Here is a 57,671-nt window from a genome sequence, read left to right as displayed (position 1 = left end):
AGAAGCTATTCGTTATGTAGATGAAGTAATTGCAGAAGATAACTGGGAACAGAAAGTGGAAGATGTACAGAAGCATGATATTGATGTTTTTGTTATGGGCGATGATTGGGAAGGTAAATTTGACTTCTTGAAAGAATATTGTGAAGTTGTTTATCTGCCACGTACTGTTGGTATTTCAACTAGTAAAATAAAAGATGATTTATTTGATGTGAACAATGGTTAAAGACTTTATCATAAGCGTCTACCTGCTTATGTTTAGAACTTTTTTCAATATCGCTAAACTTAATCCCCAACGGAAGAAAACTGTTTTTGTCTCTTCTTTTGGGGATAATATTTTGTTTACAGTTGAAGCCCTAAAAAAACAGTACAATGGCGACATCATTATTCTTAAGGATGAGAAGTGTAAGTATTTCTTTCCGGAAGATTATCAGACCCAAGTATTTCCTTTTAACGTGAAAAAGCCAAAGGAATTTATCCAGTCGATCTATCACCTTGCCACATGCGAAAAAGTATTCGTTGATAATTATTTTGGATTTCTAGCAGCTACTGACTTTAATGAAAATGTTGAATGCATACAACTATGGCACGCATCTGGGGCAGTAAAGAAATTTGGATTAGCCGACCCATCCATTGAACATCGGACGAAGAAAGCGAACGACCGTTTTCGTAAAGTATATCAGCGTTTTGATAAAGTTGTCGTAGGCTCTGATAAGATGGCTGAAATATTTAAACAAAGCTTTAACCTGTCTGAAGAAAATATCCTTAAAACTGGTATTCCAAGAACCGATTTCTTTTATAGAGATCATTCATCCATTGTACAGAAACTAAAAGAAAAATATCCAGAAACAAAGAACAAGCAAGTGATTTTATACGCTCCTACTTTTAGGGATCATCAGCTGACGAACCCTGATATCCAGCTCGACCTAAAACAGATGTATGAAGCTTTACATGGCGACTATGTTCTCTTATTGCGGTTGCATCCAGCCGTGAAGACGAATTTCAAGAATCCTTATCCTGACTTTATTATTGATGTATCTTCGGGAGAAAAAATTAACCATCTGCTTCTAGTTTCTGATATTCTAATTACAGATTACTCTTCTATTCCATATGAGTTCTCACTATTGAATAAACCTATGATCTTTTACTCATTTGATTTAGAAGAGTATGCAAGAGTAAGAGGTTTCTGGGATGATTATCACACTATGACGCCTGGTCCTGTGGCCTATACGACCCAGGAGATTATTGAGATTATATGGACTCAATTTTATAATTACAATGAAATCGAGCAATTTTCAAAGCTATGGAATCAATATTCAGACGGGGAATCAAGCAAGAAACTTATTCAATCATTATACGGAGAGGTTCAGGAACGAGAATCCGTTTTAAACCCACAAAATTAACCCAGTGATGCACGTAATTTCACTGGGTTTTTTCTTTTTTAAATTTAGTTTTTATTAGGAAGACGAAAAGCACGCTTAATAATTACTTGATTGGATGACTCATCATTTCTTCCCTCTGTCTCACTATCTACTAAACTTTCAAATGTTTCTACCTCATCATCAAGTATATGTTCAGTCAGTACAGAAAAGTTGGAATCCGGGCTGCCGATAATTAATGTATCGTTCATTATAATAGGACCTGAGGGTGCCAGAGTGCCTCCAAGTTCTAATTCTCCTTGCTTTTCCCCGCTTTCAGCATCTAAAGCTTGCACAAGGCCTTTTGTGTTACCAAAATAAACAACATTATCTTTTGCAACCGGCGGAGCTTTCATTACTTCGTCCTCATATTCCCACTGTCTTTCACCTGACTTTAAATCATAGGCGTACATTTTTTTGTAATTGGACTCCCAACATAAATATGGTCATTATGTATCATTTGAGCGCCTGATTTATTATTTTTTACGAAGTCCCCTTGTAAAGCTGTAGTTACAATGATTCCTTCGGCTGATGCTGCTGGCACATCATCTAATCCTGCAAATACATGTGGGAATTCCTTTTGCCATTTTATTTCACCGCTATCCATATTAAAAGCAGTGAACTCAAATGGTGTGGGCCCGCTTCCTCCACCTAATCAATCTCCTTCTTGCTTTTGACTGTTTTTCGCTTTCTTTCTCCAGAATATTTTTTGCAATAATTCAATAACCGGTCGTTTCCCCTTTTGAACAACACCCGTCATTTCAGCAAATAGGTGGATTAAGAAGAGAAGCAGAAAAGTAATTCCTAACGAAATACCAAAAGACGTAAGAGAAAATAGAATAGCCAGAAAACCAAATAATGCACTAAATCCATAAATGATAAGTACAGTAGCTCTATGACTAAAGCCTGCAGCCAAAATTTGATAATGAATGTGCTTATTATCTGGCATCATGATTTTCTGATTATTTATAAACCGTCTCAAGATAGAAAACAGTGTATCAAAAAGAGGTATGGCCAGAACGATGATAGGTATAATGAAACTGAACAGTGTTACATTTTTAAACAAACCTACCATAGATATTACCGCCATCGAATAACCGAGAAACAAAGAACCTGAATCTCCCATATAAATTTTAGCCGGATAGAAGTTATGAAATAGAAAGCCTATATTGCTCCCTATTAAGACCACACAGATGTAAACAATTGCAATTTGAGGCTCCAGAGCAAGTGCCATTATGGAGATACTAATAAGTGAGATAGTGGTTACACCTGTAGCCAGTCCATCCAGTCCATCGATTAAATTAATGGCATTGGTTATCCCAATAATCCAAAAAAACGATAAGACAATACTAATAGGATCACTTAATGGGATCATACCGATAAAAGGGATCGTCAAAATATCCACCTGTAATCCAGAAAAAATAAGGACTGAGGCAGCTAGAACTTGTCCCCCTAGTTTCATTAAAGGTTTAATTTGATAACGATCATCTAATAAGCCCGTTAATACTATGATAACGGCACCTAAACTAATAGCTGTCCAATATTGTATGTCAGGCCTAATATACAGCATTCCAGCTGTTACTCCGCCAAATATAGCAAGTCCACCCATTCGCGGTGTAATGACGGCATGTATTTTTCGTGCTTCCGGGTGATCCATCATCCGCCATTTTCTCGCTAGTTTAATGACAGGAAATACTAGTAAATAACTTGCAGCCATAGATAGTAAAAGCGCTATGGCTATATCTATATATATATTCATAATAATCCTCGCTTAATCCACAAGGGAAACCCCTCAAAATTCATCCGTGTATCATTATATCATACGTGACCACTTGATTCTCTGCATCCCTATAAATTTGAGAATTTCTATTAAATTTGAGCAAAAAAGAAGCCCCGGTAAGCGGGACCTTTTAAACACTTTCATTAATTTGTTCGTTTACTGACTGTTTAACTGAATCAAGAAGCCTGCGACTTTCTTCACCGGAACTAGTCTTCACTCCATAATAAAATTTAATTTTTGGTTCAGTTCCTGAAGGACGCAGACAGAACCAGCTGTCGTTCTCCAGTATGAATTTTAAAACATTTGCTTTAGGTAATTCAATTGTTTCCACAGAACCATCCTTCTTGTTCCGTTCAGATGTAGTGTAATCCTCCACCGCTATAACCTCAAGGTCTCCTGCCTTCGTCAAAGGATTCTGTCTGAAGTCATTCATGATCTTATCAATTTGTTCAGAGCCCGATTTTCCTTCCATCGTTAACGATTGAAGATCCTCCAGGAAAAAGCCGTGTTTTTCATAAAGACCTTTTAAAGCTTCAAGTAACGTCTTACCTTTAGACTTCCAGTACGCAGCTACTTCAGCAGCTAATACTGTTGCTTGGACCGCATCTTTATCGCGTGCGAAGTCTTTTACAAGATAGCCATAGCTTTCTTCATAGCCGAAAAGGAAAGAATGCTGATTCGTTTCTTCATATTCTTTAATCTTTTCACCGATAAATTTAAAACCAGTTAATGTATCAAGGCTGCTTACTCCGTAATGATCGGCGATAACTCTCCCAAACTCGGAAGTTACAATGGTTTTAATAACGATTCCATTTTCCGGAATATGCTCAGACTGAGATAGTAGATAATCAAGCAATAGAGCCCCTGTCTGATTACCAGTCAGTACCTGATATTCACCAGCAGCATTAGGAACGGCAATGCCGAGCCTGTCTGCATCTGGATCCGTAGCGATTAATACGTCTGAACCAAGCTGCTTCCCTTTCTCAATAGCAAGTTCAAAAGCCTGGTGTTCTTCTGGGTTAGGAGAAGCAACCGTACTGAATTCAGGATCTGGCACTGCTTGCTCTTCAACTGTATGAAGATTGGTAATGCCCATTTGTTGAAGACCTTTTTCGACAAGCATTTGAGCTGTACCGTGAAGTGGTGTAAAAACGACACTTAAATCACCGGCAAACTGAGATAATTCAGGATTCACATTAACTTCTTTTAATTTTTCAAGGTAAGCCTGATCCACTTCGCTGTCTATCCATTTCAAAAGGCCTGAAGCTTCTAAATCTGCTTGATCAGCGACTTCTACCTCCAGTTCGTTTTCCACTCTATTCACCATGTCGATTACAGTAGCTGCTTCTTCGAGGGGAAGCTGACCTCCATCCGAATTATAGGCTTTAAATCCATTATATTGAGGTGGGTTATGGCTTGCGGTAACAACTACTCCAGCTGCTGCTCCTAAATAACGAACAGCAAATGATAATTCAGGAGTTGGTCTTAATGAAGAAAAAACGTAGGTTAGAATGCCGTGGCGGCCTAACACTTTAGCAGCTTCCACTGAAAACTCCTTTGACATATACCTTGAATCATAGGCAATAACAACACCTTTAGACTGTCCTGAAAGACTTTCTACATATGAAGCAAGACCCTCAGCCGCTCGCCTAACGGTATAAATATTCATACGGTTTGTTCCAGGTCCGAGTTTCCCACGCATACCACCTGTACCAAACTCTAAGTTTTTGTAATAAGCGTCCTCTAATGACTGCTCATCTTGTTGCAAGAGTTCTAGCTCTTTTTTTAGAGTCGGGTCTAAAGAGGTGAAAGTATTCCAACGTTCATATTCCTGGTACCAGCTCATATTTATCATCCCTTTACTATAAGAATTTTAACTATGTATGGAAAAAATTATATCACATTAAAGCGTTTACGAGGGGAATTGGGTGTAAAAAAAGAGCAGTTTTTCTGCTCTTACTGTTTATGTTTGAAGTTGTTGAATGATTCGATTAATCACATCTTGAGAAGATGCTAATTCGGAATTCTCCGTCTGTTGAATAATAGATTGCAAAAGTTCTTTTAATTCTTCTGATTTTGTCATTGCCCCCACCTTTTCTATTTTTCTGTTATAATCCTATATTCCTTAATCATTCGAGATTAAACTTCTTTTTTCGTCGGTAATCCTTTTTTCCCATAAAAAAATGGCTAAAACTGCCATACTTCCTCCCAGGGCATCTAATACAACATCTCCAACATAAGGCGTACGGTTTGGTGTAAGACCTTGATGAAGTTCATCAAATACAGCATAAAAAAGAGTTAAAAACCATGCTATAGCACACAATCTCTTTCCTTTACGAAAGGAGTGACGCAAGGCAGTATAAAGTAGTAAAGTTAAAATAAAAAACACGCCAATGTGAGCGCCTTTTCTAATAAAGAATTCGATAAATCCCTCTATACCTTGTGCTGCGACACTTACTTCTTGATTGTGGTATGTAAAGGTAATTCCTTCTACGAAAGGGGTTAACCAGGAGAGATTAAACCAACTACCCAGCAGTGGTCTCACATCTTGCTTTTCATATGGTGTTGAAGAAGAATAATAGATCATTCCCATCCACAACAGAGAAGGAATCCAATATCCGAACTTTTTCATATCGATCCTCATAACATATAAATATTGTTTTATTTTAACATAATTCGTTGTAATATTACATATTTTTTCTAAAAAATCAAAAAATCTCTACGGGAGTTATAGTAAATGGGCAGACTGCAATTTCTGGCGAAAATCTTTCGGGCTCATTCCTTCATGTTTTTTAAATACGCGGGTAAAATAGCTTTGACTGTTATACCCTAACAATATACTAATTTCCATGAGTGAATATTGTGTATTTGTTAAAAGTTCTTTCGCTTCCTTTACCCGCTGCTCGTTGATATACGTGGTAATAGAAACACCGGTATCCTTATTAAAAACGCTGGACAAGTAATTAGGGTTGACATGAAGCTCCTCAGCAATAATTTTTAAATTAATCTCTTCCGTTAAGTTTTGGTAGATGTAGTTTTTCGCTCGATGAACCAGGGGGGAGATAAGACTATTTTGCGTCCTTTGCTTCATAACATTTAAATAGGCTTGTACAATCTTTAGCTCTAAAAGTGCAAGCTCTTCTGTATCCTCTTTCGATTCCAAATAGTTAATATAGAAATCATGCAAAGAGAAAGCTTCTCCTTTGGCTATCCCTTCTTCAATTGCAATTCTAGTTAACTTTGAGATTAATGTTATAATATTGTTTTTCGCAGACCGTACAGCATTTCCATTCCCGAGGGGAAAAAGCGATGACCGACGTAATTTTTGATATTCTTTAAGTGCTCTTCCATCCCCTTGCTTGAAATAACGGTTGAAGTTCTCGTTTAGCTCCAAGAGGTGGCGAGAAAATTCAGCATTCAAATGGTTGCTTTTAAACTCTCGGTAATCCTCCCATTCTTCATTAGGAAGCTGTCCTATGGACCGACTTTCAGTTTTCCCGGGAAGTAATGTGTTCAGCAGACGTTCCATGGATTCTAATTTTTTTATATCAATAATTGGAAGTTTACTAAAATATTCGACGGTCTCCCCTTCATATGAAAAGTCCATACCATATAGCACAAGCATTTTACGCACTTGAAACCTTCCTATTTCTTGCATAAGATAAGGACCGATTCCGATGTATGTAAATTCGCCTATATAATTTTTAACGGGATAAAAAAAGAAATATTGATAATATATATCTGAAAATAATTGCAGTTGAAAAGGGTGATTCTTACTATCTCTTAAGCGTTGATAAAATTCCTTATGAAAAATTTTCGGAGGCCGATGAAATTGATCGGGGAAGTGACGAATCAGCTTTTCATTATTATTAAAAACTAAAATAGGAGTTTGAAAAGAATTGGAACAATCCCTAAGTAAATCGAACAATTCAAAATGACCTGAGTTCATTTTGTTCCCTCCTTTTCTCTACTATAACGGAATTTCAAAAAAATAACATCAGCCGGCAGCTGATGTTAATGAAAGCTCGTTTTTCTAATAAATTCTTTTACCTCTTCAATTGACAGCCCCATGTCTCTTGCTTCTTTCACCAATCTTACCCACTCTGCATCTAACGTTTTCACATCAGGAATCGCCTTCATCATAGATGAACCTCCCCGTTTAAATTACGGGAGCTTCTACTATTTTTAGTATGTAAGCCCCCTGCCCTATCCCTATATAACTACGCCTATTATATCGTCTATTATAATAATTGTTTTGTAATTTTATCAGATTTTTTTAACAATTTATCAATTATTTACTTTATTTGAGGTGAAGATATTGTAAAAATAACTCGAATATGTTTATAAAGCCTTAAATCAAGCATTATGACAACCTCTTCCAGGAAATAGAGTAATTTTCCCCAGTAAGTTCTACTTTACTATCCACCTTTTGATGATAAGATGTATGAGCAAAACGATGAGTATGCTTTAACACATAAGAACAAACATCACTATGATACGTATAAAAAATAACAACTGGATGATCTAACAGGTCATAGAAAAATATAGGGTTCCACCCATTCATTTGTAAACAGAAAGGCCATAAGTGTATTTCTTGAAAGCGGGAAATTAGGAAGTCATCAATGATTTGATCGACCTGCCAATCGCTAGAATTGTCTTCACTATATCTCTTTAATTCGTGATAACACACAGATGCCTGTAAATACGATAAAGGAGAGCTGTCACCACTTACTGCAAACATCTCTTCTTCTTTGAATCTATTTCTTTCGCTGGAAGCATAGACCTGTCCAGCATTACTTACAATCTGATAATCGGGCTTCGTTGTTAATTGAGAAAATTGATGAACCAACGTGTTTAAGTGACAAGTTACCCCATTATAGAAAAGAACAGGGGGTGGAGAGGAAACTTTAAAATTTGGCCGAGCTGCCAGCCTTGTAAAAACAGTCTTTCTCTGCATGCAGGCATCAACTCTTTTCTTTCAAAAACCATCGAATTTCTTCAAGTGCGGTCCACGTTCGTTTAGTCTCTTTTAATAGAAATATCCATTCTCTATCAAGATCCTTATACGTCATTCATAACCTCTTTCATTATTTTATTTTGCTTTATGCTGTTCGTTAACGTGTGCCAGTAGATCTTCAAGAGAAACATCTAACGTATTAGCTAACTTTCTCATTACACTTAAAGAAGGGTTTTTTTGAACGCCTCTTTCAATATTGCTTATATATGACTTCGATACTCCGGAAAGGTTTGCAAATTGGTTAACTGAAAGTCCCTTGCCTAAACGAAGTTTTCTTATACGTTCTCCAATGGAATCCACCGTATTTCCTCCCTTCAATTATCATTAATTGTATCTAAATTACACAAAATCGTTCTTAATAAAGAATTATATTGTTAGTATATCGGATAATAATAAGAAATGGAAGGTGTTTTTTCTTAATAGAGAACATTTTTTGACTTACTACATATAAAAATAGAATGGCGATAAACAAACATTCGTATTAACACGGCTTATAGGTGTAGGTAAAATGCGAAGACTCCTGTGGAAACAGCATGAGTCGAAGACCCGCAGGAAAGCGCAGAGTTTTAAAAGTACAGCGTACCTTCACTGTAATATAAATAATCCGAACTGATTTCTTAGAATCGTTCGGATTATTTTATTCTTTATTCAGTTTTGTGGTCCTGTTAACAATACTCCTCATTCCATACATCTGATAACTCGGTAAACGCTTTCTTATCCGAGCGATCGATTGCTCTATTGATAAGACGCCTTAAGTTCTCTTTTTCCATATCCGCAATTATTTCTTCTAACTGACTATATGCTGGATCTTTAGGTTTCTCAATCTTTTCCGCCTCATAGGGAATAGTGATGGAATTCAGGTGTGTAAGAAACTCAGGAAGCTTTATTAAATCAGCTACGGATACATAGACTATTCGTTTGCCTCTTTGAAAGACAAAGATATCAAACACATTATGAACACGCTTACTTTTTCGATCAATAATAATTTCTCGAGACTCCATAGGGATAAACTGATACAATTCATCATCAATAAATAAGGAGAAATACTGGTAGGCTAAAACAACGCGGATGAACCGTTTATCTTCTTTCACATAATAAGGTTTTAACATTTTTATAGTTAACACTTCCGCCCACCCCTTACAATCAGAATTTTCAGTATTTTATTCTATTATCTCTTATTTGACCATAAAAATAAAGCTTAAATCTTACCAATTAATAAAGATGCTTAAGCCGCCTCTTTCTTTTCAATCATTTTGTGAAGACAATAATGAACGGAAATGATTTTGTATAACCATCGTGAGTTGATAAACGTTTGCTTCGTTATGGATCTCGATAAATTTATGTATAGCTTTAAGTCCTTCTTGCAAGAATACATCTGCTTTTCCGATCCCCATTTCTACAATAATGCCGGTGACTAAGTTTTCATACATATGTGCAGATCTTATAAAATGGTTCAATGCTCGTCCTCCTTTCATTAGTAGGTATATTTACTTATAAGATATTTCCGAAAATTAGTCAATAGGTATCACAAGAAAATAATGTAAAAAAACCATGAAAAATGTAGAAATATAGCAATTTTAGGATAATTATATTCTTTATAAAGATTAACCACCAAATTAGTGCAGCTTTGATGTTTTTCCAATGATTACAGTTAAAACTGCTTTTTACTGTCTTGGATTTTTTCTACTTATTTAAAAACTTTAAAATACTACTCTATAAACCTTGTACATCCTCATCCTTTCCGTTACAATGTCCATTACAAATAAAAATATGTATATTTCAAGTGGACAAGGAGTGTGAACGATGAAGGACACAATTACTGTGGGCTTATTAGGGTTAGGCACCGTAGGAAGCGGTGTTATTGAAATCCTTGAAGACCATAAAGAAAGCATTCAACATAAAACAGGGTGTAACGTCACGATTAAGACCGTGCTAGTAAATAATTTATCAAAACCTCGTGACTTAAAAAACACATCAACTAAAATAACGGACCGTTATGAAGATATTACACAAGACCCAGAAATTGATGTTGTTGTTGAGGTTATGGGTGGAATCGATCACACTTTAACAATATTGAGAGAAGCCATTGAAAACGGAAAACATATTGTTACTGCTAACAAGGACCTCGTTGCCCAGCACGGGGATGAATTACTTGAAGCAAGCTACCGAAATAAATGTGATTTATTTTACGAAGCAAGTGTAGCTGGCGGCATACCTATTATCAGGTCCATTTTAGATGGTCTCTCCTCTGATAAAATCCGTAAAATGATGGGAATTGTAAATGGTACAACCAATTACATTTTAACTAAAATGACAAAAGAAGGCGTCGATTTCGACGCTGTTCTAAAAGAAGCTCAAGAGCTTGGTTTTGCAGAGGCAGATCCCACTGCTGATGTAGACGGGTTAGATGCTGCCCGTAAAATGACTATTCTTTCTATACTTGGCTTCTCGATGCCATTTAATTTAGAAGACGTAGAAATAAAAGGCATTCGCGGGATCTCATTAGCTGATATTCAATACGCTGAACAGCTCGGGTATTCAGTGAAACTTATTGGAGTTGCTGAACATGATAATACAGGGGTTGCTGTCAGTGTTGAACCTACTTTACTTCCTATTGAACATCCGCTTTCATCTGTAAATGACGAATATAATGCCGTGTACGTATACGGTGATGCTGTAGGTGAAACGATGTTTTACGGTCCTGGTGCTGGTAAATTACCTACAGCCACTGCAGTCGTCTCAGACTTAATCGCTGTAGTTAAAAGTTTACGTTTAGGTACTTCAGGTTCGGCTTATGTGCAGCCGCAATTCGCTAAGCAAGTAAAAGAAAAGAAAGATCAATTAACGAAGAAGTATTTGCGTCTACATGTCCATGACCAGCCAGGTATGCTTATGGAGCTTACGAAGATATTTGCTCAATATGGTATTTCTTTTGACCAAATCATCCAGCGAGAAGCTGATAAGGATGATGAACGTGAATTAATGATGGTGACTCACCAAGTAAGTGAAGAAGACTTTCAACGGGCATATAACGATTTAGAAAGCCTATCCTCCATTCGATCGGTCGATAGTGTTTTCCGAGTAGAAGGGAGCAACTGAGATGTGGAAGGGTTTATTAGATAAGTATGAGGAATTATTACCGGTTACTCCGGATACACCGAAGCTAACGCTGCATGAAGGAAATACACCTTTATTGCCAATCCCAACGATCTCTGAGGAATTAGGCATTGAAGCTTATGTGAAAATTGAAGGGGCAAACCCCACCGGTTCTTTTAAGGATCGCGGAATGGTGCTCGCTATGGCTAAAGCTATAGAAGAAGGTTCAGAAGCCGTTATTTGTGCTTCCACAGGTAATACTTCAGCTTCAGCCGCTGCTTTCGCTGCTAGAGCGGGTCTTCGCTGTATCGTTGTCATACCTGATGGTAAAATTGCAGAGGGTAAACTTGCACAAGCGGTCATGTATGGAGCTGAAATTTTTGCTATTAAAGGTAATTTTGACCAGGCATTAAAGATGGTCCGTGAAATTGCAGAAAAAGAACCAATTACGCTTGTAAATTCAGTTAACCCATATCGTATCGAAGGTCAGAAAACAGCAGCTTTTGAGGTATGTGATGTATTGGGTGAAGCTCCAGACTTTCTCTCTATTCCTGTAGGAAACGCAGGAAATATAACAGCTTATTGGCGAGGATTTAAAGAGTATCATCAATCACATGGTACACAACTCCCACAGATGATAGGTTTTGAAGCGAGCGGATCTGCAGCAATAGTACAAAATAAAATTATTGAACAACCAGAAACCCTGGCTACTGCTATTCGAATTGGTAACCCTGCCAGCTGGCAGCCTGCACTAAAAGCTGCTGAAGAATCAAATGGCAGTATTAACGAAGTGACAGATGAAGAAATTGTAGAAGCGTACCAATGGCTGGCTCGTACGGAAGGAGTATTTGCTGAACCTGCTTCTTGCGCTTCCTTAGCTGGTACTATAAAGAAAGTAAAAGATGGCACCATTCCTAAAGGCTCTAAAGTGGTTCACGTCTTAACAGGAAACGGCCTTAAAGATCCGACTACCGCAATTGAAAAAAGTGCAATTAGACCTACAGTAATTGAGAATGACTTAAATCAATTCGCTGTAGCTGCTGGAGTTAAATCATGATTACGATCCGTGTTCCAGCTACATCTGCGAATCTAGGACCAGGCTTTGATTCCATTGGAATGGCCTTGACCCAGTACGTAACACTGACATGTGAACCTGCAGATGAATGGTCATTTGATTTACAAAAAAAAGATCAACCTTTTATTCCCAATGGAAAAACAAATTTAATTTATAAATCTGCTTTGTTTACGGCACATCAATACGCTATCGAACAACTTCCTCCCCATAAGGTAACTATGACGAATGAAGTACCTATTGCCCGGGGGTTAGGAAGTTCATCAACAGCAGTAGTTGGTGGAATTGAACTTGCGAATCAGATTCTTCAATTAGAATTAAGTGATCGAGATAAACTTGAGATCGCATGCAAGATTGAAGGACATCCTGATAATGTAGCTCCTGCAATTTATGGGGGAATTACTGTCTCCAGCTACGACGGCACAAACTTAGAATCAGTGCGTTTTTCTAAAGAATTGGAGCGATTAACATGGATAGCTGTGGTCCCTGATTACCATGTGGAAACTGAAGAAGCCAGGTCCATTCTGCCAACAGAATTACCCTACAAGGACGCTGTACACGCCAGTGGGATGGCAAATGTGTTAGTTGCGGCCCTTGCAGAAAAAGACTGGTTATTAGTAGGCAGAATGATGAAACAAGATAAATGGCACCAGCCTTATCGAAGTGACCTCATTCCTGACTTCCCTCATGTTTCTAATATTTTAGACGAACAAGGGGCTCTAGGTTATTATATTAGCGGAGCGGGACCTACCATGATTGGTCTCTTTCATAATGCAAGCGACACCCAAATAAAAATGGTCACTAGAGAGTTACCAAATTATCAAGTAGAAGTCTTACAAGCAGACTTATGTGGTGTTTCTGCATCCGTAACACCTGCTATGAACCAGTGATTTACTCGCTGGTTCATTTTTTTCTACCTTCACCTCTAAGTGTATAGCCCCTCGAATAAACGTAGGAATTGTTTAATATTGGTGATAACTAATACTATAAAATTAAATGATTTTTGTTAAAATATAAGTAGAGATGAATAAAGGGGTTAAAGTTTATGGCAAAAAAAAGCAAGCAATACGAATACGATTTAAATGAGGTTAAACGCCTTATTGAAGAAACCGATAAAAACTATCGAGAAATCTCAAAAGAAACGGGCTGCCCTTACGCCAGCGTCGTTTATCATGGATGAAAAATACGTGGTCGGGTGAACAAAAGCAGACACGATATTGTAGCTGAAGTTCAACCAAACACGATCACACCACCTAATCACGTAGAAAAAGACACGCTCCCTCTTTTTGGTGGAACCTCATTAAATATATCTAGAAATAACGTTTCTATTCATGACGCAGAACAAGAAGCGGCAAGAATGATTAAAGCAGCTAAAGCATTAGGTTTAAATAAGATTAATATAACGATTGAAAAATAAACAAACCATGTTCCAACTTAAATTTGGAACGTGGTTTGTTTGTTTAGTATAAGTCGCAGTCTTTTCCTTGCTTGTCTTCCCCAATTCTTTACTGTGTCATTAGATACCTTTTCTAGCAGGGCGATTTGCTGTACAGATAAATCATGGATAATAAAATAATAAATCCACTTCCATTGGTTAATATTCAGGTTTTCTTTCACCTGGTCCCACAAATATTGATCCACAATAGTATCTTCACTTATGAGGTTTGATAAGGTGGCTTGGGTTTGGAGGAGGATGGATTGGTGTTGAAGGCGTCTCGCATCTTTACGTATTTCATCAATAAGGGCGTTACGAACCTTCCAACTAAGGTAGGTGGAGAATTTTCCAACATCGGGGTCATAAGAGTCAAAGGCTCTCCATAATGCTTCTAATCCTATAGCAAAGAAATCACCTGCAGGATCATTGATGTGGAGGCTGCGAATATGGTAATGAATCAATCTTTGATTTTCTAGTACAATTCTTTCAAATTCCAGATCGTCGACTGACATGAACATGCTCCTTTGTATGCTAAAAATTATCCTTCATAGGTATAATCGTTAGCAGGAGCTTTTTTGGTGTCACAAAAAGGCAAAAAATTAAAAAATTAATCAAAATTCTTATCAAAAATCCAATTTTAGATAAAAAAATGTAATTTTCAGATAAAAGTGTTTTCTTTTTGTACTTTTTACGTAATAATAGGATTGCGCGCAATAACTCAATTGAATATTCAATTAGAAAAGAGATTCCGTTGATCAATCATTCTTCTCATTTTCTTTCGTACTATCCTCTTATCTACTGCACATTAAAAAAATCCCATCTTCCTCCCCCATACGAGGATTATGTTCAGGACGCGTACTTCATTTACAAAAAGTGTTTAGACTCTTACGATCCTTCACTTTGCAGATTCTCTACTTATTTTTACTATCACTTATCTTATTACTACAAATCTATTATAAGGAAAGCAGTCAAACCAAATAAAGCTACTCCTCTTCTTTCACATCACAACCCCTTCCTTGATTTTATCTATTGGTATGACATTTACACCAACTATAGTCTTACCCCACGAGAGAAACATTTACTTACTCTATCTTTAAAGGAATACACGATACCTGAAATTGAACTACATTTAAGAATCAGTGCTTCTACTATCAAAAGGCTGCGTAAATCAATAAGGCAGAAGCTTCTTCCTCTCTTTGATGATGATACGACTTTTTAAATTGTGTTATGCTGACGATAGTTCGTAAAATAAGGAAGGAAGATCAGGTTGTTTTATTTAATGTTTGCTTTATTTTTTGCCGTATATTTACTAGCAGGTTACTTTACTCCATTAGAATTTTCTCCAACAGGTGCAGCCCTGTCAGTTGCTTTAATTTTAGCTAATTTGTATATGTTTTTTAAATCAAGAAAAACGTCAAAAAACAAACAAGAAAGCCACAGGAGCTAACTTGTGGCTTTCTTACATTTAATTATAGAATATTTAACACAATGGGGATCGTAATTACGCTTAATAATGTAGTAATTAACGTAATGCTCGACACTAATTCAGGTTTCGAATCGAATTGAACCGCGTACATCGTAGTCGTTGCCGCTGAAGGCATAGCAGCTGAAATAATAAGCACGTTAGCCATCAAGTCACTCATCGGCAATATAGTCGTCAGGCCCCACGCTATTAAAGGAGATCCCGCCAGTCTTAAGCTCGCTGCATAGCTGAGCTTACCCCAGTCTAGATTCTTCACTGTTATATTAGCTAACTGCATCCCTAGTAAAATCATAACTGTAGGTATTGTAGCATCGCCTACCAGAGTGATGCTCGACATAATATTTTCTGAAACAGGAATACTAGCCAGCTTAGCCGTTAGTGCAATTACGACCGCGTAAGTAGGCGGCATTTTCAAGACAGTGACAATAGCAAGCCTGACTCCTGCAGCACCTTTCGCAGCATAATACACTCCAAAAAAATTCATTACGATTTGCTGGATAACCATAAAGGAAACAGAATAAATAAATCCTTCTTCGCCAAAAGCAAAGAGCACAATGGGAGCCCCGTAATTTCCCGCATTCATAAAAGCTGTGGATAAAATCAGACCGCTTTCAGTAGAAGATGGATAACCAGCTGCTTTTGCTGCAGCCTTATTAATAAACAAAATGATAAATAATAAAGCAATTGAAAAAATCACCATCATTAAATATTCCTGATTAAACTCTGCATGATAAAAAGTATCAAACACAAGACATGGCAGGAATATGTATAACACTACCGTTGAAATTGATTTAATTTCCAATCGAATAAAACTCTGTAATATATAACCTGCACAAAATACTAAAATAACAGGTAAGACTACTTGAATGAAAATAGTCACGCCGCTTTCCTCCCCTTGAAATTATCGATTCTACTAGTCTACCAAATTTTCAAGAGGAGTGACTATTAAATGTAAAAAAGCTGGTTGGTATAAAACTCAATTAAGCATAAAATAATCCGAATTGATTCAAAGAATCAATTCGGATTATTTATATTAAAATGAAATTATACCATCGCTCCGTCAAAATACTTCGCTTTACCAGGGCACGGCATCAATCCTCTAATCTTTTAACCATACTTCCCCATTTTTATATTCCATTTGCTCTGGATAGCGTAAATCTGTAACCTCATCTTGTGTCTCTTGGGTAGGAGGTTTTGTGCTCAATGAAACAACGACGTTAGCAATAATTGCTGATGCTGCCCCAAAAACCCCTGCTCCGGTATCAATAATCCCTAGAATTTGGATTCCAAGCGACTGGGAAAAGAAAATGTAACCCAGCGTGACGGTTAAACCGGTAATCATGCCTGCGATTACACCTGGTCCGTTTGCTCTCTTCCACCATACCCCTAGTAATAAGGCTGGAAAAAATGATCCCGAGGCTAATGCAAACGCCCAGGCTACGATTTGCGTAATTGCTCCTGGAGGGTTTAAGGCTAGTAACCCTGCAGCCACTGTTGCAATAACAATAGAATATCTTCCTACAAGAAGCCGCTTACTCTCAGTAGCGTTTGGATTTATGGATCGATAATAAATATCATGAGAAAGCGCAGCCGAAATAGCAATCATTAACCCACCTGCCGTAGATAAGGCTGCAGCCATAGCACCAGCTGCCATCAGACCAATAACGAACACACCAAGGTTAGCAATTTCCGGTGTGGCCATAACAACAATATCATTGTGAATGGAAAGCTCTTGCCATTGAAGAATTCCATCCCCATTTGTATCCGCTACCGATAATTGCCCCGTGTTTATCCAAGGCTGTGTCCAGGCAGGTAAATTTTCAATTGAGGAATTCGCTACTTCTGTCATAAGAATAAAACGCGAAAAAGCTGCATATACAGGGGCCGATAAATAGAGCAAACCTATAAATAACAAGGCCCACGCACCGCTCCATCGAGCAGCTTTCATCGTAGCAACTGTATAGAAACGAACAATAACGTGAGGAAGACCGGCTGTACCAGCCATTAACGTAAACATTAGAGCAATAAACTGCCACTTTGTGGCTTCAGTAAAAGGCACTACGTATTCCGATATGCCTAACTCTTGATCCAGCTCTCTCATGCTGCTTATTACTTCCCCGTACGATAACCAGGGGGCGGGGTTGGATGTAAGCTGCAACGACATGAAAATAACCGGAATTAAGTAAGCAACAATAAGAACGATATATTGAGCAACCTGGGTCCAAGTAATACCTTTCATTCCGCCCATAGCTGAGTAAAATGCAATTAGAACCACACCAATTAGCGTGCCGACTGCTGTATTTACCTCTAACAATCTGCCAATAACCACCCCGGAACCTGACAGTTGACCTACTGAATAAGTAAAACTAATGATAATCGTCGCCAGGGCCGCAATTAACCGTGCTGTGTTACTGCGGTAACGGTCACCGATAAACTCGGGAACTGTATACCTCCCATATTTCCTTAATTGGGGAGCTAATAGAAAGGTTAAGAGTAAGTATCCTCCAGTCCACCCCATAATATAAGCTAAACCATCATAGCCAAGCACCATGACCGTCCCCGCCATACCAATGAATGAAGCTGCACTCATCCAGTCAGCTCCAATAGCCATACCATTAAAAACCGGTGGGACACCGCGACCAGCCACATAGAATTCAGATGTTTGTTTAGCTGTATTAAAAATTGCGATGCCTATGTATAAAGCAAACGTTGCCACAATTAGTGACAGCGAAACTAAAAACTGTCCATCCACAATCATTCACTCTCCTTATTGATCATCAACCTTAGAGTTATCCGCTGATTCAACGTATTCAGGATTGAAGCCAAATTTTTTATCAATCTTGTCGCTAATGATTGCATTTATAAATAGAAGTACTATAAACGTGAGGACAGCTCCTTGTGCGCCCATGTAATAGTGAAAAGGAATTCCAATCACGGTAAAGGAAGACAGTGCCTCCGCATTAAAAACAACGACATAAGACACTAAGAATCCAATCGCTAAGTAAATGACAATCATCGTCGTTCGATATTTAAAATAAGCATCTGCTTTTTCTCGCTCGAGTTTTCTCACGAGTTCACCTCCTTTCATTAGATGGTTTCTCAGCCTCGTAAATTAAAGATAAATTTGACAGTATCCCAAAACGGCATAGGCACCATTAAGATTTTAACGAAAGCAAAGCCTAGCAATGAGACGACAGGCAATGCTAAAAAAAGCGGACGCTTTCGTTTTAAAGCAAATACAACAGAAAAAATAGTGATAATCGAAAACAAAACAACTGTAGTCATAATTCCCCTCACTTTGAAAGCGTTATCATATTAAGGTAAAAATTTTAAATACTATGAATTTAGTGAATATTATGAATGATATTCATCTAAAATTCAAGATATATGTCAAATCATTTAAAAAAGTCCCATACTATTTATAAAAAAATAAACAATATGAGACATATTTCTACTTTTTATGAGCAATGGAATAAGCTCCCATATAAGCGGGTTCTGTAAGCTTTTGAACTCCTTTAAATGAAACGCTTAAATTATTTTTTAAATACCCCAAGAAAAAATCATTTTTTAGTAATATACTTCCTGATGTTACCAACTTTGCTTCCGGTCCTAAATCCATCCACTGATACAGCCGTTCAATTTGTCTGACGAGTGCCTCACTGGACAATTTAATAAGATGAATAGCAACTGGATCTTCTTTCTCAGCTAATTTACTAACTGATTCTGCAAGGTTTGCCACTTGATTTTTTTCTTGAGTGTAAAACCATGCTTTTACTTCTGCGGCGTTGGTGCAGTTAATCTGTTGAAGAATAGAGGAGGTAAAATGAGAGATAGGGTGACTTGATTCTAAAGATTCAAGAACTTTTCGTATCGTCATTCGTCCCAGGTCATAACCTCCTCCTTCATCTCCTAGTAGATGTCCCCATCCACCTACCGTGTAGATCTTGTCTTTCTTTTTTCCAATATGAATGGATCCCGTACCGGCAATCGATAGAATACCATCGCCTTCAGGTATTCCAGCTTCTAATGCAAGCTCTGCATCATTTACCAGCGTTAAATTTTTAAACTCTTTCCACATTTCAGGTATAGGGAGGCAGCCCTTAAGTGTACTGTAACCAGCGATTCCTATGACAACATGCTCAATACTTTGATCTGAAGCTTCTCTACACGCTTTTATAACCTCACTGATGTGTATGATTGCTTTCTCCTTGTTTATAAGCGGATTACCGTAGCCAGATTGAAAAGCAGCAACTACTTTTTTATCATTGCTAATTAATGCCCCTTTTGTAGAGGAACCTCCAGCATCAATTCCTATGATCATTACTTTTCCTCCTCAGCAGAAACACATTTCAGAATATTATAAAAAATATTGAAATTTAATTTCATTATAGCATATAATGAATGCAAGATAAGTGTGTAGTTTGAGGAGGCTATTATTCATGTCCTATATATCAGGTGGTCTCTCTATGCTTAAAAGCGTAGAACAATCACTCCCGGCATCTGAAAAGAAAATTGCCCAATATATTTTATCATCCCCTGAATCAGTTATTACGATGACAGTTAAAGAGCTGTCTGAAAAAAGCAGTACGAGTTCTGCAGCCGTTATTCGTTTATGTAAATCCTTAGATTTAAAGGGTTTCCAAGAGTTAAAAATGCGAATTGCCGGAGATGTCCAAAAACCATCAACATTAGAGTATCGTGATATTGATAAGGGGGAGTCCTCTCATCATATTATCGAACAAATGACTCATAACGGTATTCAAATGTTAAAAGAAACTGATGAAATGCTGCGAAGAGAAGATGTAGATCAAGCAGTCAATGAAATACACCATGCAGGTGCTGTACACATTTTTGGTGTAGGAGCTTCCGGATTGGTAGCATATGATGCCCAACAAAAATTTTTACGGGCTGGACGCTATGCCTTCTATTTACAGGATTCTCACCTTTCCTATACATCTCTCTCTAATGCATCCTCAACAGACGTGGCCATAGTTGTATCATTCTCTGGAAAAACAAAAGAAGCCGTTCAATTTATGAAGCTGGCAAAAAAGAACAAAGTAAAGACTATCAGTATAACAAAATATGGATCATCTACTATATCTCAAATGGCCGACATTCCCTTATACACTTCTGCAACAGAAGAAGCCATGATACGAAGTGCAGCCACTTCTTCCCGACTAGCTCAGCTGCATGTAATTGATGTTCTATTTATGACGTATGTTTCAAATTACTATGATGACGTAATTGAATCACTTGACCGATCTCGTGCCGCCATCGATCATACCCGGTAAACTACATTATTATTAAGAGACCGTGCCCACGGAAAGCGAAGCATTTTGACGGAGCGATCGTATGAATTCTCTTTAACATAAATAATCCGAATGATTTCTACAAAATCATTCGGTTTATTTTATGTTTTATTCAGTTTTGTCCCGTGCCCTTTGTTTATCTATTCATGGTGTTTTTTATGACCTTTTCCTTTTCCTTTATCATGGCCTTTCCCCTTACCTTTATCATGGCCTTTCCTCTTACCATTCTTGCCTTTATGATTGTTGTTTTCTTCATCGTTGTCTTCCTCTAGTACAGTGCTTATTTGAGCGACTACTGGATCATGGTCACTAGCACGACCAGTCACTTCTGAAAAATCAGCATTAATGTGTACGGAATCGATTTGCGACCGTTCTTCTAAATAGTCGCTGACTAAAATATGGTCAAGCGTTTGCGAATTACCTTGATAAATATAGGAATATCTTTCCTCATCAGGCAAGTTTTCCATTAAGTTGGAAAGCTCATCTCCCTTTAAAGACTGCAAAGGATTAGAGAATTCAAAGTCGTTCAAGTCACCCATGACCACTACATTTGCATCCTCTACTACTGATTCTGCGTCTTGTACAAACTCGTTAATTACTTCTGCCTGCTGTACCCGCTGTACTTCACTTCCGAGCTCCACGGGATGGCTGGCACCAAATAATGCATCATCCCCTCCTTTTGAATTAAAGTGATTGTTCACTAATATGAACATCTCTCCATTAAATTCAAATTCTGCTGCTAATGATTTTCTGGAGTCTTCAAATGCTTCATTTTCTGGATCAATACGTCCAGGGTTGTGAGATAAACCATTCTCGTCAACATTAACTGCTGTTGTTGAATCTCCTGAAGGTTTATCTGTCAAGGATACTCGATCAGGGTTATAAATATAGCCGACACGAATGTTACCGCCAGGCTGACCACCATCTACTTTGTCTTCAGGTGATATATCAGTATATTCATAGCTAGGACCTCCTGCATTTTTAATGGATTCAATCACCGCTTCATAACTTTCATCTGCTTCCACCGTTCCATCGTCAGTAGGGCCATTGTTATCTTGAACTTCTACGAGACCGACAATATCAGGGGCATTCATGTTGTTAGCGATTTGATCACCAATTCTCTCTGCTTTTTCAGCATTTGTTTCAGCAGAGAAGTTTTCCATGTTATACGTTCCAACGGTAAGGTTATCTTCGGTGCCTTCTAGCTCTGTAACTTGAGGCTTCGTCTCCCCATCAACAAGCTTTGGAAACTCGTCGGTTGGGCGGATCTTGAAATTACTATAATCGTAACTAACGACTCCAGTTGCAGTACCGTCAAGTTTATCGCCTGTCACGGCCTCAAGATCTAAACCCTCTACATCGAACATAATTCTCTCCGGATTATAGTCTTCTGGAGATATAAGCAATCCTTCCGCCTGAGTTTTTTTCTGATCTTCACTTGTATCGGCATACACAGATAACTCATCATAGCTAATTGGCGCAGATACCGTCGGACCCTCAAGCGCAATCAACATGCCTTCGAGACTTTCATAAAAGTCCAACCCATCTTCTTCTGGATCAAAAGATTCCATTCCATCATCTTCAATCGTTTCTGTTGGCTGCTCACGGTCCTTCCCAATAACAACAGGTTCCGGAAGATCGTTCCCTGAGGATTGAACGTTTACATCTGAAGCTGTAATTTGTGTCGTTAATAAATCATCAGCATCAGAGTACCCTTCTTCTCTATATTCAGCTACTTCGCCTCCAACATTTACCTCGTCACCTGTTTCAACTTTAGTAGAACGCTCATAAACATAAATACCTTCTGAAGTAGCTATATTCTCATCTGGATTTGCAGACTGCATATAAAATCCATTTGAACCATCAAGCTTTGTGACTACACCGCTCACACCTTCAACCACTTCACCTTCATACGGTGAGGTGTGACCAGCTCCTTGGATATCATGAATTTCCACCTCATCGACAGGGGTAAGAACTTCATAATCAAAGACTGCCACTGGACTAACGTCACCATTATCACGCACGGCTACTGCTCGAATCGATGTATCTTCTTCAATTGCAATCGGCTCTTCGTATGTTTGACTATTCGCATCTGGCTTAGATCCATCCGTCGTGAAATGGATAGCAGCCCCTTCTTCAGCTGTATTCAGCTCTACTCCTCCACCTTCAACGATCGTACCGGACTGAGGATTCGCTGTCACAGCAAAAACTACCTCTACAACATCGTTTTCACTGCGAGGAACCAGCTTATACTCGTCAAAACTATAGTTAACTACGCCTGATATACGTTCATAAGTTTCTCCAACTTCAAGCATGCTTTCATCCTCTGGGGTAATGACAAACTCTCCATCTCCATCTTTTACTGTAAAATCGCCGTAGCTATTTTTAGATAGAACTTCAACGTCCTCAACCTTTACATACTCCCCTTCTATCGCTTCCCCTTGATCCTCAGTAAACTGACTCGCATTCACTAGTTCTGGCCGGGGAACTCCAATACCCGCTTCTGTCACTTCCACACTAGCAGAAGAAGAAAGTATTTGCTGCATGCCATAATAATCTGAGAATTCGCCGGCTGCGGTTATCTTATCTCCAACGCTAACTGGGGCACCTGGCACTCTTACGATGATTCCTCCACTATGGTCTTGGATATAAAAATTGGTTTGTCCACCCGTTTCAAAAGCTGCTGTAACTGTACCCTCTACTTTTACTATAGAGCCTGCTTCTGCCCCTCTAGCCTCTTCTATCGTTTGCAATTCTACCGGTTCAGTTTCCGGCATCTCATAGGTTCCTAAATAATCGAACGTATTTGAAGCATAGCTGTCCCACTCACTGTCTACCGAAAACTCATCTTCAGGATTTGGATCACCTGAATCTATTTCCTGCTGACGGATAAGCGTGACATCACTGCCAAAATTGTCCTCACTCCCAATTTGACCAATCGAATCGACGACTTCGCCATCTTTCTTAAGAACGAGCGGGTCATTCCCATTAAAGTTAATTGCCGAGTTGTTTGTGGCATCAGCTGCATCCAAGATTTCCTCGTCAGCCCGACTATTTGCTGCCACGAATACTTCTCCGCTCTCAAGTGTTCCTTCCATATCAAAACTTCCTGTGGCTTCGGTTGCACCATTTGAATACATTTCAATTTCATAGTCCGTAAGATCCACTTCATCCGTCGTACCATTGTAAATTTCAACAGCCTTATTATAGCTGCTTCCTTCTATGTATTCAGAAAAAAATAACTCATCCGGCTGGCTTTGTGAACCTGCTTGTGCTGTGGGTATAGCACTCGAAAAAGGACTTAAAGCTAGTACAGCTATCATACTCGTTATAATTGCTTTCTTTTTCAGCATTAAACTCCTCCTAGAAAAATTAGTAAATTTCGTTCCCCACAAGTATAAAATAAATTATACAAATAACTATTGTAAAATTGTAAAAATTACAAATTCCTACATTTATCCTATGTGTTTATTACTAATTCACTCTATAATTAATTATAATTACTAATTCAAAACTTTCGCTTTCTTACAATTAACCTATTAAACTAATTGAAGGTGGTGAATTTAAATGAAAATAGAAATTTGGTCTGATTTTGTCTGTCCTTTTTGCTATATTGGTAAGCGGCGTTTAGAGAAAGCTCTCGAAAATTTATCTTTTCACACAGAGATAGTAATTGATTATAAGAGTTTTGAACTTGATCCTGAAGCGCCTATGAATACTGGACTTACGATTGAAGAAAAACTAGCTTATAAGTATGGAAAAAGCATAGAAGAAGCAAAAAAAATGACAGAAAATATGTCCCAGCAAGCCATGGAATCAGGATTAGATTTCCAATTAAGTAACATGATTCCAACTAATACCTTTAAAGCTCACATGGTAGCAAAGCTTGCAGAAAAACGCGGACTAAAACATGAAATCACAGAGAAATTGTTCCAGTCCGTCTTTACACATGGGAAAGATATTGGAGATGATAAGACTCTTTTAGGAATTGCAGGCGAAGTAGGCCTGGACATTCGCGAAGTTCAAGAAGCATTAACAAAAAACACTTACGCTGAAGCAGTTCGTCAGGAAGAATCAGAAGCTTTTGAAATTGGTGTGCAAGGTGTCCCTTTTTTCGTCATTAATCGAAAATATGCTATATCTGGAGCTCAGCCGCCAGAAATGTTTGAAAAAAGCATGAAAAAAGTTATAGAAGAAGAACATCCTTCTTAAGCTGAAATCCAACACAACAAACAGTCCGGGATATAATCGAACTCACATAAACGCAGAGCACGAGCGACAACTTACACAAATTCCTCTGGGAACAGTGCAGGTAATAGAATCCCACAGATTAGCACTCTTTGCTATCTGAGGAGCCTGCTCAAAAAGTATTTTCACGGAGCAGCATATATTCTCATTCCTATAAATAATCCGAACTGATTTCCATAGAATCGTTCGGATTATTTTATGCTTTATTCGGTTTTATCCGAGCTTTAAAGTTATTTTTTTATTATCTTACCTGTATAGGGCTCCAGTTCTTCACCATCATATAGTTGTAAACTACCGCTATGATTCATAACAAAAATATAACTTTCCTTTTCTACCAACCTTTCATATACCTCTACGTTTTCAGGTGTTTCAATAAAAGTTATGCCATGAGAAGAAAGGATATTTTTTGCGATGCGGTCGAGTGGTTCTTCATTTAACCCGCCACCGATATAGTAAACCATCCCTTTTCCTACATTATTTTGTGTAACTGCAGCATATTGATTATAAAAATTATCACTATACTCATATAAAACGTCCGCCTCTTCTGCTACAAGTAGATCCCGCCAAACTGAAATTTCACCATACGTGTGAGCGAATTCTCCTTTTCCTGTTAATTTTAATTTATGGGCCCCTGTTAATGATTCGATTTCTTCTACACGAGCCCCGACCATTTCCCGAACAGGTCCCGGTAATATCTCACCTAAGCGCAAGTTATTATCTCGATCTTTTAATCCAGTACGATATGAAAAGAGGACCGTACCGCCTGTTTCAGCAAATTGCTCAAGTTTTTGAGAAAGATGACGATCAACGACTTGCATAACAGGAACCACCACTACCCTGTAATTAGACAAGTCTCGGTTGGTAGGAATAACGTCAATAGGAGTGTTTAATTTATAAAATGGACGGTACAAACGAAGTAACTCTTCATTAAAATCAAATCCCTTGCTTTGCACTTGCCCCTTCCAGGACCAAATATTATCGTAATCATAAAGGACTGCAACATCAGCCTTAATTGGAGATTGCAGAACGTGGTCGTTTTCTTTTATCTCCTCAAATAAGGATTGGACTTCTTTATATTTTCGACCGTATTGATTATCATGATCTACTACTCCGTAGCAAAATTGTTCTGCCCCTTTCGTCATACCGCGCCATCGAAAATAGAGCATATCCGAGCACCCATGCGCAAAAGCCTGGTAAGACCACATTTTTGCTTGGTTGGGTCTTGGCAGGTAACCAATGACATCATGTCCTTGAGCTCCCATAAGCTCTTCAACGATCCAATAATTCTTGTTCAGCAGCCCGCGGTTAAAATCATGCGTCATTGCAATGGAAGCTGGCTCAATTGGCTGTTCCAAACCTCCCCAGACTGGATAGTTGTCGTAAGAAACGAAGTCCATCTTTTTGACATTTTCTTCGTGGTCAAAAGATTTATCAAAGAAACCTCCGGAGACATTCGTTGTGACCGTCTGATGCTCCCCTTTTACTTTACGAACGATTCCTGTCATTTCGTGTGTAAAAGAATTAATAGAGTTAGACCTAAAACGAGCCCAGTCCAGTTTTAAGGATGGATTATGAGTGGTTATAGTCTGCTTCGGTACAGGGATTTCATTAAAATTATTGTACGTCTGACCCCAAAAAATTGTCCCCCACGTTTCATTTAACGTATCAATCGATTGATATTTATTCTTCAAATACCTATGAAATTGTTCATGGCATTTTTCGCAATAGCACTGGTCACTGCCTTCATGTCCTAATTCATTATCAATCTGCCAGGAAATGATAGCTGGTTCATCGGCATAGTGCTCAGTTAACCGCTTTGTAATCATTGCAGCATATTTACGATACAATTCAGAATTAAAGCAATACTGACGTCTTCCTCCAAAAACACGGACTTGGCCGTCTTCATTTTCAGAAAGTATGGATGGATACTTGTGGGCGAGCCAAGCCGGAAATGTAGCTGTGGGTGTGCCGAACATGATCTTTATACCTTGTTCTTTTAAAGCGCTAATTACCGAGTCAAAGTAAGAAAAATCAAACATGCCTTCTTCAGGCTCCATGAGATGCCAAGCAAATTCACCCATTCTTACAATATTTGCTCCGAGGTCTTTTATCCCTTTAATATCTTCTTTAATCATTTCGTCAGGCCAGTGTTCTGGATAATAATCTACTCCAAGGTAGGGCATTTATATTCCTCCAATCTTTAACTAACGGTTCAACCGATTAAGTATTTTTTCAACCTATAATTGATAGATGAAACGCCTAAAAGCCTGCGCACCCTCATCATCTCTCTTAAATACGCCCGCATGCTCGAGGACAGTAGAAAACGTACGGCCAATTTCATCATTTAATTGTTCTCTTATATCCTGAAGGGATGAAGGTAGGTAATGATCTGCAACCGCTTTAGCCCACTCGGCATGTTTTGAAGTACGTTCGTCCTTTTGCACTTTCTCCCAATCTTCGTTGGCAAGATAAGATGCAAGGATATCCATTTCCTCCTTAAGACGTCCTGGTAACACAGCTAATCCCATCACTTCTATAAGTCCAATATTTTCTTTCTTTATATGATGGACTTCTTCATGAGGATGAAAGATACCATATGGATGTTCTTCACTCGTGCGGTTATTTCTTAAGACAAGATCTAACTCAAATTTTCCATTTCTAAATCGTGCAATTGGTGTAATCGTATTATGAGGTGTACCATCAGTAGCTTCCATTACTCCTACACTCTCATCTCGGTATTTTCTCCATGAGTCTAAGGTACGGCTGGCTAAATCAACAAGCTGTTGCTTATTCTTTCCTCGTAATCGTAGAACAGACATAGGCCACTTTACAATTCCTGCTTCTACATCCTTAAAGCCTTCCACTTTAAAAATTTCTTCCATTGGAGCCTTTGCCATGGGGAATTCGTGATTTCCTCCCTGGAAATGATCATGGCTCAAAATAGATCCTCCTACAATTGGCAAGTCCGCATTTGAACCTACAAAATAGTGAGGATACTGCTCGGTAAATTCCAAGAGGCGTTGGAACCCATCTTTGGAAATTCTCATTGGGCGGTGATCTCTTGAAAAAACAATCGCGTGTTCTTTATAATATACATAAGGTGAGAATTGTAAAAACCAATTTTCTTCAGTAAGTTTTACAGGAATTATTCTATGGTTATCTCGAGCTGGGTGATCTAATCTTCCAGCATAACCAACATTTTCTTTGCAGAGCAAACAAGAAGGATAATTGCTTGTTTGATTGGATTTCGCGGCGGCGATCGCTTTAGGGTCTTTTTCCGGCTTTGACAAATTAATGGTGATCTCTAGATTTCCATACTCTGTCTCACTATACCAGTGTAGATTTTGTGCAATTCGATCCGTTCGAATATAATGAATATCTTTTGATAATTGATAATAATGCTCTGTAGCTTTTTCCGGCCCTCTCTTTTCATAAGTTTGATAAAAACTCTTTATCACTTCTGATGGTCCAGGGGTTAAAACATCCATAATTTTTGCATCCAATAAATCTCTTTCAGTCACCGAACCTTCATCGATTATTCCAGATGCTGCAGCATACTCCAACATCTTCTCTAAGATGGGTACTGGCGAATTTATAGTTTCACTGTAACTCTTGCTCCGCATTTCTCCTTTAAGAGAAAACAACTTGAAATAAGAATTTCGAACATAGTCTACATCCCAAACTGAGATTAATCCTTTTTGCAGTCCATAAGATACAAGCCGATCAATCTCCTGATAAATTGTTTCCATTTGCACCACTCCCTACTTTTTGTATCCTTGAGGATGATCTTGAAACCAATCCCACGCATGGGCAATCATCGTTTCAATATCTGCAAATTGCGGAGCCCACCCCAGTTCTTCCACTGCCTTGGCAGAAGAAGCCACTAATTGAGCAGGATCTCCTGAGCGACGTGGCGCAACTTCTGCAGGAATTGCATGGTTTGTCACTTTTCTGGCCGCTTCAATCATTTCTTGAACGGTGAATCCTTGACCATTCCCCAGATTATAAGTAGAACTTTGACCTGTATTTTTTAATTTTCGTATAGCTAATAAATGAGCATCGACTAAATCGCTGACATGAATATAATCACGGATGCACGTGCCATCTTTCGTATCATAATCATTTCCAAAAATAAAAATCTTGTCGCGCTTTCTTAATGGGACTTGTAATATTAAAGGAATAAGATGGGTTTCGGGACGATGATCTTCACCTACTCTCCCTTCTGGATCTGCTCCTGCTACGTTAAAATATCGTAATACTACATACTTTATATCATAAGCTTTATCCGCCCACTTCAACATTTTCTCAATAGCTAATTTCGTTTCCCCATATGGATTAGTCGGCGCCATTTTATCATCTTCTTGGATTGGAACTTGGTCCGGCTCTCCATATGTGGCTGCTGTTGAGGAAAAGACTATATGTTTTATGTTAAATTCATTCATAACCTTTAAAAGCGATATTGCTCCACTGACATTGTTGTCGTAATACTTTAGAGGATGCTCTACACTTTCACCTACAAGGGAATCGGCGGCAAAATGAATGACTGAATCAATCGATTCGTTATCAAATACTTCCCGTAGAAAAGACTCATCACGTAAATCCCCTTCATAAAAAGCCGCCCCTTTTAAAACCGCATCTCTATGACCTGATTGCAAATTATCGACGACTACAACTTCTTCTTGCTGATCCAGAAGCTTTGCTACAGCGTGACTCCCTATAAATCCAGCTCCACCGCATACAAGTATACTCATATTATCCTTTCCTTTCTCCTAAAGGCTTGGCTCCGTCGCCCACTTCTACAACATAAAATTCCGCTTCTAACCCTGTCTTTCTTGTGTATTCTTTTCCTACTCGCTCTGTAAATCGTTCTACTTTATCTTCAGAAATAATACTTATTGTACAGCCACCGAATCCTGCGCCTGTCATTCGAGAACCTATGGCACCCTCTTTCCAAGCAGCTTCTACGAGTGCATCCAGCTCCTTTCCCGTAACTTCGTAATCATCTCGCAAGGAACGATGTGAATCATTCATTAATTGACCAAAGCCTTCAATATCCCCTTCATTAAGTTTTTCCACAGCCATTAATGTACGATTATTCTCATAAACAGCATGCCGTGCTCGTTTCTTTAAATTGCTATCTTTAATGAGATGAGCATATTTCTCAAAAGTTTTATTTGTTAAATCTCCTAATGTATCTATTTCTAATTCTTGTTTTAAGATCCTTAAAGCTGCTTCACATTCACTGCGACGCTCATTGTATTTGGAACCAGCAAGTCCTCTTCTCTTATTCGTGTTGGCAATTACCAGAATAAGCCCATCCATTTTCAGGGGAGTTTGCGCATACTCTAGTGTTTCACAGTTTAACAATATAGCATGGTCACGTTTCCCTGCAGCGATGGAAAACTGATCCATAATCCCGCAATTCACTCCCACAAATTCATTTTCAGCTCGCTGGGTCAGCTTAATAAGATCTATCATATTAATTTTTATATCGAATAATTCTCTTAACATCACAGCTGTAAGGACTTCTATGGAAGCAGAGGATGATAACCCAGCGCCATTAGGGATGTTTCCGTAGAAAGTCACGTCAAATCCTGCCTTGATTTCATAGCCTTCTTTTTGAAAAATTGCCGTTACTCCTAGCGGATAATTGCTCCACTCCCTCTCTTTAACGTAATGTAGATTCTCCTTATCTACTTCAATTACTCCTAAATCAGGGAAATTCATTGAATAAAGACAAATTTTACGATCTTTTCTTTTTCGAGCTAAAGCATAAGTACCCACACTTAATGCACAAGGAAATACATGACCGCCATTATAATCAGTATGTTCACCGATTAAATTAACTCTACCCGGAGCAAAAAAAGCTTGCGGCTCTTCCCCTTCTTCCATGTATTTATTAAATGCTTGCTTTAATGAATCCAAATCTATCACCTCTTCTTGTTATTTATAAATATGACTATCAGCATAACGGAAGCTGCTCCTTTTCAACCTTAAAATATGCTTTGTTAATTAATTTAATTTACTTAATGTTATCACAATAAACCCGCTCTGTCTTTTCTTTTTCGAATAAATCTAAAAATTCTTCTCTCTAAAAAGGAGATGCGGATTAACTCTTGAGCCATAGCAGATGGTAAGATTCATTTCTTAATTGCAGCATACTAGTATTTCATGGTTCTTTGGAAAATACGACTTGTGGATTTGCTTAGTCATCAGTCTCACTTTTTAAAAAATATCCTTTCTTCTAAAAGATGCTTTATCCCTCGCAAATCACTTATAATGATTAGGAAAAATTCATTTGTTAAGTTAATTAATTAACTGTTGTGATATGATGTGGAAAAGAGTAATAACGTGGAGGAGATCCTATGAACCCAAAGTATACGAGGGGAAGCTTTAAATTAATGAAATCAATTAATCGGGCCATGATCTTAAATATGATTAGAGAAGAAGGGCCTATATCTCGAGCAGATATTGCAAAAAATACTCAGTTAACTCCTCCAACAGTCAGTAACATTGTTAAAGAATTGATTGACACTGAATTCGTTATAGAAACGACGCAAGGTAAATCTAAAGGAGGCCGAAAACCTACCCTCCTTGCAATTAACGCCGATCGTTTTTATATATTAGGGGTAGATGTAGGACGTTATAAATTAAATATAGTAGTCACCAATTTATATGGTGAGATTCAGCACACGTTTGAAGTACCTATTAAAGCACGTCCTAATCAAGATGATATCATTAACACTATGAAGGAAGGAATTCACCAAGTATTTCATCAGGCGGATTTACCCCAAACGAAATTTATTGGCATCGGCATTGGAATGCATGGAATTGTCGATACGGATAATGGAGTTTCATTATTCGCCCCTTCTTTTCAATTGCATAACATTCCAATTAAAGAACATTTAGAAAAAGAATTTAATATGATTGTAAAAGTTGAAAACGATGCTAGAACAATGACATTAGGTGAATCCTGGTTCGGTAACGGAAATGATGCTGACAACATAGTTGGTGTAAACGTTGGACATGGGATCGGTGCTGGTTTGATGATAAAAGGCCAGTTGTTTCACGGTGAAAATAGTCTTGCTGGTGAAATTGGCCACGTAACAATCGACCTATCAGGACCTAAATGTTCATGTGGAAACTACGGCTGCCTTCAAACGCTGGCTGGCGGGCCTGCTATAGCTGAACGTGCTATAAAAGAATTGAAAACAGGAAAAAAATCGCTGGTCAGCGATATCGTGAATGGTCATTTAGAAAAGGTTGATGGAGCTGTTGTGTATGAAGCGGCTAAGCAAGGGGATGAATTTTGTATAGACTTACTTCACCAGACGGGAAGATATTTAGGAATAGGTTTAACGAATTTAATCCACACGTTAAACCCGAAGCTAATTATTATTGGCGGCGGAGTTTCTAAGGCAGAAAAGTTTATAATGAAAGGAATTGAGGAAACAATCGTATCCCGCGGATTAACGGCACACGCTAAGAAAACCCCCATTGTACGAGCTAAATTAGGAGATCATGCTTCTGCGATTGGCGCATGTGTTCTAATTCTAGAAGAGTTTTTCTCTCGGTAATCAGTACAGTCCTGAAGTCATTCCTTTGTAAAGTGAGCTTCAGGACTTTTTACATGCTGTTGACTATTCTTCCTAGTCCGAAGGATTATTTTGGCCTGGAAACCTTTACATATTTTTGAAGATCGAGATAATAAAGAGGAAACAACCCATTTTGTAACGAAAGGGGAATGTTATGAAAAAAATTGGAGTGGTGCTTATGGTTCTCTCGTTCGTCCTTCCCATCCAGGTCCACGCAGGTAATTTTGGAAAAGGTGATGCTTCAGGTACGCCTGGTCAGTGGTATGAAGGCTTATCCCCCTCTTATGTAGATCCTGCAAAATCTCCAGTTGTATTTATCCACGGATTAAACAGCTCTTCTCATACTTGGTGGGAAGACAACGACATGTATCAGATGGCATATGAGAATGGATTTGAAACCGCATTTGTCGACTTATACCCCACTAATAATATGTGGGACAATGGCCGACTTTTAGCTGAAAAGCTGGAAGAGATTTATAATCACTTTGGTGAAAATCTGATTATTATCGGTCATAGTAAAGGCGGAATTGATACCCAATCAGCACTTGTTCACTATGGAACTGACTCATTCGTTGACCGTGTCATCACACTCTCTTCCCCACACCAAGGCTCAGAATTAGCAAACTTAGCTTATAGCAGCTGGGCAGGATGGCTGGCTGACATTATCGGGGGCAAGAATGACGCCACCTACTCTCTTCAAACTGGGTACATGGATTACTTTCGCCAGCAGACAGATCCCCATAATTCTATTCCTATATACACACTTGCAGGGACGAACTGGGGAACATTTGGCTCATCTTTGTACTGGGGCGGTCTTTACCTTAGTAGTTATGGAGCAAATGATGGAGCTGTCACTGTTAAAAGTTCAGCTTTACCTTACAGTACTGAATTACAAGTAGGGAAATGGAATCATTCAGAAATTCGTACAGGCCGTTCAACGTTCAGTTACTTTTCAGACTATTTATATGAAACCACGGAAGACTTTCAAGCGAAAAACGTTTCAGCCTTCAAAACTGAAGACTATCTTTCTGCTGACACTTATTTAAGAGGTGGCCATTACAAAGGAAAAACCATCGAAACATTTTCTGTTGAGGAAAACGCTGAAGAGATAACCATAAATTGGATTAGCGACCAGAAAGATTCCACTTTTACACTTACTGATCCAGAAGGAGACAAATGGTCTTCTTTCGATACCAAACCAGATGAGACAATCGTTTTTGAAGGCAGTTTTCATCATACATTAACAGTGGACCGGCCATCCGCCGGTAAATGGAAACTAGAGGCTTATTCCCCGGAGGAACATTACTTGTTAACCGTTCAGTTTGATAGTTTGTTAAATGGAGCTTTCAACCTTGAAATAGGTCGTGACCTAGAAGTCTCTTTTTCTAAAAAACCCCCTGTTCAAGCCATGGATCGAAAAAATGTAAAAAGTGTAATTAATCTCGAATATTACAAGAACGGTAAACAGAAATCCAGAAAAGTTAAATGGGATGATTTAGACGGCACCTCGTCACAGAAACTTGCTAACCTTGGGGAAGGGGTATATAACCTCACCATTGATCTAGAAGGAAAAACGCCGCGAAATGAAAAATTTAACCGGACGATAGTCACTTCCGTTTATGTAGATGGAAGCGGAAGAGTCATCAAGTAAATTAAAAGAGGTCGGGCACCGGGGACCAGGTACCGAAATTCACACTTGGCACTTCGCTCTATTACAGCTTTTCAATACCTGGTACCCTTATGAGGAAGAACTAACGAATCCACTTGTAAAAGCCTTTAATTATTAAATAAATTATACAAAAGGCGAAAAACCCTAATACACTGTAAGCAGCATCTGCGAATTCCATATTTCCTGCACCTGTGATCCTTTGTTGAATTTCAACAGCAAATACAAAAACAAGCACCATAGCAAATGTAAATAAAAACGAAATAGCTGTTATGCTCCATTTAGATAAGGAGTGAAACAATAAATCAACGAAAATCAATCCAACCACTCCTAGAATACCAATCACCCAAAAATGCAATTCTTTATCCGATAAATTTAATCCTAACTCATTAGAAATTTTCCATATCACTTCATGAAATAAATTAACTACTTCAGCTAAAAGTAAAATTACTTCTTTCAAAATAAAACACCTTACCTTCTTTAAAACTAGCTATTATTCTATCACATCTTTACTACCTGAATGATTTTTACAATTTAATCCAACTTAAGTATAATATACTAAAATGAGTTCCGATTTTAAATTAATAGAGGTGGATGAATGGGCAGAAAAGAAAAAAAGAAATCAAAGCGTTCCAAAGGTCGCTGGTGGAAAACATTGCTTCTTATTATTGGATTAGTGCTAGTAACTTTTGCAGGGTTTACGCTTTATCTACTTAATGATGTGCGAAGTACGGTTAACAATGACCTTCACGAAAACTTAGAGTCAATCGACACAGCAGTAACAAAAAAGAAAGTAAAGAACGAGGAACCTTTAAATATTCTGCTTCTTGGAGTAGATGAACGGGAGAATGACCGCGGGCGTTCAGACACGATGATTGTACTCACTCTTGACCCTGAGAACGAAAAAATGCAAATGGTCAGCATTCCAAGAGATACAGAAGCTGAAATTATTGGCGATGGAAGAGTCACACGTATGAATCACGCTTATGCTTATGGAGGAAGTAATATGGTGGTTAATACAGTAGAGAACTTCTTAGATATAGAGATTGACTATTTTACAAGAGTGAATATGAAAGGACTTTCTCAATTAGTTGATGCTGTTAATGGAATTATTGTACAAAACACTCGGTCCTTTCAGTACGATGGCTACCAATTTCCAAAAGGGCAATTGGAACTTTCGGGAGATGAAGCTCTTGCTTACGTACGTATGAGAAAAGAAGACCCTCAAGGTGATATGGGGCGTAATGACCGTCAACGTCAGGTTATTCAAGGAGTTATAAATAGGGGGGGCAGTTTAGATATCGTTAATCAAATGGGGAATGTTATGGAAGTACTAGGCGAGAACGTCAGCACTAATATGAACTTTCAAGACATGAGAAAGCTGGCTACAAAATACAACGGGGCACGTAAAGAAACTCAAACATACCAAATGTCAGGCAGCAGTAAGACAAGCTCTGGAATGTATCTAATCGAAATGTCTGAAGAAGAGATTCAAAAAACTCACAATATGATTGAAAATTTCGGTTCATAATATGAGCAACACCGCTCGCTTTGCGCAAGCGGTGTTTTTGTTGTTTACAGCCGCTTAGATAATGGATAAACTCCCAAGCTTTGAATCACAATGGACAAAATAATTACTGCAAATGTAACGGATAGGATACCTTCTGCTTGGGAACCAGCATCTGCTTGCAGACTTAATAATAAAACAACACTCATGGTTCCTTTGATACCTGCCCAAGAAATGATAGCACTCTTCTTTAAATTCAGGTGTTTTCTAAACGTGGGAGAGAACTGCATGGTTCCCCCTACGACCAAGAAACGAATGATAAATGCAGCTAAAAACAAGAGAACAGCTAAACCCCATACATCTGCAACCAAATGATCAGTAGCCTCAATACCTATTACTAAGAATACGAGAGATAAAACCGTAGGTTCTACAACATCCCAAAAACTAGAAAGTGACTCATAGTAATGATCCGTTTTATTTGTATGGTCAAATTCCCAAGCCAGCATAATTCCAGAGCCGACGGTCGCCAAAACTCCCGAAACACCTACATGTTCTGCCAAATGGAAGGAACCATAAGCCAACACGATACTTAACATGATTTGATATTGTCGATGGTGAGTAATATGCACAGCTTTGCTCACGATCCAACCGAAGACCAACCCAATGACAGCCCCGCCAAGTGAAACGATAAGAAATTCTCCTAAAAAAGGAAAAAACTTAAAACTTTCCCCTTTTACAAACATGGAAGATAGAACAGTAAACCATACTACACTCGTTCCATCATTTATCATAGATTCGCCCTCAACAATGTCCGCTACCTCTTCATCTGTTGAAGATTGTTTTAGGATAGAAACCACTGATACAGGATCAGTAGGCGTTAGGATTGCAGCAATTAGAAGAGCACCTAACAATGTAAATGACGTAAAGATTCCTCCCACTGCATAAGTAAAAAAACCTAATGCAAGAGCTGTAAATATAAGCCCTATTGTGCTTAACATCCCAATCAACCAACCGTATTTTTTAAGTGCCTTCGGAGAATATTGATAAGCAGAAATAAACAATAAAGCCGGTAAAAAATAGTCATAAATTAATTCTTTATTTAATTCTATTGATGAGAAAAAGGGAACAAACGATAGTCCTATACCAAGCAGCAATAAAACGACGGGCACTGGAATATCTTCTTGTTTTTTATCTAAAGTAAAAACGATATAACCTAAAAATAATAATAGTACAACCTGCATAGCTGTCACCTTCAACACCCTCTTCTTATAATATCTCTTCTATGTTACTTACCACGAGTTAAATCGATTCATTCAAAAATGATAGATAAAAAACCCGATCATTTAAAATGATCGGGTCAGTCTATCGAAAAAGCTAATATGTACTTCATAATAAAAAAGCGCCGCTTTCCGCGGGGTGAAAGAAAGTCCCTTTTCCATTATTCAAATTAACCACAAAAGAGACGGTAACAGTAAATTACAAAAGAAAATTCTAATCTGATAGTTCCAGTGAAAAGATGTCAAAGTATTTTGTATGTTTTAAATAAAAAATAAGTGGATAAATAGTGAATATAACAAAGGAGGTAAAATTCATGGGAGTTATTTTATATTTGATTGTTGGAGGACTTATAGGGTGGTTAGCCCAAATCTTAATCGGCAGAGATATGCCGCTTGGTATTATAGGTAATATAATTGCTGGTATAGTAGGCGCTTGGCTTGGTGGCGAATTGCTGGGAAGCTTAGGGCCCAGTTTAGCAGGAATTGCCATTATACCTGCTCTTATCGGGGCGATTATCTTCGTCTTTATTATTAGCCTAATTATGCGAAGTACTCGCAAATAAGCGAATCCCCTCAGAATTATGAGGGGATTTTCTATCTACTAGGTATTCTAATCAATTTCCACCCTCCAACTAAAATGTATAAATCTCATGTTTGAGATATCCATGAAAGGGTATTCAATTAATGCAGCTTATATCCCCTTATGTTTCTACCACCTCCATTCATAATACATATCTGACTAATCTACTTCACTTCTTTTACTCATGAATAAACTATTGAACCGTCCCGGCTGTATTACTGAAATGTACCGCTTTCGTTCCCGCTCAATGTAATTTGTTATCCTGACAAATATTATGAGGAGGTTCATGTATGGCAACGAATAACCGTGCTGTAGCTTACACAGGTAATGAAGACGTAACAGTTAAGGAAATTGATTTTCCAGAGTTGGTATTACGTGATGGCCCGGGTGTTAACCCTAAGAATGTAGGACGGAAATGTGAACACGGTGTAATCTTAAAGGTAGTTTCTACTAATATTTGCGGCAGCGACCAACACATGGTTCGCGGACGGACTACTGCCCCTGAAGGATTAATTCTTGGCCATGAAATTACAGGAGAAGTCATAGAAACCGGCAGAGACGTTGAGTTTGTTAAAAAGGGAGACCTTGTATCTGTACCTTTTAATATCGCCTGTGGACGCTGTGTAAACTGTATTGAAGGGAAAACTCACATTTGTCTAAATGTAAACCCCGATCGTCCAGGCTCTGCATATGGATATGTAGACATGGGAGGCTGGGTAGGAGGTCAGGCAGAATATGTTATGGTCCCTTATGCTGACTTCCAGGTTCTTAAATTCCCGGATAAAGACGAAGCTATGGAAAAAATTCTTGATTTAACGATGCTTTCCGATATTTTTCCGACAGGTTTTCACGGTGCATACTCTGCAGGAGTAAAAGTAGGATCGACAGTCTATATCGCAGGGGCTGGTCCCGTTGGTCTGGCAGCGGCTCACTCGGCTCAGTTATTAGGAGCTTCAGTCGTGATTGTGGGAGATTTGATTGAAGAACGTCTAGCTCAAGCGGGAAGCTTTGGTTGTGAGACAATCAATGTGAGTAAACACGATAATATCAGCGAACAAATTGAACAAATTTTAGGTCAGCCTGTTGTCGATTGTGCAGTCGATTGTGTGGGTTTTGAAGCTTATGGCCACAGTCACGAAGAAGCACCAGCTAAAGTACTAAACACTGTAATGGATGCAACGAAGGCCGGTGGTGGGCTTGGTATCCCCGGACTTTATGTAACTGAAGATCCAGGTGCTTCAGATGAAGATGCGCGCCGAGGATCATTAAAATTAGATTTCGGACTTGGATGGGCAAAAGCACAGACGTTTGTTACAGGACAAACTCCAGTGATGAAATACCACAGAGGGTTAATGCATTCCATACTGCAAGGCAAAGCAGAAATTGCTAAAGCAGTTAACGCTACGGTGATTGGTCTAGAAGATGCCCCACGTGGTTACCGTGAGTTTGACCAGGGCGCCGCTAAAAAGTTTGTTCTCGATCCACATGGCCTCATTAAAACATAAATAAAAAGAGCCGGCATTTGACGCTGGCTCTTTTTTTAATAGATTTATTTAGGATAAAAATTTCCCCTTAAAATAGTCCTTTAACTCATCATAACGCTTTGAAAGACTATTTGGACTGACGTTATACTTTTCTGCTATGGCTCTCTTTGAAGTCTCGGTTTCTCTCCAAAAATAAGAACTGGATTTATAACAGTATTCTAGACTTGCAGCAAACACTTCTGACTTGCGGATAACAGGTGATTTATCATTGCAAAACATAATCCACATGTCTTTTAACAATTGATAGTTTCCTTCTTCTTTGAATTCCTGTTCCAAATATTGTTCAATTAAATCTAGTACCTCTCGTTCAGCGGGTTTCCCTTTCCAAATCGTTTCTAATTCTTTTTCATCATCTTCATCAAAATAAATCCACTGTGGCAACTGATATAAAAAAGAGGCGTGGAAATATTCTTGTAAGGTCTCCTCCTCAGCCTGTTCTTCAAAATCTTGCTCCAGTCTCATACGTATTGCTTGATAGGCCCTTTCTTCCACTGGAACGGCCATCGGAGCAAATTTAAAAATAGGGCCATAGTTCAATAGAATCCCTGTGTAATAGGGGGCTATGGGGAAATCTTTAACCTTTAAAGGAATACGGTCCCGATCTACTTTATAAGTTCCTCCGAACAGTAAATCCTCCACTTCAATAATCGACTCTCCGTCGTAATTTAACATTTTAAAAATGCTGGCTTTAGATTCTTGCCACGTTCTTAAAGATTCTATAACGGACGGTCTTTGAACAGAAGGTTCATTTTCTAGCAAGTATTGTTGAAAAACAGTTCCCTCCCCACTTTGTGAGTCGAACAGCCCCTTATACAGTAATGTTATAAATTGCTCTACCTCTTCCTCATCAGTCGTTGGCTTCTCACGAGGAAAGAGATGAGGGTATTGATCAAACATAAAATCTTGAAATCTTAAGAAATGTTGATCAAGCTCCTCCTCAATAACTTTCGCAGGGAATTCTATCACATTCGACTGACCGTGACACTTCTTGAATTTCTTTCCACTTCCACATGGGCACGGGTCATTTCTCCCCACCTTTGTCATAAACGTACGCTCCTCTCCTTTTTACTCTTATTGTTTAGTATAAACGATTTTAAGGTAAAGAGAAAAAACACTGTTTTTAAAGGGAGACTTAAATATGGAAAATTCAGAAAAAGGAAAGGCACGTCGTATATTCGAAAATTTAAAAGATAGAGCTCAAAAATTAATCAATAATCCAGAAAAAACAAAAGATGTAATTCAGCAGGCAAAAGACAAATCTTTTAAAAATGAAGGGCCTCTTTCCGAAGTATGGCATGAGCTTCAACTAATGTTTAGTATGGTGAGGGATTGGGTGCGAGGAGATTATAGAAGAGCACCAAGAGGCTCTATTATTGCTATTCTCGGTGGAATTCTTTATTTATTAATGCCGCTGGATGCTATACCTGACTTCATACCAGTCGCTGGTTTAATTGATGATGTTTATATTTTGAACTTAGTGATTAAGCAAGTCCGTTCAGATATAGATGATTATAAAGCCTGGCTCTCAAATGATTCAGCTGAATAAAATTAAAAGCAGTCTCAAAGCACGAGCTTTGAGACTGCTTTTTTATGCATAGTAATTGTAAAGGGCTTGTGTACCGCTGTTTTCTTCACCGTTCCTTGCCAATTCCTCATACAGTTCTTTCGCTAATTTCAATCCTGGCAAATCAATACCCATTTTTTCTGCTGACTCTATGGCGATCTTCATATCTTTAATAAAGTGTTTGATAAAGAATCCTGGTGAAAAATCCCGTTTGATTACTCTCGGTGTTAAGTTACTTAGAGACCAGCTTCCAGCTGCACCTCCGCTAATACTCTCTAAAACTATATTAGGATCAAGGCCGGCTCTTTCTGCGTAAACAAGCGCTTCGGTAACCCCTATCATCGTTGAAGCAATAGCAACTTGATTGCACATCTTAGTGAATTGTCCAGCACCAGCCAGCCCCTGCCTTATGTAATTTTGACCGAGCTCTTTAAAAATGGGCAGAACTTGATCCACTGTTTGTTTTTCTCCACCTATCATTATCGATAATTGTCCGTTCTTAGCGCCTATGTCCCCGCCCGAAACTGGAGCATCTATGGCATGGAGTTCTTTTTCATTCGCTTTCTCAGCAATTTTTATAGCCAAATCTGGCGATGAGGTCGTCATATCAATAAGTACCGATCCATTTACAGCGTTCTCCAGCAAACCTTCCGTTCCGAAATAGACCTCCTCCACATCACTTGGATAACCTACCATCGTAATAATAATGTCTGTTTGTTTTGCAAGCTCCTTGACGCTTTCTTGCCATATAGCTCCGTTCTGTAAAAGCTCCTCTGCTTTCGAAGCTGTACGTGTATACGTGTGGACGTCGTACCCAGCTTCCAGTAAGCGGTTTGCCATCCTTTTCCCCATGACACCTGTGCCAATAAATCCTATAGTTGGTTTCAATATTCTCCTCTCCCTTACACATTGTTCCTCATAATATAACATAGAAATAGCTTCTATAGGAGGGGTTCCATCTTAGAAAAAAGCTGTCTCCTTTGAGACAGCTTTTGACTAACTTGGTGTATATTCATTAATTTTATCTCTGGTTTTCTCAATCTCCGACTCAGGAACATTTAAGTAATAAATATCATTAATATACGTGTCTTTTCCTTGCATCTGATACGATTCAATATCATGACGGGCACTTCGATAATTGGTTGCAAGGTTCCTCATATCTTTGAATTTCATATTAGTGGCAGCATTGTTACCGAGCACATCCATCATGTCATCAATGTTGTTGGCTATATTAGCACTAGCCCCTTGATCGATTGTCCCCTGAATAACTTCCCGCTGGCGGTCATTTCGACCTGCATCCCCTTCAGGGTCGCCCTTTCTCATTCTTACATATGCCAAAGCTTCATCACCGTTTAACTCAATATTGCCTTCTTCAAAGTCGTAACCGCCTTGAGAGAAAGCCTGGTCGTTCGATACTTCAATTCCTCCAACAGCATCAACCATTTGAGCTAAACCATCCATATTCATTCGCACATAATAATCCAAATCAATTTCTAAAAATTCTTCCACCGTATTAACTGACATTTCACTTCCGCCATAAGCATACGAATGATTAATTTTATCTGTTGTTCCTTCGCCGGATATTTCAGTACGTGTGTCTCTTGGGATACTGACCATTTGCATACGATTATTAGCAGGGTCAAGTGACAAAACGATCATTGTATCGGCTCGACCTGTATCATTATCTCGCTCATCAACACCGAGCAGTAAAACGTTTATTGGCTCTTCATCTTCTACTTTTTCTTTAGCAGCTTCATCATCAATACCACTAACTTCTTCATGGACATCGTCATCCACCGTTGTTTTTACATTATTATACATGGAATATAAATAAGCAGCTCCACCACCAGCTAATAATAAAACTACTGCTACCGTGGAAAACAGCCATGGTTTTTTCTTTTTTCTACGATGTTTCATACTCCGTGTAGCCATAAGAACATCTCCTTTTCCGACACTTCCTCTTTAAAAGTTTACTTTTAAAAAATTCATCGTTTATTTGTAACATAGAACTTTCACTTTTTCAAAGTTTAAAAATTGAATTTGTCACATTTGATAGAATAATCTATACTTTAGGAAATATAATTCTGAATTTTTACAAAGACATGAGGTGAAATATTGGACTACACACTAACCCATTTAGGGGATCAAGCGGTTGTCATTACTGTAAGTCAGGAAATTAACGAAGAAGCACAAGCAAAAGTGAGTCTCATTTTCCAACTACTGGAAAAACACCAGCCTTCTTGGATGGTTGAATACATCCCTGCATTTACTACAGTTACCATTTTCTATAATCCAGCGGCATTAAAAACAGATGGAATTCTCCCGTATGAACAAGTGAAAAAGAACCTCGAGGAATTATTAACCTTTGTAGAAACAGGAGATACAGTTACACCTAGAACGATTGAAATTCCTGTTTGTTACGGGGGGGAGTTTGGTCCAGACCTGGAGTTCGTAGCTGAACACAATAACCTTACGACAAGAGAGGTCATTGATATTCACAAATCAGGCGATTACTCCGTTTACATGATAGGTTTTGCTCCAGGATTTCCTTTTATTGGGGGAATGTCTGATAAAATTGCGGCTCCCAGAAGAAACTCACCGCGTTTAGAAATTCCTGAACGGACGGTTGGGATTGCCGGTAAACAAACAGGTGTATATCCTATAAAAACACCGGGTGGCTGGCAATTAATTGGACGAACTCCAAAGCGCTTATTCACACCGGACCAAGAGATACCAAGTTTGCTGCGTGCAGGTGATAAAATTATATTTAAAGAAATAAGTAAAAACGAATATCAAAGCTGGGAGGAGTCATCGTCATGATGAAGATCGTTAAAGATGGATTGTTGACCTCCGTCCAGGACCTGGGCCGCACAGGCTATCAAAAATATGGGGTTATAGCGAGTGGAAGCATGGATACTTTTGCTCACCGAATCGCTAATTTACTCGTAGGAAATGAAGAAAACGAAGCCACCTTAGAAGTTACTCTTCTCGGTCCGGTGATTAAATTTGAGGAAGAAGCCCTCATTTCTATTTGCGGAGGAAATTTATCCCCCTCTATTGATGGAGAGAAAATCTCAATGTGGAAGCCTATTTATGTAACTAAGGGAACTACCCTTTCCTTTGGCAAACCGTTAACAGGCTGTCGTTCCTACATTGCTATTGGCGGCGGGATGGATATCCCCCCCGTTATGGAGAGTCGCGCAACTTATATGCGAGCCAATATTGGTGGGTATGAAGGGAGGCCGCTGGAAACTGATGATGTGATTCACTTCAGGAAGGCACGACCGTATCCACGCAAGATTCAGGATGATACACGAAGTTACGTAGAAATGGATTGGTCCATAGCTTCTGATCTTCTTCCCAAATACTCGTCACGACCTCTAATCTCATTAATTAAAGGGCCGCAATATGAGTGGTTTGAAGAAGACAGTCAGCAATCTTTATTTTCATCACCATTTAAAGTATCTTCTCAATCAGATCGGATGGGCTTTCGTATGGAAGGTGAAACTCTATCACTAAAAGAACCTCGTGAACTTATTTCGGAAGCCGTTTCTTTTGGGTCGATTCAAGTTCCAAACGACGGAAACCCTATTATATTGTTAGCTGATCGACAAACGACAGGCGGCTATCCAAAAATAGGCCAAGTCGCGAGTATTGATCTTCCCGTGCTTTGTCAAATGAAACCTGGCGAACATCTCACTTTTAAAGAAATGACTTTAGAAGAAGCTCAAAAAGCGCTGCTTGAGCAGGAACATTCCATTCAATTACTAAAACGTTCGATCTTACTTAAGCAGAAGGAGGAATTAAAATGAGCTATGCAGTAGATATTAATTGTGATATGGGAGAAAGTTTCGGCACATATGTTATGGGACGTGATGAAGAAATTCTAGACTTCGTGACCTCCGCAAATATAGCTTGCGGTTTTCATGCTGGTGATCCAACAACTATGAGAAAAACTGTGAAGATGGCTCTTGAAAAAAATGTAGGAATAGGCGTTCATCCCGGCTTACAAGACTTAGCAGGCTTTGGACGAAGAAATATAAACATCTCTCCTAGAGAAGCTTATGAGCTAGTGGTTTACCAAATTGGAGCACTACATGCATTTGTTAAAGCTGAAGGTACTCAATTACAGCACGTTAAACCTCATGGAGCTCTTTTTAATATGGCTGCTAAAGACGCTGCCCTTTCGGAAGCTATAGCAGAAGCCGTTTATGATGTAAACCCAGAGCTTATTTTATTTGGTTTATCTGGGAGTGAACTTGTAAAAGCCGGTGAAAAAACCGGCTTGAAGACAGCCAATGAAGTTTTTTCAGACCGCACCTATCAAAACGATGGCTCCCTAACTTCCAGATCAGAATCTAATGCTCTTATTACCAATGCTGATGAAGCTATTCAACAGGTTGTCCGAATGGTGAAAGAAAGCAAAGTAAAATCTGTAGACGGGGGGGACATTTCCATTCAAGCAGATACTATTTGTATTCATGGCGACGGGTCTCATGCGCTGGACTTCGCACAAAACATTTCTTCTACTCTAAAAGAATCAGCAATTAAAATTAACAAGATTTCCAATTTACTATAACACCTAAGATAGGAGCTTCTTTATGAAAACCACAAACCGTAGTATATTAGTCGGCGCTGCTTTCTTAATGGCAACCTCGGCGATTGGACCAGGATTTTTAACCCAAACAACCGTTTTCACTGAACAGCTTCTTGCTAGTTTTGGTTTTGTAATTTTAGTATCCATCATTATAGACATTGGGGCACAGATGAACATATGGCGAATCATCGCGGTGAGTGAAAAACGTGCACAAGATATTGCCAATGACGTGCTTCCGGGTTTAGGATATGTACTCGCCGCACTCGTCGTAGCGGGTGGATTAGCATTTAACATTGGGAACATAGCCGGTGCTGGACTAGGTACCAATGTATTGTTTGGTATCTCTCCCCAGCTTGGCGCCGTACTTAGCGGAGTATTAGCCATCGGTATATTCTTAGTAAAAGAAGCCGGACGCTTAATGGACAGATTTACTCAAATGTTAGGTTTTGTAATGATTGCGCTGACGATTTACGTAATGTTTACAGCCCAGCCGCCCGTGGGGGAGGCTGCCGTTAAAAGTTTTGCCCCTGACACGATAGACTTTTTAGCTATTGTTACTTTAGTTGGAGGTACAGTAGGAGGGTATATTACTTTTGCCGGGGGGCACCGGTTGATAGAGGCTGGTTTAAAAGGGAAAGCAGCATTGCCAGAAGTTACGAAAAGTTCCGTCTACGCTATTGGTGTCGCATCAATAATGAGGATTTTCCTATTCCTTGCCGTTTTAGGGGTCTTATCTCAAGGGTTTTCTTTAGATCCTAGCAATCCCCCTGCTTCTGTATTTCAGCTTGCCGCCGGAAATATAGGTTACAAAATCTTTGGTATTGTCTTTTGGGCTGCTGCCATTACATCCGTCGTGGGTGCTGCCTACACTTCTGTATCATTCATTCGCTCTTTCAGTCCAGTATTAGAGAATAACCATCGATACTTAACAATCGGTTTTATAACGGTTTCTACATTAGTTTTCGCTTTTGTAGGAGAACCTGTAAGTATTCTCGTCTTAGTTGGTTCGGTGAATGGTTTAATTTTACCTTTAGCATTAGGTGTGATGCTTGTGGCTGCTCATAAATCTAAGATTGTAGGGACTTATAAACACCCGATTTGGATGACCGTGTTCGGAGCACTTGTTGTCGTAGCTATGGCTTACATGGGCGTATTTACACTTATTGAAGGTATCCCGTCATTATTTGAATAATATAAAAGAAGAGCCATGACTTTAAATTAAAGTCATGGCTCTTACTTTTCTTCAAATATAAACTCCATCGTTTCCTTTTGAGCATCAGCTTCTTCTGTGCTGATAAGACCCTCCTCTACTTTTAACTCAAGCAAATCATAAAGTTCATTTAAATATTGTTCTCTTAACGATTCATCATCTAAAACTTTATATAATTCTTCTTCTGTTGCATTTTGAGGATCTTTGCCAAGAGCTTTTTCCAATTTGTTTGCCAAGTAAGCACTAAACTCCCATTCCCCATCATTTTGAGCTGAATGGTTTTCGTTCGCTTCTTTATTACTGTTGTTTGTAGGTCCTGACTCAACACTATCCGCTGTACACCCGATTAAAAATACAGATCCAAGTATTAATATTGCCCATCCCTTCATCATAAAAACTCGCTCCTTTGTGAGTGATGAGATTTAAGCGAGCAGCATTTAGCACAATCTACGACAATTATTTCCCCGGAAATAGTGGGAATGTGAATACTATAATATACCCTTTTATTAAAAGTTCACAACATGATGTGAAAAGTTATGAACTGAAGTCTTGGATCATTTCATTGGTCTTTTCAACTTCTGATTCAGGTACTTGAAGATAATAAATATCATCTATCGTCGTTCCATCTCCGCTCATTTGATAGGATGAGACATCTTTTCTGGCACCACGATAATTAGTAACTAAATTACGCATGTCTTCAAACTTCATATTAGTCGCTACATTATTACCCAGCACATCCATGATATCCCCGATTTTGTTGACCGCGTTAATGTTTGCTCCGCGGTCTATCACCCCTTGAATAACTTGACGCTGACGCTCGTTCCGCCCAGCGTCACCTTGAGGATCATCGTACCTCATTCTCACCCAAGCTAAAGCTTCTTCCCCATTCAGTTCTATTTCTCCCTCGGGAAAATCTTTTCCTCCATATTCAAATGCAAATTCATTATTAACAGTAATTCCCCCAACGGCATCAACGAGCTGGCCAAGTCCTTCCATATTCATTCGCAAGTAGTAATCAAGCTCAATATCAAGAAAGCTTTCAACGGTGTTCACAGACATTTCGCTTCCACCAAATGCATAAGCGTGATTTATCTTGTCCTCCATATCTCGTCCAACAATTTCGGTTCGTGTGTCACGTGGTATACTCACCATTTGCATCCGTTCATTCGTAGGATCAAGCGTCATTACTATCATTGTATCTGAACGTCCTTTATCATTATCTCTCTCATCAACACCCAGCAGTAATACATTAATTGGGTCTTGGTCATCGACTTTTTTCTTAGTAGCCTCATGGTCAATTCCTGTTACGGTTTCATGGATATCATTATCAACAGTAGTTTTTACATTGTTATAGATGCTGTATAAGTAAGCTGAAATCCCAACACCTATGAGAAGAATAATGGAAAGGGTAATCCAAAGCCATTTTTTCTTCTTTTTACGACTATGTTTATTTCTTCTTTTTTCCATTCGTACACCCCTTCACCTAGATACTATTATTATAAATTAAAATATTAAAAATTGGTATGTATGTATGAAATTTGTTGAATCGTTTAGTTTTTGAGATGTCATAAAGAAACTGGAGATTAAGTGAAACAGAGATGGAAAGAACTAATAAACGCAGATCACAAGCGTAGTCAATATAATAAGACTCATGTGGGAATATTTAACCTGAAGATCCCGCAGAAAAGCGCTTTTTGCTGTCTGATAAACCTTTGGCCGTGACAATGGAAAGCGAGTGTTCTGACGCAGCATTAGTATAAATTCTCTCCAAATATAAATAATCCGAACTGATTAGTGCAAAATCGTTCGGATTATTTTACGCTTATTTAAGTTTTATCTCAGCCATTATTCGATTTATAGAACTTTTGATAAGAATTCACGTGTCCTTGGGTTATCAGGTTCTCCAAAAATTTTCGCTGGCACATTTTCCTCCATAATGATGCCTTCATCCATAAAGATCACTCGATCACCAACTTCACGAGCAAACCCCATTTCGTGGGTCACTACGACCATTGTCATACCTTCCGTCGCCAAATCCTTCATGACAGCCAATACGTCGCCGACCAGCTCTGGATCTAAAGCTGAAGTAGGTTCATCAAACAACATAATTTTGGGATTCATTGCTAACGAACGGGCAATTGCTACACGCTGCTTTTGACCTCCTGAGAGACTGTCTGGATAAACATTAGCTTTATCTGATAGACCCACTTTGGCGAGCAGAGGTTCTGCTTCCTTTTCTGCCTGAGCTTTCTTAATACCTTTAATCTTTTTAGGACCTAATGTAATATTTTCCAGCACCGTCATATGTGGAAATAGATTAAAATGCTGGAATACCATCCCTACTCGTGATCGGACTTCATTTATATCCACTTTGGAATCTGTTAAATTTTCCCCTTCAATAAAAACGTCTCCACTTGTTACTTCTTCTAATAAATTCAGGCAGCGCAGCAGTGTACTTTTTCCTGATCCCGATGGTCCAATGACGCAAACCACTTCCTGGGCATTGACTTCTAGATCAATTCCTTTTAAAACTTCATTATCACCAAATGATTTATGCAGATCTCTTACTCTAATCATTACACATCCAGTCTCCTTTCTACTCTACGTAAATATACCGATGCCGGAACTGTAATCGCTAGATAAAAGAGACAAACCATAGTTAGAGCTTGGAAAGGTGCGAATGTTAGACCATAGTATTGCTGCCCCATATAGGTTAATTCGCCTACGGCTATAACGGAAAATAACGAAGTATCCTTTAAACTAATAACAAATTGGTTACCGAGCGGCGGAATCATTCGTTTAAACGCCTGTGGCCATATAATATAACGCATCGTCTGGCCCCTTGTTAATCCGATTGAACGTCCTGCTTCACTTTGTCCCTTATCAATCGAGTAAACAGCACCACGTACAATCTCTGCTATGTAAGCACCCGCGTTTACTGCAATCGCAATAACAGAAGCAGTAATTTTATCAATATTAAAACCGAGTACATCTGGAAGGCCAAAATAGATAAATAAGATCTGTGCAAGAATAGGGGTACCTCGTAAAGCTTCAACATACACAGTAGCTATTCCATATATTATCTTACTCTTTGAGAGACGTGCTAAGCCAAATATTGCTCCAAGAATAAATCCAAAAAACAATCCTACACCTGTAATTAAAAGTGTATACATGAGACCTTCTAATAAAAAAGGTATCACTCGCATGTAGTGTGATTCCATGAAGACATCCATATGTAATTAACGCTCCTTGTGTGCAGCTATTTTGTTAGTCATATGATTGGTTGGTTTAAAATAGAAAAGCGTAACAAGACATAGCCCTGCTACGCTTTATTAGTTATTCTGAGGATTCTGTATCGTATTTACGCTCTCCGAACCACTCTTCATAAATATCATCGTAAGTTCCATTATCAATTAATGTAGCTAACGCTTCATTCACGTCTTCAACTAGATCTGAGTCCTTAGGAAATGCTATTCCATATTGTTCGCCTTGAAGGATATCGCCTACAGTCTTCAATTCTCCCTCTGCATCGTTAGCTACATAGTATTGAACGTTTGGTACGTCATACATAACAGCATCCACGCGCCCTGCTTGTAAATCCATATAGGCTTCTACAATTCCCGGGAAGGTTTCTACTTCTGCATCTGGATGGTTATCTTGTAAATAAGTTTCACTAGTAGTACCTGAACGTGTCGCTACAGTCTTACCTGCCAAGTCATCTTCAGATTCGATTTCTGTGTTATCTGATTGGACTGCAAGCATTAGACCTGCATCATAATATGGATCTGAGAAATCAATATTTTCCTTACGTTCTTCTGTAATTGTCATTCCTGCAATTCCTATGTCATATTTGGCGGACTGCATACCTGTAACAACTCCGTCAAATTTCATCGCTTCAATATCAACTTCAAATCCAGCTTCATCTGCAATAGCGCGGATCAAGTCCATATCAAATCCTTCCATCTCACCCGTATCCTCGTCCAAAAATTCAAACGGCACAAAGTTATTATCGGTAGCCACTGTATATGTATCGCCACCAGAGTCCCCTTCATCTGCACCTTCTGAGTCAGAAGTACCACACCCTGCTAAAAGAACTGATAAGATTAAGCTTAATAAAATCCACCCTAACTTATTACCTTTCATCTGCGTTCTCCCCCTTTTTATGTTCAATTTTATTATCTCAAAGATTGATAATAATGTAAATATTCTGAATTTGGTCATATTCTTGTAAATATGTTCATATTTTGCATTCCGCAGTTAAGAAATCTTATTTACTAATAAATACGTTCTGCTGTTTCCTATTGCTCCTATTTCTAGCACCATGTACCTGGTACAGTGAAAAACAAAAAAGGAAGATGCGGGTAATTAGACCTCCGTCATCTTCCTAGTCCAAAGTATTTATTTTTGTAAATTTAAATCCCACGTAATTCCATACTTATCCGTAACTTTTGCAAAAGTAGCACCCCAAAATGTGTCTTGAAGTTCCATCTTTACGGTACCTTGTACTTTTAGTTTTTCATAAATTTTTTTTATTTCCTGTTCATTTTCCATTTCTACAGCCAGAGAAACTTGAGATTCACTTGATACTGGCTCCTCTCCTGAGAAACTGTCAGAAAACATAAGCAGCATTGGACCATTCTGTAATCGCGCATGCATAATACGGTTCTTAATTTGTGAAGGAGTATCATAATCTGCTTCACCAAACGTTTGTAAATCTGAAATTTCCCCGCCAAAAGTATCTTTGTAAAAATCTAAAGCTTCAACGGCATTCCCATTAAACGTTAAATAAGGGGTCACGTGCTGCTTCATTTTAACATCTCCTTTGGTTGAAAAAATCTCCCTTCGTGATTGTTATTACTATATTACATTCCACTTAATTCTTTTCTTCAAACTGGTCCGTAATAAGCATATGACCGGGAGCATGAGAGATCATAATTTCTGGTTTTGCGTTTAAGCACACGTTTTGTGGAGTAACCCCGCACCCCCAAAAAACTGGAATATATTCTTCCTCATTAAATTCAACGCTTTCTCCATAATCAGGACTCATGATGTCATAGATTCCTATATCAGCAGGGTCTCCAATATGAACAGGACTACCATGGGAGGTTTCGAAAGGTTCTGTGATTTTAACGGCTTTTTGTACATCTTCTGGTTTCAGTGCCCTCATACTGACTACCATATTTCCTTTAAAACGTCCTGCTTCTTCGCAGGCAATATTGGTTTTGTACATAGGTACCACTTTTCTTTGTTCCTGGTGAAGAAGGTTTACTCCACTTTCCAGAAGAGCTTTCTCAAATGTAAAGCTGCAGCCAATAAGGAATGTAACAAAATCGTCTCGCCAAACTCCTTGAATATCCTTTACCTCTTCTACAAATTCACCGTTGCGATAAATGCGGTATTTTGGTAAGTCCGAACGAATATCAGCATTAGCAATTTTTGGGGTCGTTATTCCTGGTTCCAATACATCCACTATAGGACAGGGTTTTGGATTACGAACACAAAATAATAAAAAGTCAAATGCATATTCCCTAGGGAGTACAAGCATATTCGCTTGCAGGTAGTTATCACACATGCCGGAGGTCGTACCGCTTTCCTGCTGAGTACGAAACAGCTGGCGTTGATTATATGGATTCATAGTCGTTTCCTCCTTTCTTCCAATATATCAAAAAACCTCTACCTTTTCTTTGCTCTTAGAACTAACAATTGATGCTTTTGTAGTAGTGAATTCTCCTTTACTTATGTCATAAAAATGAGTCTGTGCCATAAGTAAATCAGTGTTGTCAAAAAGCAAACATTCGTAAAAACGCAGATGACTAGCGTAGTAAAATACGAAGCCTCCTGAGGGAATAGCGCAAGCTGCATTAACTTGGTCAAGTGATCTTCTTGACCAAGTTAGCTGAGGCCGTGCCCGCGGCAAGCATCCACCGAAAAGCGATTCTTGAGGCTCTTTAAGATTACTCAGGACTTTTTCAGTGACTTCAGTGTTTTGACGGAACCTTAGTATTCCTTAATATAAAATATTCCGAACTGGCTGCTGCAAAATCGTTTATATACTTTTTGCTTTATTTAGTTTTGTCTCAGCCTGATAAAACTAAACCAGGCTTTTTAAGCCTGGTCTAGTTTACTTATTTTTATTATTAATAATTTTTAAATGAAGGCGGTAAAAAGCTGAGAAAGATAGAAAGGCGATTAGAGAACCCGTAACAATAGGAATTAATAAAGGGAAAATATAAAGACTTATGTATAGCACAATAGCTGAGCTTATAACAATCGTCAAAAATAATAAAGGACTGCCTATGGTTATAAAGAAAGACTGCTTAAGAAAGCCTTTCAGCTTCATGTCATAATGAACCATTACGGCGAAAAAGTTTATCGTCCAAACAAATAGTAAAATTGCCATAATAAGAAAAACATTCATAAGAAAGGTATTTCGCGTAGAGAAATAATAGACGTCAGCGGCAAGTACAGTCCATAATACTACAAATATTATTCCTCCACCTAAACTTTTCAAATAATTTTCTTTATAGTAATAAAAATACGATTTCTCGACTAAATCATTTTCATCTTTTCTAACCCATTCTCTCGCTTTAGCAAATAGAGCAGTTGTGGCGGGGAAAAATACGAAAGGGGTAACTAATACTAAAGGTGCCATAATATAAAAGATAAGCCCGCTGTCTTGTAAGTTCAATAAACTGAGAAGAAGGAGGCCAACTGGCAAATTAAACAGGGCCCACAGCAGATTTCCTAACGTAAATCTGCTTATCCATTCGCTGACGGCATACATGCCGCCCATAAAGCCTGATCGATTCGCCATACTAGTCACTCCTTCTACTCAAACCATTAAGCCCACCACATATCTGCTGGAGGCTCCTCAATATTTACAGCTTTTAAATTCTTTACGGCTTGATTAAAGCCTTCACTAATAGACATAATTGGATCTTCGTGTTCAATGCTAATGACGTGGTCATATCCATACGTACGAAGCGCACTTACAATATTAGACCATTCCTGAATGCCATGTCCATACCCCACCGAACGGAAACTCCAAGCTCTTGTCTTCACTTCTCCATAGGGCTGCATGTCTGTTAACCCGTACATGTTTACATTTTCTTGGTCAATGTATGTGTCTTTCGCATGAAAATGATGAATAGCATTTGCATTTCCAAGAATTTTAATGGCAGCAACCGGTTCAATTCCCTGCCACCATAAATGACTTGGATCAAGGTTTGCTCCAACAGCATCGCACGTTGCTTCTCGAAGCTTCAACATAGTGTGCGGCGTGTGAACGAGAAATCCAGCATGTAGTTCAAGGCCAATTTTCACATTATATTCTTCTGCGAATTTCCCTTGCTCTTTCCAATAAGGAATAAGCTTTTCATTCCATTGCCATTCGAGCGTATCAGAGTACTCAGCCGGCCAAGGTGTGACCGGCCAATTTGGTGATTTGTCTCCTTCTGCTCCCCCTGGAGTTCCAGAAAACGTATTAACGACGGGAACATCGAGAAGATTAGCCAATTTAACACTTTTCACAAAAGCATCGTGAGATTCCTTTGCAAATTTTTCATCAGGTGAAATAGGGTTGCCATGGCAGCTGAAAGCACTAATGGTTAATCCGCGAGAATGAACCTTTTCCAAGTATTCAGCACGCTTTTCTTCATTTTCTAACAACTCTTCCACGTTACAATGAGCACTCCCAGGATATCCCCCTGTACCTATCTCTACTGCTTTCAAACCTGATTCCTTCGCTTTATCAAGCATATCTTCAAAGGATAAGTCAGAAAAAAGCACCGTAAACACACCAAGTTTCATAAGTTATTCCTCCATTCTCAATTTTTAATTTTTATGCTGGAACCTTCTTCACTACTTTTATAAATAGCTTCAATTAATTTCGTAACTTTTAAAGCTTGTTCTGGTTTTACGATAAGATCTGCATTACCTAAACAACTATCCACGAAGTTTTTCGCTTGTACAAATCCTTCACTAAGAGTTTCTTTCGGAATGTTGGGCTGACTGTTCCATACAGATCCATATTTTGTCTGATAAAGCTGGAAAGGATAAACGTCCATTCCCCCGTCAACCCCGGAAATACTTAAAGCTGTATAATCCTCTTTTATGTTTGCCGCCCATGAACATTCAAATTGCATGGATAACCCATTTTTAAACGTAATATAGCTCGTCACGTGATCATCAACATTAAATGTTTCATGGTCAAAGGCTCCCCAGTCATTCACTTGACCAGGGGTTTTACTTAAACGGTCGTACGTTCGTCCCATAACCTCCACAGGTTCAGGATCATCAAGCAGCCAAAGCGCTAAATCAAGCAGATGGCAGCCGAAATCGATTAAACTCCCGCCACCTTGTAAGTCTTTGTTAGTAAAAACACCCCAGCCTGGTACTTTACGTCGGCGCATAGCTTGCACTCTTGTTACAAGGGGGTCCCCAATCTCGCCTTGCAGGATTGCTTCTTTTGCAAGTTTAGCTTCTGGCATATGACGGTAATGGTAAGCAATGGATAGAAGCTTGTCATTCTTCTCAGCTGCAGCAATCATGGCTTCACATTCCTTCGTCGTTATGGCCATGGGCTTCTCACATAAAACATGGACCCCTGCTTCAAGTGCAGCGATAGCAATCTCAGAATGAAACTTGTTTGGTGTACATATCGTTACTGCATCGACCACTTCAAATAATGGTTTATAGTCATCAAAAACGTGTGGAATATCAAAGGTCTGGGATACTGCATGGGCACGATCAATATTAGTGTCTTGCACTGCAGTTAATTCCACAGCTTCACTCATACCTGCGTAAGCTGGAATGTGGCGTTCCTGTGCAATACCTCCGGCACCAATGATTCCCATTTTTAATTTATTCATAACCAATCACTTCTCTAACTTTGTTATTTTACGGGTTTCTCCTGATTCAAGCGCTGCTAAAATAACATCCAGCGAACGCTTTCCTTCTTCCCCATCAATAAGAGGCTTCTTATCTTCAATAATACATTCGACAAAATGATCAATAACTCCTGTATTTGTTTGTCCGCCTTCATCGTTGGATTGAATTTGACCAAGCTCATATTTTACAATTTCACCGTTTGTATATTGCGCGATTAAAGAGTACGTAGGATTATCCTCTAAACGAAGGGTGCCTTTTTCTCCATAGATCACTGTAGAGTTATCTTCTGCTGAATTGTAAGCCCAGCTTGCAGTCAAAGTTCCAACTACACCACTTTCTGTACGAAGGATGCAGACAGCATTATCATCTACAGAAATTCTGTCTTTGGCATTATTTTCAACAAATCCAGCTACATCGACAAATTCCTCTCCAAGAATATGGCGAAGGAGATCCGCCTTATGTACTCCAAGGTCTCCCATAGCTCCAATGAAAGCTTCTTCTTTTTTAAAGAACCAGCTGTCTTCTCCATCAGCACTCCATCCTTCAGGTCCTCCGTGTCCAAACGTAGTGCGGAAGCTGTAAACCTTCCCTATATCCCCATTTTCGATCAGTTTACGTGCTTTTTCATGAGAAGAAACAAAGCGTTGGTTATGAGCAATCATTAGTTTCTTTCCATTGCGTTCTGCTGCTTCGATCATTTGTTCAGCTTCTTCATGAGACGTTGCCATTGGTTTTTCACAAAGTACGTTGGCCCCTGCATTTAAAGCTGCTATGGAAACAGGAGCATGAAGGTAGTTCGGTAAACATACGCTCACTGCATCTACGTCTTCCTTATTCAAAAGTTCTTCATAGTCCGTGTATGATTTAGCTCCAAAAGCTTCAGCTGTAACCATAGCTCGTTCTTCAACAATATCGCAGACAGCTGCAATATCCACTTTCTCATTCCCCTCGTACTCAAGCAGGTGACGGTTCTGAGCAATACTTCCACATCCGATTACAGCAACTTTTAATTTTGACATTGTTTTTCCTCCTCCTTCTATTATTTACTTCTCAGAAATCTTTTCTAACGGTTGAGCATTTCCGTAAACGTTCTTAGGTGTACCTCCATTGTTCACCCATTTCACACCATTTTGGATAACTTTTTGTACTTCTTCATGATAATAAGTAGGATACGTTTCATGTCCCGGACGGAAGTAGAAAATCTTCCCACGACCACGCTTAAATGTTGCTCCGCTCCGAAAAACTTCTCCGCCTTCAAACCAGCTCACAAATACAAGCTCATCTGGTGCAGGTATATCAAAGTGCTCTCCGTACATTTCTTCTTTCTCTATATCAATGTACTCCCCAAGACCTTCTGTAATTGGGTGCGTTGGATCTACAACCCAGATCCGTTCTTTATCGTCGGCTTCACGCCATTTCAAATCGCAAGTGGTACCCATGAGCTTTTTAAAAACTTTTGAAAAATGGGCAGAGTGTAGAACGACAAGCCCCATTCCATCCAGAACCCGCTGCTTTACTTTTTCAGCGACTTCCTCTGAAACCTCATCATGAGCTTTGTGCCCCCACCAAACTAATACTTCTGTATCATTAAGCACTTCATCCGTAAGTCCGTGTTCTTCTTCATCTAATGTTGCTGTGCGAACTACATGGTCCTCACCTTCTAAAAATCCAGCAATAGCTCCGTGGATTCCCTCCGGATAGATATCAGCTACAACCTGATTCTCTTTTTCATGTCGATATTCATTCCATACAGTAATATTCATTACAATCGCTCCTTTTTAGGTTAATTTATGTCTAGTTGTGGTTTTAACTTTCCTTTACTCGGGTTTATAGAAAGGCATGACTCTCTTTCTACAATGTTTGTTGGAATAATAACTCCTCTTTTTATCATACTCGGCTCATGGAGAATATCAATTAAACCATTTGAGGCTTCATATCCAAGCTGATAAGGATTTGTATCTACTGTCGTTAATGGTGGATTAGCCAGCTTAGCGATCATTGTATTGTTAAAGCCTATAATACTAACATTATCTGGAACTTTTATATTTTGTTCTTGTAAGGCAGACATGACAGTCAGTCCATTGTAATCATCCGTTATCACTAAACCAGTAGGCGGCTGGGGCAATCCCATTAAATCTTTTACAATTTTTTTACCGTTTGCCACCGTATCATTTAAATCTATACTTTTAACAGAGTGATCGTTGATTTCTATACCATGGTGTTTCGCTGCCAGTTTAAAACCCTTTAATCGATCTCTTGTCACTTCAAATTTTAAATCTCCACCGATGAAACCTAAATCTTTATGACCTCGATCAATTAAATAATTCGTGGCTTCCCGGCTGGCTTCGATATTATCATTATCCACATACATAAACTTATTGGCCCCG

60 protein-coding genes (2 of these 60 only partly in view) are annotated in these 57,671 nt (G+C 38.8%); 20 read left to right on the top strand and 40 right to left on the bottom strand.

Going from position 1 to position 57,671, the window contains the following annotated elements:
- A protein-coding gene (gene tagD, locus ACGTNH_RS06425; protein ID WP_394585823.1) for a glycerol-3-phosphate cytidylyltransferase crosses the window boundary here: on the top strand, positions 1-223 show its 3' portion. 176 nt of this gene lie to the left of the window's left edge; the window shows 223 of its 399 coding nt (coding positions 177-399); the start codon falls outside the window, past its left edge; the stop codon is at positions 221-223.
- Entirely contained in the window at positions 216-1,400 is a 1,185-nt protein-coding gene (locus ACGTNH_RS06420) for a CDP-glycerol glycerophosphotransferase family protein (protein WP_394585822.1), read from the top strand. Before tagD ends, ACGTNH_RS06420 begins: the two co-directional genes overlap by 8 nt.
- A gap of 44 nt (positions 1,401-1,444) precedes the next feature.
- Here ACGTNH_RS06420 and ACGTNH_RS06415 read toward each other — a convergent pair whose 3' ends face one another.
- The 11 genes from ACGTNH_RS06415 to ACGTNH_RS06365 all read right to left on the bottom strand — a co-directional run bounded on the left by ACGTNH_RS06415 (position 1,445) and on the right by ACGTNH_RS06365 (position 9,669).
- Positions 1,445-1,828, bottom strand: a complete 384-nt coding sequence (locus ACGTNH_RS06415; RefSeq protein ID WP_394585821.1) for a PQQ-binding-like beta-propeller repeat protein — start codon at positions 1,826-1,828, stop codon at positions 1,445-1,447.
- Positions 1,810-1,959, bottom strand: a complete 150-nt coding sequence (locus ACGTNH_RS06410) for a hypothetical protein (RefSeq protein ID WP_394585820.1) — start codon at positions 1,957-1,959, stop codon at positions 1,810-1,812. The genes ACGTNH_RS06415 and ACGTNH_RS06410 overlap by 19 nt, the downstream gene beginning before the upstream one ends.
- A gap of 111 nt (positions 1,960-2,070) precedes the next feature.
- A complete protein-coding gene (locus ACGTNH_RS06405; RefSeq protein WP_394585819.1) occupies positions 2,071-3,174 on the bottom strand; it encodes a glycosyltransferase family 4 protein in 1,104 nt (367 codons plus the stop codon).
- A gap of 151 nt (positions 3,175-3,325) precedes the next feature.
- Positions 3,326-5,041, bottom strand: coding sequence for a phospho-sugar mutase (locus tag ACGTNH_RS06400; protein WP_394585818.1), 1,716 nt, complete (start codon positions 5,039-5,041; stop codon positions 3,326-3,328).
- A gap of 279 nt (positions 5,042-5,320) precedes the next feature.
- Complete coding sequence (locus ACGTNH_RS06395; RefSeq protein WP_394585817.1) at positions 5,321-5,827, bottom strand: VanZ family protein; 507 nt, start codon at positions 5,825-5,827, stop codon at positions 5,321-5,323.
- A 96-nt stretch (positions 5,828-5,923) separates the two neighbouring features.
- Entirely contained in the window at positions 5,924-7,144 is a 1,221-nt protein-coding gene (locus ACGTNH_RS06390; protein WP_394585816.1) for a helix-turn-helix domain-containing protein, read from the bottom strand.
- Between the two features lie 65 nt (positions 7,145-7,209).
- A complete protein-coding gene (locus ACGTNH_RS06385; RefSeq protein ID WP_394585814.1) occupies positions 7,210-7,338 on the bottom strand; it encodes an anti-repressor SinI family protein in 129 nt (42 codons plus the stop codon).
- A 220-nt stretch (positions 7,339-7,558) separates the two neighbouring features.
- Positions 7,559-8,152, bottom strand: a complete 594-nt coding sequence (locus ACGTNH_RS06380) for a hypothetical protein (protein ID WP_394585813.1) — start codon at positions 8,150-8,152, stop codon at positions 7,559-7,561.
- Between the two features lie 135 nt (positions 8,153-8,287).
- A complete protein-coding gene (locus tag ACGTNH_RS06375; RefSeq protein WP_394585812.1) occupies positions 8,288-8,512 on the bottom strand; it encodes a helix-turn-helix domain-containing protein in 225 nt (74 codons plus the stop codon).
- Between the two features lie 365 nt (positions 8,513-8,877).
- Positions 8,878-9,336 carry an IDEAL domain-containing protein gene (locus ACGTNH_RS06370; protein ID WP_394585811.1) on the bottom strand — a complete coding sequence of 153 codons (459 nt, stop codon included), beginning with the start codon at positions 9,334-9,336 and terminating at the stop codon, positions 8,878-8,880.
- Between the two features lie 120 nt (positions 9,337-9,456).
- Positions 9,457-9,669, bottom strand: coding sequence for a hypothetical protein (locus ACGTNH_RS06365; protein ID WP_394585810.1), 213 nt, complete (start codon positions 9,667-9,669; stop codon positions 9,457-9,459).
- A gap of 346 nt (positions 9,670-10,015) precedes the next feature.
- On the opposite strand from ACGTNH_RS06365, the gene ACGTNH_RS06360 reads away from it, so the two are divergent.
- The 5 genes from ACGTNH_RS06360 to ACGTNH_RS06340 all read left to right on the top strand — a co-directional run bounded on the left by ACGTNH_RS06360 (position 10,016) and on the right by ACGTNH_RS06340 (position 13,797).
- Positions 10,016-11,311 carry a homoserine dehydrogenase gene (locus ACGTNH_RS06360; RefSeq protein WP_394585809.1) on the top strand — a complete coding sequence of 432 codons (1,296 nt, stop codon included), beginning with the start codon at positions 10,016-10,018 and terminating at the stop codon, positions 11,309-11,311.
- Between the two features lies 1 nt (position 11,312).
- Positions 11,313-12,365, top strand: a complete 1,053-nt coding sequence (thrC, locus tag ACGTNH_RS06355; protein ID WP_394585808.1) for a threonine synthase — start codon at positions 11,313-11,315, stop codon at positions 12,363-12,365.
- The gene (gene thrB / locus ACGTNH_RS06350) at positions 12,362-13,270 is read left to right on the top strand and encodes a homoserine kinase (protein ID WP_394585807.1); all 909 of its coding nucleotides are present in this window, start codon (positions 12,362-12,364) and stop codon (positions 13,268-13,270) included. The genes thrC and thrB overlap by 4 nt, the downstream gene beginning before the upstream one ends.
- Positions 13,271-13,425: 155 nt before the next feature.
- Positions 13,426-13,560 carry a hypothetical protein gene (locus ACGTNH_RS06345; RefSeq protein WP_394585806.1) on the top strand — a complete coding sequence of 45 codons (135 nt, stop codon included), beginning with the start codon at positions 13,426-13,428 and terminating at the stop codon, positions 13,558-13,560.
- 15 nt (positions 13,561-13,575) lie between these two features.
- A complete protein-coding gene (locus ACGTNH_RS06340) occupies positions 13,576-13,797 on the top strand; it encodes a hypothetical protein (RefSeq protein ID WP_394585805.1) in 222 nt (73 codons plus the stop codon).
- 17 nt (positions 13,798-13,814) lie between these two features.
- On the opposite strand, the gene ACGTNH_RS06335 is transcribed toward ACGTNH_RS06340, so the two are convergent.
- Positions 13,815-14,327, bottom strand: coding sequence for a sigma-70 family RNA polymerase sigma factor (locus tag ACGTNH_RS06335; protein WP_394585803.1), 513 nt, complete (start codon positions 14,325-14,327; stop codon positions 13,815-13,817).
- A gap of 755 nt (positions 14,328-15,082) precedes the next feature.
- Between ACGTNH_RS06335 and ACGTNH_RS06330 the strand changes: the two genes are divergently transcribed.
- Complete coding sequence (locus ACGTNH_RS06330; protein WP_394585802.1) at positions 15,083-15,262, top strand: hypothetical protein; 180 nt, start codon at positions 15,083-15,085, stop codon at positions 15,260-15,262.
- Between the two features lie 22 nt (positions 15,263-15,284).
- On the opposite strand, the gene ACGTNH_RS06325 is transcribed toward ACGTNH_RS06330, so the two are convergent.
- The 5 genes from ACGTNH_RS06325 to ACGTNH_RS06305 all read right to left on the bottom strand — a co-directional run bounded on the left by ACGTNH_RS06325 (position 15,285) and on the right by ACGTNH_RS06305 (position 19,619).
- Positions 15,285-16,178 carry an AEC family transporter gene (locus ACGTNH_RS06325; protein ID WP_394585801.1) on the bottom strand — a complete coding sequence of 298 codons (894 nt, stop codon included), beginning with the start codon at positions 16,176-16,178 and terminating at the stop codon, positions 15,285-15,287.
- A gap of 219 nt (positions 16,179-16,397) precedes the next feature.
- Positions 16,398-18,050 (bottom strand): sodium:solute symporter family protein, encoded by a 1,653-nt coding sequence (locus tag ACGTNH_RS06320; protein WP_394585800.1) that lies wholly within the window; start codon positions 18,048-18,050, stop codon positions 16,398-16,400.
- 15 nt (positions 18,051-18,065) lie between these two features.
- Complete coding sequence (locus ACGTNH_RS06315) at positions 18,066-18,368, bottom strand: DUF4212 domain-containing protein (protein ID WP_394585798.1); 303 nt, start codon at positions 18,366-18,368, stop codon at positions 18,066-18,068.
- A 29-nt stretch (positions 18,369-18,397) separates the two neighbouring features.
- Positions 18,398-18,583, bottom strand: a complete 186-nt coding sequence (locus ACGTNH_RS06310) for a hypothetical protein (protein ID WP_394585797.1) — start codon at positions 18,581-18,583, stop codon at positions 18,398-18,400.
- Positions 18,584-18,749: 166 nt separating this feature from the next.
- A complete protein-coding gene (locus ACGTNH_RS06305; protein WP_394585795.1) occupies positions 18,750-19,619 on the bottom strand; it encodes an N-acetylglucosamine kinase in 870 nt (289 codons plus the stop codon).
- A 118-nt stretch (positions 19,620-19,737) separates the two neighbouring features.
- Here ACGTNH_RS06305 and ACGTNH_RS06300 point away from each other — a divergent pair, with 118 nt between their 5' ends.
- The gene (locus ACGTNH_RS06300; RefSeq protein WP_394585794.1) at positions 19,738-20,589 is read left to right on the top strand and encodes a MurR/RpiR family transcriptional regulator; all 852 of its coding nucleotides are present in this window, start codon (positions 19,738-19,740) and stop codon (positions 20,587-20,589) included.
- 158 nt (positions 20,590-20,747) lie between these two features.
- On the opposite strand, the gene ACGTNH_RS06295 is transcribed toward ACGTNH_RS06300, so the two are convergent.
- On the bottom strand, positions 20,748-23,960 hold the full coding sequence (locus tag ACGTNH_RS06295) for a DUF8508 domain-containing protein (RefSeq protein WP_394585793.1): 3,213 nt from the start codon (positions 23,958-23,960) through the stop codon (positions 20,748-20,750).
- Between the two features lie 214 nt (positions 23,961-24,174).
- Here ACGTNH_RS06295 and ACGTNH_RS06290 point away from each other — a divergent pair, with 214 nt between their 5' ends.
- Positions 24,175-24,819: a DsbA family oxidoreductase gene (locus ACGTNH_RS06290; RefSeq protein ID WP_394585792.1), complete on the top strand. Its 645-nt coding sequence runs from the start codon at positions 24,175-24,177 to the stop codon at positions 24,817-24,819.
- Between the two features lie 266 nt (positions 24,820-25,085).
- Here ACGTNH_RS06290 and ACGTNH_RS06285 read toward each other — a convergent pair whose 3' ends face one another.
- The 4 genes from ACGTNH_RS06285 to ACGTNH_RS06270 are packed head-to-tail and all read right to left on the bottom strand — an operon-like array spanning position 25,086 to position 30,786.
- Positions 25,086-27,038 carry a beta-galactosidase gene (locus tag ACGTNH_RS06285; RefSeq protein ID WP_394585791.1) on the bottom strand — a complete coding sequence of 651 codons (1,953 nt, stop codon included), beginning with the start codon at positions 27,036-27,038 and terminating at the stop codon, positions 25,086-25,088.
- A gap of 54 nt (positions 27,039-27,092) precedes the next feature.
- A complete protein-coding gene (galT, locus tag ACGTNH_RS06280) occupies positions 27,093-28,604 on the bottom strand; it encodes a UDP-glucose--hexose-1-phosphate uridylyltransferase (RefSeq protein WP_394585790.1) in 1,512 nt (503 codons plus the stop codon).
- A gap of 12 nt (positions 28,605-28,616) precedes the next feature.
- The gene (gene galE / locus ACGTNH_RS06275) at positions 28,617-29,606 is read right to left on the bottom strand and encodes a UDP-glucose 4-epimerase GalE (protein ID WP_394585789.1); all 990 of its coding nucleotides are present in this window, start codon (positions 29,604-29,606) and stop codon (positions 28,617-28,619) included.
- Between the two features lies 1 nt (position 29,607).
- Positions 29,608-30,786: a galactokinase gene (locus tag ACGTNH_RS06270; RefSeq protein WP_394586147.1), complete on the bottom strand. Its 1,179-nt coding sequence runs from the start codon at positions 30,784-30,786 to the stop codon at positions 29,608-29,610.
- Between the two features lie 434 nt (positions 30,787-31,220).
- On the opposite strand from ACGTNH_RS06270, the gene ACGTNH_RS06265 reads away from it, so the two are divergent.
- Entirely contained in the window at positions 31,221-32,432 is a 1,212-nt protein-coding gene (locus tag ACGTNH_RS06265; RefSeq protein WP_394585788.1) for an ROK family transcriptional regulator, read from the top strand.
- A gap of 172 nt (positions 32,433-32,604) precedes the next feature.
- Positions 32,605-34,101 (top strand): esterase/lipase family protein, encoded by a 1,497-nt coding sequence (locus tag ACGTNH_RS06260; protein ID WP_394585787.1) that lies wholly within the window; start codon positions 32,605-32,607, stop codon positions 34,099-34,101.
- Between the two features lie 100 nt (positions 34,102-34,201).
- Here ACGTNH_RS06260 and ACGTNH_RS06255 read toward each other — a convergent pair whose 3' ends face one another.
- Entirely contained in the window at positions 34,202-34,576 is a 375-nt protein-coding gene (locus tag ACGTNH_RS06255; RefSeq protein WP_394585786.1) for a hypothetical protein, read from the bottom strand.
- Positions 34,577-34,714: 138 nt separating this feature from the next.
- Here ACGTNH_RS06255 and ACGTNH_RS06250 point away from each other — a divergent pair, with 138 nt between their 5' ends.
- Positions 34,715-35,647: an LCP family glycopolymer transferase gene (locus tag ACGTNH_RS06250; RefSeq protein ID WP_394585785.1), complete on the top strand. Its 933-nt coding sequence runs from the start codon at positions 34,715-34,717 to the stop codon at positions 35,645-35,647.
- 44 nt (positions 35,648-35,691) lie between these two features.
- Here the strand turns inward: ACGTNH_RS06250 and ACGTNH_RS06245 are convergent, their stop codons facing one another.
- A complete protein-coding gene (locus ACGTNH_RS06245) occupies positions 35,692-36,864 on the bottom strand; it encodes a cation:proton antiporter (protein WP_394586146.1) in 1,173 nt (390 codons plus the stop codon).
- Between the two features lie 350 nt (positions 36,865-37,214).
- Here ACGTNH_RS06245 and ACGTNH_RS06240 point away from each other — a divergent pair, with 350 nt between their 5' ends.
- Together ACGTNH_RS06240 and fdhA are read left to right on the top strand one after the other, a co-directional pair.
- Complete coding sequence (locus ACGTNH_RS06240) at positions 37,215-37,463, top strand: GlsB/YeaQ/YmgE family stress response membrane protein (protein ID WP_394585784.1); 249 nt, start codon at positions 37,215-37,217, stop codon at positions 37,461-37,463.
- Positions 37,464-37,770: 307 nt separating this feature from the next.
- Entirely contained in the window at positions 37,771-38,985 is a 1,215-nt protein-coding gene (gene fdhA, locus ACGTNH_RS06235; protein WP_394585783.1) for a formaldehyde dehydrogenase, glutathione-independent, read from the top strand.
- A 48-nt stretch (positions 38,986-39,033) separates the two neighbouring features.
- On the opposite strand, the gene ACGTNH_RS06230 is transcribed toward fdhA, so the two are convergent.
- Entirely contained in the window at positions 39,034-40,068 is a 1,035-nt protein-coding gene (locus tag ACGTNH_RS06230; RefSeq protein WP_394585782.1) for a YecA family protein, read from the bottom strand.
- Positions 40,069-40,162: 94 nt separating this feature from the next.
- Here ACGTNH_RS06230 and ACGTNH_RS06225 point away from each other — a divergent pair, with 94 nt between their 5' ends.
- Complete coding sequence (locus ACGTNH_RS06225) at positions 40,163-40,570, top strand: YkvA family protein (protein ID WP_394585781.1); 408 nt, start codon at positions 40,163-40,165, stop codon at positions 40,568-40,570.
- 42 nt (positions 40,571-40,612) lie between these two features.
- On the opposite strand, the gene ACGTNH_RS06220 is transcribed toward ACGTNH_RS06225, so the two are convergent.
- Together ACGTNH_RS06220 and ACGTNH_RS06215 are read right to left on the bottom strand one after the other, a co-directional pair.
- Complete coding sequence (locus tag ACGTNH_RS06220) at positions 40,613-41,518, bottom strand: NAD(P)-dependent oxidoreductase (RefSeq protein WP_394585780.1); 906 nt, start codon at positions 41,516-41,518, stop codon at positions 40,613-40,615.
- A gap of 66 nt (positions 41,519-41,584) precedes the next feature.
- On the bottom strand, positions 41,585-42,520 hold the full coding sequence (locus ACGTNH_RS06215) for an LCP family glycopolymer transferase (RefSeq protein ID WP_394585779.1): 936 nt from the start codon (positions 42,518-42,520) through the stop codon (positions 41,585-41,587).
- Between the two features lie 183 nt (positions 42,521-42,703).
- Between ACGTNH_RS06215 and pxpB the strand changes: the two genes are divergently transcribed.
- The 4 genes from pxpB to ACGTNH_RS06195 are packed head-to-tail and all read left to right on the top strand — an operon-like array spanning position 42,704 to position 46,377.
- Complete coding sequence (gene pxpB / locus ACGTNH_RS06210) at positions 42,704-43,408, top strand: 5-oxoprolinase subunit PxpB (protein ID WP_394585778.1); 705 nt, start codon at positions 42,704-42,706, stop codon at positions 43,406-43,408.
- Positions 43,405-44,400, top strand: a complete 996-nt coding sequence (locus ACGTNH_RS06205) for a 5-oxoprolinase subunit C family protein (protein WP_394585777.1) — start codon at positions 43,405-43,407, stop codon at positions 44,398-44,400. Before pxpB ends, ACGTNH_RS06205 begins: the two co-directional genes overlap by 4 nt.
- Positions 44,397-45,167 (top strand): LamB/YcsF family protein, encoded by a 771-nt coding sequence (locus ACGTNH_RS06200; protein ID WP_394585776.1) that lies wholly within the window; start codon positions 44,397-44,399, stop codon positions 45,165-45,167. Before ACGTNH_RS06205 ends, ACGTNH_RS06200 begins: the two co-directional genes overlap by 4 nt.
- A gap of 22 nt (positions 45,168-45,189) precedes the next feature.
- Entirely contained in the window at positions 45,190-46,377 is a 1,188-nt protein-coding gene (locus ACGTNH_RS06195) for an NRAMP family divalent metal transporter (RefSeq protein ID WP_394585775.1), read from the top strand.
- A 41-nt stretch (positions 46,378-46,418) separates the two neighbouring features.
- Here ACGTNH_RS06195 and ACGTNH_RS06190 read toward each other — a convergent pair whose 3' ends face one another.
- The 13 genes from ACGTNH_RS06190 to ACGTNH_RS06130 all read right to left on the bottom strand — a co-directional run.
- Complete coding sequence (locus tag ACGTNH_RS06190; protein ID WP_394585773.1) at positions 46,419-46,787, bottom strand: hypothetical protein; 369 nt, start codon at positions 46,785-46,787, stop codon at positions 46,419-46,421.
- Positions 46,788-46,929: 142 nt separating this feature from the next.
- A complete protein-coding gene (locus ACGTNH_RS06185) occupies positions 46,930-47,862 on the bottom strand; it encodes an LCP family glycopolymer transferase (RefSeq protein ID WP_394585772.1) in 933 nt (310 codons plus the stop codon).
- A 387-nt stretch (positions 47,863-48,249) separates the two neighbouring features.
- Positions 48,250-48,972 carry an amino acid ABC transporter ATP-binding protein gene (locus tag ACGTNH_RS06180; protein ID WP_394585771.1) on the bottom strand — a complete coding sequence of 241 codons (723 nt, stop codon included), beginning with the start codon at positions 48,970-48,972 and terminating at the stop codon, positions 48,250-48,252.
- A complete protein-coding gene (locus tag ACGTNH_RS06175; protein ID WP_394585770.1) occupies positions 48,972-49,628 on the bottom strand; it encodes an amino acid ABC transporter permease in 657 nt (218 codons plus the stop codon). Before ACGTNH_RS06175 ends, ACGTNH_RS06180 begins: the two co-directional genes overlap by 1 nt.
- Before the next feature lie 103 nt (positions 49,629-49,731).
- Positions 49,732-50,538, bottom strand: coding sequence for a glutamine ABC transporter substrate-binding protein (locus tag ACGTNH_RS06170; RefSeq protein WP_394585769.1), 807 nt, complete (start codon positions 50,536-50,538; stop codon positions 49,732-49,734).
- A gap of 255 nt (positions 50,539-50,793) precedes the next feature.
- A complete protein-coding gene (locus tag ACGTNH_RS06165; RefSeq protein WP_394585768.1) occupies positions 50,794-51,204 on the bottom strand; it encodes a VOC family protein in 411 nt (136 codons plus the stop codon).
- A gap of 64 nt (positions 51,205-51,268) precedes the next feature.
- Positions 51,269-52,030: a putative hydro-lyase gene (locus tag ACGTNH_RS06160; protein ID WP_394585767.1), complete on the bottom strand. Its 762-nt coding sequence runs from the start codon at positions 52,028-52,030 to the stop codon at positions 51,269-51,271.
- 486 nt (positions 52,031-52,516) lie between these two features.
- Positions 52,517-53,209 carry a YesL family protein gene (locus ACGTNH_RS06155; protein WP_394585766.1) on the bottom strand — a complete coding sequence of 231 codons (693 nt, stop codon included), beginning with the start codon at positions 53,207-53,209 and terminating at the stop codon, positions 52,517-52,519.
- A gap of 26 nt (positions 53,210-53,235) precedes the next feature.
- Positions 53,236-54,204, bottom strand: coding sequence for a sugar phosphate isomerase/epimerase family protein (locus ACGTNH_RS06150; protein ID WP_394585765.1), 969 nt, complete (start codon positions 54,202-54,204; stop codon positions 53,236-53,238).
- 17 nt (positions 54,205-54,221) lie between these two features.
- Complete coding sequence (locus ACGTNH_RS06145) at positions 54,222-55,265, bottom strand: Gfo/Idh/MocA family protein (protein WP_394585763.1); 1,044 nt, start codon at positions 55,263-55,265, stop codon at positions 54,222-54,224.
- 6 nt (positions 55,266-55,271) lie between these two features.
- On the bottom strand, positions 55,272-56,303 hold the full coding sequence (locus ACGTNH_RS06140; RefSeq protein ID WP_394585762.1) for a Gfo/Idh/MocA family protein: 1,032 nt from the start codon (positions 56,301-56,303) through the stop codon (positions 55,272-55,274).
- Positions 56,304-56,327: 24 nt separating this feature from the next.
- Complete coding sequence (locus ACGTNH_RS06135) at positions 56,328-57,047, bottom strand: ThuA domain-containing protein (protein WP_394585760.1); 720 nt, start codon at positions 57,045-57,047, stop codon at positions 56,328-56,330.
- Between the two features lie 20 nt (positions 57,048-57,067).
- A protein-coding gene (locus tag ACGTNH_RS06130; RefSeq protein ID WP_394585759.1) for a LacI family DNA-binding transcriptional regulator crosses the window boundary here: on the bottom strand, positions 57,068-57,671 show its 3' portion. The gene runs 464 nt beyond the window's last position; only the last 604 of its 1,068 coding nucleotides appear in the window; its start codon lies off the right edge, out of view; it ends in the stop codon at positions 57,068-57,070.

This window comes from Halobacillus sp. B23F22_1, from assembly GCF_043497005.1.
GTDB lineage: Bacteria > Bacillota > Bacilli > Bacillales > Halobacillaceae > Halobacillus_A.
The sequence above is the reverse complement of the archived record's forward strand: the minus strand, read 5'-3'. Positions and strand labels throughout refer to the sequence as shown.

Bases quoted from the DNA above. Each gene is read 5' to 3' on its own strand.
- ACGTNH_RS06165 (WP_394585768.1), bottom strand. From the start codon at position 51,204: ATGAAGCAGCACGTGACCCCTTATTTAACGTTTAATGGGAATGCCGTT.
- galT (WP_394585790.1), bottom strand. From the start codon at position 28,604: ATGGAAACAATTTATCAGGAGATTGATCGGCTTGTATCTTATGGACTG.
- ACGTNH_RS06305 (WP_394585795.1), bottom strand. From the start codon at position 19,619: ATGATCATAGGAATTGATGCTGGAGGTTCCTCTACAAAAGGGGCATTA.
- ACGTNH_RS06220 (WP_394585780.1), bottom strand. From the start codon at position 41,518: ATGTTATATTATGAGGAACAATGTGTAAGGGAGAGGAGAATATTGAAA.
- ACGTNH_RS06310 (WP_394585797.1), bottom strand. From the start codon at position 18,583: ATGACTACAGTTGTTTTGTTTTCGATTATCACTATTTTTTCTGTTGTA.
- ACGTNH_RS06170 (WP_394585769.1), bottom strand. From the start codon at position 50,538: ATGAAAGGTAATAAGTTAGGGTGGATTTTATTAAGCTTAATCTTATCA.
- ACGTNH_RS06230 (WP_394585782.1), bottom strand. From the start codon at position 40,068: ATGACAAAGGTGGGGAGAAATGACCCGTGCCCATGTGGAAGTGGAAAG.
- ACGTNH_RS06215 (WP_394585779.1), bottom strand. From the start codon at position 42,520: ATGGCTACACGGAGTATGAAACATCGTAGAAAAAAGAAAAAACCATGG.
- fdhA (WP_394585783.1), top strand. From the start codon at position 37,771: ATGGCAACGAATAACCGTGCTGTAGCTTACACAGGTAATGAAGACGTA.
- ACGTNH_RS06185 (WP_394585772.1), bottom strand. From the start codon at position 47,862: ATGGAAAAAAGAAGAAATAAACATAGTCGTAAAAAGAAGAAAAAATGG.
- ACGTNH_RS06265 (WP_394585788.1), top strand. From the start codon at position 31,221: ATGAACCCAAAGTATACGAGGGGAAGCTTTAAATTAATGAAATCAATT.
- galE (WP_394585789.1), bottom strand. From the start codon at position 29,606: ATGAGTATACTTGTATGCGGTGGAGCTGGATTTATAGGGAGTCACGCT.
- ACGTNH_RS06335 (WP_394585803.1), bottom strand. From the start codon at position 14,327: ATGTCAGTCGACGATCTGGAATTTGAAAGAATTGTACTAGAAAATCAA.
- ACGTNH_RS06155 (WP_394585766.1), bottom strand. From the start codon at position 53,209: ATGGCGAATCGATCAGGCTTTATGGGCGGCATGTATGCCGTCAGCGAA.
- ACGTNH_RS06180 (WP_394585771.1), bottom strand. From the start codon at position 48,972: ATGATTAGAGTAAGAGATCTGCATAAATCATTTGGTGATAATGAAGTT.
- thrC (WP_394585808.1), top strand. From the start codon at position 11,313: ATGTGGAAGGGTTTATTAGATAAGTATGAGGAATTATTACCGGTTACT.
- ACGTNH_RS06420 (WP_394585822.1), top strand. From the start codon at position 216: ATGGTTAAAGACTTTATCATAAGCGTCTACCTGCTTATGTTTAGAACT.
- ACGTNH_RS06400 (WP_394585818.1), bottom strand. From the start codon at position 5,041: ATGAGCTGGTACCAGGAATATGAACGTTGGAATACTTTCACCTCTTTA.
- ACGTNH_RS06175 (WP_394585770.1), bottom strand. From the start codon at position 49,628: ATGGATGTCTTCATGGAATCACACTACATGCGAGTGATACCTTTTTTA.
- ACGTNH_RS06160 (WP_394585767.1), bottom strand. From the start codon at position 52,030: ATGAATCCATATAATCAACGCCAGCTGTTTCGTACTCAGCAGGAAAGC.
- ACGTNH_RS06290 (WP_394585792.1), top strand. From the start codon at position 24,175: ATGAAAATAGAAATTTGGTCTGATTTTGTCTGTCCTTTTTGCTATATT.
- ACGTNH_RS06385 (WP_394585814.1), bottom strand. From the start codon at position 7,338: ATGATGAAGGCGATTCCTGATGTGAAAACGTTAGATGCAGAGTGGGTA.
- ACGTNH_RS06240 (WP_394585784.1), top strand. From the start codon at position 37,215: ATGGGAGTTATTTTATATTTGATTGTTGGAGGACTTATAGGGTGGTTA.
- ACGTNH_RS06360 (WP_394585809.1), top strand. From the start codon at position 10,016: ATGAAGGACACAATTACTGTGGGCTTATTAGGGTTAGGCACCGTAGGA.
- ACGTNH_RS06300 (WP_394585794.1), top strand. From the start codon at position 19,738: ATGTCCTATATATCAGGTGGTCTCTCTATGCTTAAAAGCGTAGAACAA.
- ACGTNH_RS06135 (WP_394585760.1), bottom strand. From the start codon at position 57,047: ATGAATATTACTGTATGGAATGAATATCGACATGAAAAAGAGAATCAG.
- ACGTNH_RS06200 (WP_394585776.1), top strand. From the start codon at position 44,397: ATGAGCTATGCAGTAGATATTAATTGTGATATGGGAGAAAGTTTCGGC.
- ACGTNH_RS06250 (WP_394585785.1), top strand. From the start codon at position 34,715: ATGGGCAGAAAAGAAAAAAAGAAATCAAAGCGTTCCAAAGGTCGCTGG.
- ACGTNH_RS06295 (WP_394585793.1), bottom strand. From the start codon at position 23,960: ATGCTGAAAAAGAAAGCAATTATAACGAGTATGATAGCTGTACTAGCT.
- ACGTNH_RS06405 (WP_394585819.1), bottom strand. From the start codon at position 3,174: ATGAATATATATATAGATATAGCCATAGCGCTTTTACTATCTATGGCT.
- ACGTNH_RS06145 (WP_394585763.1), bottom strand. From the start codon at position 55,265: ATGAATAAATTAAAAATGGGAATCATTGGTGCCGGAGGTATTGCACAG.
- ACGTNH_RS06390 (WP_394585816.1), bottom strand. From the start codon at position 7,144: ATGAACTCAGGTCATTTTGAATTGTTCGATTTACTTAGGGATTGTTCC.
- ACGTNH_RS06150 (WP_394585765.1), bottom strand. From the start codon at position 54,204: ATGAAACTTGGTGTGTTTACGGTGCTTTTTTCTGACTTATCCTTTGAA.
- ACGTNH_RS06380 (WP_394585813.1), bottom strand. From the start codon at position 8,152: ATGCAGAGAAAGACTGTTTTTACAAGGCTGGCAGCTCGGCCAAATTTT.
- thrB (WP_394585807.1), top strand. From the start codon at position 12,362: ATGATTACGATCCGTGTTCCAGCTACATCTGCGAATCTAGGACCAGGC.
- ACGTNH_RS06245 (WP_394586146.1), bottom strand. From the start codon at position 36,864: ATGCAGGTTGTACTATTATTATTTTTAGGTTATATCGTTTTTACTTTA.
- ACGTNH_RS06140 (WP_394585762.1), bottom strand. From the start codon at position 56,303: ATGTCAAAATTAAAAGTTGCTGTAATCGGATGTGGAAGTATTGCTCAG.
- ACGTNH_RS06395 (WP_394585817.1), bottom strand. From the start codon at position 5,827: ATGAAAAAGTTCGGATATTGGATTCCTTCTCTGTTGTGGATGGGAATG.
- ACGTNH_RS06260 (WP_394585787.1), top strand. From the start codon at position 32,605: ATGAAAAAAATTGGAGTGGTGCTTATGGTTCTCTCGTTCGTCCTTCCC.
- ACGTNH_RS06415 (WP_394585821.1), bottom strand. From the start codon at position 1,828: ATGTACGCCTATGATTTAAAGTCAGGTGAAAGACAGTGGGAATATGAG.
- ACGTNH_RS06195 (WP_394585775.1), top strand. From the start codon at position 45,190: ATGAAAACCACAAACCGTAGTATATTAGTCGGCGCTGCTTTCTTAATG.
- ACGTNH_RS06285 (WP_394585791.1), bottom strand. From the start codon at position 27,038: ATGCCCTACCTTGGAGTAGATTATTATCCAGAACACTGGCCTGACGAA.
- ACGTNH_RS06345 (WP_394585806.1), top strand. From the start codon at position 13,426: ATGGCAAAAAAAAGCAAGCAATACGAATACGATTTAAATGAGGTTAAA.
- ACGTNH_RS06225 (WP_394585781.1), top strand. From the start codon at position 40,163: ATGGAAAATTCAGAAAAAGGAAAGGCACGTCGTATATTCGAAAATTTA.
- ACGTNH_RS06190 (WP_394585773.1), bottom strand. From the start codon at position 46,787: ATGATGAAGGGATGGGCAATATTAATACTTGGATCTGTATTTTTAATC.
- ACGTNH_RS06205 (WP_394585777.1), top strand. From the start codon at position 43,405: ATGATGAAGATCGTTAAAGATGGATTGTTGACCTCCGTCCAGGACCTG.